Origin of the sequence: Paraburkholderia phenoliruptrix (assembly GCF_902859825.1) — a bacterium.
Lineage (GTDB): Bacteria > Pseudomonadota > Gammaproteobacteria > Burkholderiales > Burkholderiaceae > Paraburkholderia > Paraburkholderia phenoliruptrix.
Map to the genome: position 1 here is coordinate 513,609 of NZ_CADIKB010000001.1, position 57,033 is coordinate 570,641.

52 protein-coding genes (1 of these 52 cut by a window edge) are annotated in these 57,033 nt (G+C 64.8%); 25 read left to right on the forward strand and 27 right to left on the reverse strand.

Going from position 1 to position 57,033, the window contains the following annotated elements; all coding sequences use genetic code 11:
- From HV711_RS02355 to pqqA, 3 genes are all read right to left on the reverse strand, one after another.
- Entirely contained in the window at window positions 1-747 is a 747-nt protein-coding gene (locus tag HV711_RS02355) for a (5-formylfuran-3-yl)methyl phosphate synthase (RefSeq protein ID WP_035480718.1), read from the reverse strand.
- A 150-nt stretch (window positions 748-897) separates the two neighbouring features.
- Window positions 898-1,482: a DUF447 domain-containing protein gene (locus HV711_RS02360; RefSeq protein ID WP_013590484.1), complete on the reverse strand. Its 585-nt coding sequence runs from the start codon at window positions 1,480-1,482 to the stop codon at window positions 898-900.
- A gap of 99 nt (window positions 1,483-1,581) precedes the next feature.
- Entirely contained in the window at window positions 1,582-1,656 is a 75-nt protein-coding gene (gene pqqA, locus HV711_RS33770) for a pyrroloquinoline quinone precursor peptide PqqA (protein WP_013342881.1), read from the reverse strand.
- A gap of 442 nt (window positions 1,657-2,098) precedes the next feature.
- Between pqqA and HV711_RS02370 the strand changes: the two genes are divergently transcribed.
- From HV711_RS02370 to fba, 7 genes are all read left to right on the forward strand, one after another.
- Window positions 2,099-3,598 carry a ribulose-bisphosphate carboxylase large subunit gene (locus tag HV711_RS02370; protein WP_013590483.1) on the forward strand — a complete coding sequence of 500 codons (1,500 nt, stop codon included), beginning with the start codon at window positions 2,099-2,101 and terminating at the stop codon, window positions 3,596-3,598.
- Window positions 3,599-3,741: 143 nt separating this feature from the next.
- Window positions 3,742-4,170 carry a ribulose bisphosphate carboxylase small subunit gene (locus HV711_RS02375; RefSeq protein WP_013590482.1) on the forward strand — a complete coding sequence of 143 codons (429 nt, stop codon included), beginning with the start codon at window positions 3,742-3,744 and terminating at the stop codon, window positions 4,168-4,170.
- A 3-nt stretch (window positions 4,171-4,173) separates the two neighbouring features.
- Complete coding sequence (gene cbbX / locus HV711_RS02380) at window positions 4,174-5,172, forward strand: CbbX protein (RefSeq protein ID WP_028359698.1); 999 nt, start codon at window positions 4,174-4,176, stop codon at window positions 5,170-5,172.
- A gap of 25 nt (window positions 5,173-5,197) precedes the next feature.
- Complete coding sequence (locus tag HV711_RS02385) at window positions 5,198-6,313, forward strand: class 1 fructose-bisphosphatase (RefSeq protein WP_035480745.1); 1,116 nt, start codon at window positions 5,198-5,200, stop codon at window positions 6,311-6,313.
- Between the two features lie 78 nt (window positions 6,314-6,391).
- A complete protein-coding gene (locus HV711_RS02390; protein WP_035480722.1) occupies window positions 6,392-7,264 on the forward strand; it encodes a phosphoribulokinase in 873 nt (290 codons plus the stop codon).
- A 52-nt stretch (window positions 7,265-7,316) separates the two neighbouring features.
- A complete protein-coding gene (gene tkt / locus HV711_RS02395) occupies window positions 7,317-9,377 on the forward strand; it encodes a transketolase (protein ID WP_028359700.1) in 2,061 nt (686 codons plus the stop codon).
- 40 nt (window positions 9,378-9,417) lie between these two features.
- Complete coding sequence (fba, locus tag HV711_RS02400) at window positions 9,418-10,455, forward strand: class II fructose-bisphosphate aldolase (RefSeq protein WP_035480726.1); 1,038 nt, start codon at window positions 9,418-9,420, stop codon at window positions 10,453-10,455.
- A 91-nt stretch (window positions 10,456-10,546) separates the two neighbouring features.
- Here fba and HV711_RS02405 read toward each other — a convergent pair whose 3' ends face one another.
- From HV711_RS02405 to HV711_RS02415, 3 genes are all read right to left on the reverse strand, one after another.
- On the reverse strand, window positions 10,547-11,929 hold the full coding sequence (locus tag HV711_RS02405; RefSeq protein WP_035480727.1) for a DUF6513 domain-containing protein: 1,383 nt from the start codon (window positions 11,927-11,929) through the stop codon (window positions 10,547-10,549).
- Between the two features lie 203 nt (window positions 11,930-12,132).
- Window positions 12,133-12,711, reverse strand: a complete 579-nt coding sequence (locus HV711_RS02410; protein ID WP_175144973.1) for a flavoprotein — start codon at window positions 12,709-12,711, stop codon at window positions 12,133-12,135.
- Window positions 12,708-14,849 carry a sigma-54-dependent Fis family transcriptional regulator gene (locus tag HV711_RS02415; RefSeq protein WP_035480729.1) on the reverse strand — a complete coding sequence of 714 codons (2,142 nt, stop codon included), beginning with the start codon at window positions 14,847-14,849 and terminating at the stop codon, window positions 12,708-12,710. The genes HV711_RS02410 and HV711_RS02415 overlap by 4 nt, the downstream gene beginning before the upstream one ends.
- Window positions 14,850-15,225: 376 nt before the next feature.
- Between HV711_RS02415 and HV711_RS02420 the strand changes: the two genes are divergently transcribed.
- Window positions 15,226-15,771 carry a dihydroneopterin aldolase gene (locus HV711_RS02420; protein WP_013590473.1) on the forward strand — a complete coding sequence of 182 codons (546 nt, stop codon included), beginning with the start codon at window positions 15,226-15,228 and terminating at the stop codon, window positions 15,769-15,771.
- Between the two features lie 21 nt (window positions 15,772-15,792).
- Here HV711_RS02420 and HV711_RS02425 read toward each other — a convergent pair whose 3' ends face one another.
- From HV711_RS02425 to HV711_RS02465, 9 genes are all read right to left on the reverse strand, one after another.
- A complete protein-coding gene (locus HV711_RS02425) occupies window positions 15,793-16,200 on the reverse strand; it encodes a hypothetical protein (RefSeq protein WP_014972030.1) in 408 nt (135 codons plus the stop codon).
- Between the two features lie 96 nt (window positions 16,201-16,296).
- Window positions 16,297-16,806 (reverse strand): formaldehyde-activating enzyme, encoded by a 510-nt coding sequence (gene fae, locus HV711_RS02430; RefSeq protein ID WP_013342895.1) that lies wholly within the window; start codon window positions 16,804-16,806, stop codon window positions 16,297-16,299.
- Window positions 16,807-16,965: 159 nt separating this feature from the next.
- Window positions 16,966-18,084 carry a triphosphoribosyl-dephospho-CoA synthase gene (locus HV711_RS02435; RefSeq protein WP_254604734.1) on the reverse strand — a complete coding sequence of 373 codons (1,119 nt, stop codon included), beginning with the start codon at window positions 18,082-18,084 and terminating at the stop codon, window positions 16,966-16,968.
- Window positions 18,077-19,078, reverse strand: a complete 1,002-nt coding sequence (locus HV711_RS02440; protein WP_051223899.1) for an ATP-grasp domain-containing protein — start codon at window positions 19,076-19,078, stop codon at window positions 18,077-18,079. Before HV711_RS02440 ends, HV711_RS02435 begins: the two co-directional genes overlap by 8 nt.
- Window positions 19,079-19,134: 56 nt before the next feature.
- A complete protein-coding gene (gene mch / locus HV711_RS02445; protein ID WP_035477002.1) occupies window positions 19,135-20,166 on the reverse strand; it encodes a methenyltetrahydromethanopterin cyclohydrolase in 1,032 nt (343 codons plus the stop codon).
- On the reverse strand, window positions 20,141-21,367 hold the full coding sequence (locus HV711_RS02450; RefSeq protein WP_035476981.1) for an ATP-grasp domain-containing protein: 1,227 nt from the start codon (window positions 21,365-21,367) through the stop codon (window positions 20,141-20,143). Before HV711_RS02450 ends, mch begins: the two co-directional genes overlap by 26 nt.
- A gap of 81 nt (window positions 21,368-21,448) precedes the next feature.
- Window positions 21,449-22,414, reverse strand: coding sequence for an NAD(P)-dependent methylenetetrahydromethanopterin dehydrogenase (locus HV711_RS02455; RefSeq protein WP_051223898.1), 966 nt, complete (start codon window positions 22,412-22,414; stop codon window positions 21,449-21,451).
- 139 nt (window positions 22,415-22,553) lie between these two features.
- The gene (locus HV711_RS02460) at window positions 22,554-23,582 is read right to left on the reverse strand and encodes a beta-ribofuranosylaminobenzene 5'-phosphate synthase family protein (RefSeq protein WP_028359710.1); all 1,029 of its coding nucleotides are present in this window, start codon (window positions 23,580-23,582) and stop codon (window positions 22,554-22,556) included.
- A gap of 182 nt (window positions 23,583-23,764) precedes the next feature.
- On the reverse strand, window positions 23,765-24,172 hold the full coding sequence (locus tag HV711_RS02465) for a 4a-hydroxytetrahydrobiopterin dehydratase (RefSeq protein WP_013590465.1): 408 nt from the start codon (window positions 24,170-24,172) through the stop codon (window positions 23,765-23,767).
- 509 nt (window positions 24,173-24,681) lie between these two features.
- Between HV711_RS02465 and HV711_RS02470 the strand changes: the two genes are divergently transcribed.
- From HV711_RS02470 to HV711_RS02520, 11 genes are all read left to right on the forward strand, one after another.
- Entirely contained in the window at window positions 24,682-26,499 is a 1,818-nt protein-coding gene (locus HV711_RS02470; protein WP_013590464.1) for a methanol/ethanol family PQQ-dependent dehydrogenase, read from the forward strand.
- An 83-nt stretch (window positions 26,500-26,582) separates the two neighbouring features.
- A complete protein-coding gene (locus HV711_RS02475) occupies window positions 26,583-27,002 on the forward strand; it encodes a c-type cytochrome (RefSeq protein WP_013590463.1) in 420 nt (139 codons plus the stop codon).
- 30 nt (window positions 27,003-27,032) lie between these two features.
- Entirely contained in the window at window positions 27,033-27,944 is a 912-nt protein-coding gene (locus HV711_RS02480) for a substrate-binding domain-containing protein (RefSeq protein WP_035476979.1), read from the forward strand.
- The gene (locus HV711_RS02485; protein WP_035476977.1) at window positions 27,941-28,819 is read left to right on the forward strand and encodes a hypothetical protein; all 879 of its coding nucleotides are present in this window, start codon (window positions 27,941-27,943) and stop codon (window positions 28,817-28,819) included. The genes HV711_RS02480 and HV711_RS02485 overlap by 4 nt, the downstream gene beginning before the upstream one ends.
- Window positions 28,820-28,832: 13 nt before the next feature.
- On the forward strand, window positions 28,833-29,819 hold the full coding sequence (locus tag HV711_RS02490; protein WP_028359713.1) for a LysR family transcriptional regulator: 987 nt from the start codon (window positions 28,833-28,835) through the stop codon (window positions 29,817-29,819).
- A 51-nt stretch (window positions 29,820-29,870) separates the two neighbouring features.
- Window positions 29,871-30,890 (forward strand): AAA family ATPase, encoded by a 1,020-nt coding sequence (locus HV711_RS02495; protein ID WP_035476975.1) that lies wholly within the window; start codon window positions 29,871-29,873, stop codon window positions 30,888-30,890.
- Window positions 30,891-30,893: 3 nt separating this feature from the next.
- The gene (locus HV711_RS02500) at window positions 30,894-31,766 is read left to right on the forward strand and encodes a DUF58 domain-containing protein (RefSeq protein ID WP_035476973.1); all 873 of its coding nucleotides are present in this window, start codon (window positions 30,894-30,896) and stop codon (window positions 31,764-31,766) included.
- Window positions 31,763-32,713, forward strand: a complete 951-nt coding sequence (locus HV711_RS02505; RefSeq protein WP_035476971.1) for a hypothetical protein — start codon at window positions 31,763-31,765, stop codon at window positions 32,711-32,713. The genes HV711_RS02500 and HV711_RS02505 overlap by 4 nt, the downstream gene beginning before the upstream one ends.
- Window positions 32,710-33,699 (forward strand): vWA domain-containing protein, encoded by a 990-nt coding sequence (locus tag HV711_RS02510; RefSeq protein ID WP_035476970.1) that lies wholly within the window; start codon window positions 32,710-32,712, stop codon window positions 33,697-33,699. Before HV711_RS02505 ends, HV711_RS02510 begins: the two co-directional genes overlap by 4 nt.
- Window positions 33,696-34,265, forward strand: a complete 570-nt coding sequence (locus tag HV711_RS02515) for a tetratricopeptide repeat protein (protein ID WP_035476969.1) — start codon at window positions 33,696-33,698, stop codon at window positions 34,263-34,265. The genes HV711_RS02510 and HV711_RS02515 overlap by 4 nt, the downstream gene beginning before the upstream one ends.
- Window positions 34,266-34,309: 44 nt before the next feature.
- Window positions 34,310-35,248 carry a vWA domain-containing protein gene (locus HV711_RS02520; RefSeq protein WP_014972015.1) on the forward strand — a complete coding sequence of 313 codons (939 nt, stop codon included), beginning with the start codon at window positions 34,310-34,312 and terminating at the stop codon, window positions 35,246-35,248.
- Here the strand turns inward: HV711_RS02520 and HV711_RS02525 are convergent.
- Entirely contained in the window at window positions 35,148-35,792 is a 645-nt protein-coding gene (locus HV711_RS02525; protein ID WP_013590453.1) for a helix-turn-helix transcriptional regulator, read from the reverse strand. The two genes, HV711_RS02520 and HV711_RS02525, sit on opposite strands and share 101 nt — an antisense overlap.
- 182 nt (window positions 35,793-35,974) lie before the next feature.
- Complete coding sequence (locus tag HV711_RS02530; protein WP_035476964.1) at window positions 35,975-36,937, reverse strand: ornithine cyclodeaminase family protein; 963 nt, start codon at window positions 36,935-36,937, stop codon at window positions 35,975-35,977.
- Between the two features lie 237 nt (window positions 36,938-37,174).
- Between HV711_RS02530 and HV711_RS02535 the strand changes: the two genes are divergently transcribed.
- Both HV711_RS02535 and HV711_RS02540 read left to right on the forward strand, forming a co-directional pair.
- The gene (locus tag HV711_RS02535) at window positions 37,175-37,972 is read left to right on the forward strand and encodes an ABC transporter substrate-binding protein (RefSeq protein WP_013590451.1); all 798 of its coding nucleotides are present in this window, start codon (window positions 37,175-37,177) and stop codon (window positions 37,970-37,972) included.
- A 105-nt stretch (window positions 37,973-38,077) separates the two neighbouring features.
- Complete coding sequence (locus tag HV711_RS02540; protein WP_028359720.1) at window positions 38,078-39,319, forward strand: NAD(P)/FAD-dependent oxidoreductase; 1,242 nt, start codon at window positions 38,078-38,080, stop codon at window positions 39,317-39,319.
- A 24-nt stretch (window positions 39,320-39,343) separates the two neighbouring features.
- Here HV711_RS02540 and HV711_RS02545 read toward each other — a convergent pair whose 3' ends face one another.
- Both HV711_RS02545 and HV711_RS02550 read right to left on the reverse strand, forming a co-directional pair.
- Complete coding sequence (locus HV711_RS02545) at window positions 39,344-40,264, reverse strand: ATP adenylyltransferase family protein (protein WP_035476960.1); 921 nt, start codon at window positions 40,262-40,264, stop codon at window positions 39,344-39,346.
- Window positions 40,265-40,377: 113 nt separating this feature from the next.
- Complete coding sequence (locus HV711_RS02550) at window positions 40,378-41,199, reverse strand: LysR substrate-binding domain-containing protein (protein WP_175126304.1); 822 nt, start codon at window positions 41,197-41,199, stop codon at window positions 40,378-40,380.
- 124 nt (window positions 41,200-41,323) lie between these two features.
- Between HV711_RS02550 and HV711_RS02555 the strand changes: the two genes are divergently transcribed.
- Window positions 41,324-42,175 carry an alpha/beta fold hydrolase gene (locus HV711_RS02555; RefSeq protein ID WP_035476957.1) on the forward strand — a complete coding sequence of 284 codons (852 nt, stop codon included), beginning with the start codon at window positions 41,324-41,326 and terminating at the stop codon, window positions 42,173-42,175.
- A 68-nt stretch (window positions 42,176-42,243) separates the two neighbouring features.
- Here the strand turns inward: HV711_RS02555 and HV711_RS02560 are convergent, their stop codons facing one another.
- The 5 genes from HV711_RS02560 to HV711_RS02580 all read right to left on the reverse strand — a co-directional run bounded on the left by HV711_RS02560 (window position 42,244) and on the right by HV711_RS02580 (window position 49,361).
- Window positions 42,244-43,467, reverse strand: coding sequence for an acyltransferase family protein (locus tag HV711_RS02560; RefSeq protein ID WP_035476954.1), 1,224 nt, complete (start codon window positions 43,465-43,467; stop codon window positions 42,244-42,246).
- A gap of 48 nt (window positions 43,468-43,515) precedes the next feature.
- Window positions 43,516-44,517, reverse strand: a complete 1,002-nt coding sequence (locus HV711_RS02565) for a glycosyltransferase family 2 protein (RefSeq protein ID WP_014972007.1) — start codon at window positions 44,515-44,517, stop codon at window positions 43,516-43,518.
- Window positions 44,518-44,781: 264 nt separating this feature from the next.
- Window positions 44,782-45,798, reverse strand: a complete 1,017-nt coding sequence (locus HV711_RS02570; RefSeq protein ID WP_028359724.1) for an ATP-grasp fold amidoligase family protein — start codon at window positions 45,796-45,798, stop codon at window positions 44,782-44,784.
- A 281-nt stretch (window positions 45,799-46,079) separates the two neighbouring features.
- A complete protein-coding gene (locus HV711_RS02575) occupies window positions 46,080-47,957 on the reverse strand; it encodes a hybrid sensor histidine kinase/response regulator (protein ID WP_035476951.1) in 1,878 nt (625 codons plus the stop codon).
- Between the two features lie 195 nt (window positions 47,958-48,152).
- Window positions 48,153-49,361, reverse strand: coding sequence for an acyltransferase family protein (locus HV711_RS02580; protein WP_035476948.1), 1,209 nt, complete (start codon window positions 49,359-49,361; stop codon window positions 48,153-48,155).
- 344 nt (window positions 49,362-49,705) lie between these two features.
- On the opposite strand from HV711_RS02580, the gene HV711_RS02585 reads away from it, so the two are divergent.
- A complete protein-coding gene (locus HV711_RS02585; protein WP_035476995.1) occupies window positions 49,706-50,395 on the forward strand; it encodes a hydrolase in 690 nt (229 codons plus the stop codon).
- A 61-nt stretch (window positions 50,396-50,456) separates the two neighbouring features.
- Here the strand turns inward: HV711_RS02585 and HV711_RS02590 are convergent, their stop codons facing one another.
- From HV711_RS02590 to HV711_RS02600, 3 genes are all read right to left on the reverse strand, one after another.
- Window positions 50,457-52,346 carry a feruloyl-CoA synthase gene (locus HV711_RS02590; RefSeq protein ID WP_035476945.1) on the reverse strand — a complete coding sequence of 630 codons (1,890 nt, stop codon included), beginning with the start codon at window positions 52,344-52,346 and terminating at the stop codon, window positions 50,457-50,459.
- A gap of 74 nt (window positions 52,347-52,420) precedes the next feature.
- On the reverse strand, window positions 52,421-53,872 hold the full coding sequence (locus HV711_RS02595; RefSeq protein WP_035476992.1) for an aldehyde dehydrogenase: 1,452 nt from the start codon (window positions 53,870-53,872) through the stop codon (window positions 52,421-52,423).
- Between the two features lie 42 nt (window positions 53,873-53,914).
- Window positions 53,915-54,751, reverse strand: a complete 837-nt coding sequence (locus tag HV711_RS02600; RefSeq protein ID WP_035476943.1) for a p-hydroxycinnamoyl CoA hydratase/lyase — start codon at window positions 54,749-54,751, stop codon at window positions 53,915-53,917.
- Window positions 54,752-55,224: 473 nt separating this feature from the next.
- Between HV711_RS02600 and mhpT the strand changes: the two genes are divergently transcribed.
- Both mhpT and HV711_RS02610 read left to right on the forward strand, forming a co-directional pair.
- A complete protein-coding gene (mhpT, locus tag HV711_RS02605; RefSeq protein WP_028359731.1) occupies window positions 55,225-56,430 on the forward strand; it encodes a 3-(3-hydroxy-phenyl)propionate transporter MhpT in 1,206 nt (401 codons plus the stop codon).
- A gap of 54 nt (window positions 56,431-56,484) precedes the next feature.
- Window positions 56,485-57,033 carry the 5' end (the start) of a porin gene (locus tag HV711_RS02610; protein WP_035476940.1) on the forward strand. Its footprint extends 594 nt past the window's final position, so only the first 549 of its 1,143 coding nucleotides appear in the window; the start codon lies at window positions 56,485-56,487; its stop codon lies beyond the right edge, outside the window.

A 57,033-nucleotide genomic window follows, 5' to 3' on the forward strand; every position in this document is an offset into this window, starting at 1 on the left:
CTACACGGGTATTGCACTCCCTGTCGCGACCGAACCCGTCGCGCTGCCCGCAGCACGAACACCGCCCGCGCGGCTATGCAGCGCTTGCGCCCATTGCGCGACGCGCTCGGGATCGAGCCGCGAGCGCCGGCCATCGACGCACAACGCTGTGCGGAACCCCGCCACATCCGGCGCCAGCGCGCGGATCTGCGGAAGCTGCGCCCAGCCGAGCGAGCCCGCGAGGCCGCCCATCGCGCCGCGCACTCGCGCGAGCCGCAGCCAGCGTGCAAGCGAGTCGCCGTCCACGTGATCGAACAGCGTGCTGCCGTCTTTGGCCGAGGTGTCGAACATCAAGCCCGCAAAACCGAGCGACACCGCATGCTCGACCAGTTCGCCGTCCATGCCGCCGTCGCATAGCAGTACGGGGACGACGGTTGCCGGCAGAGTTGCCAGTTGTTCGAGGCAACGGCGTGCGGCCGGGCCGGGCGTCACGCCCACTTTCACGTAATCGACGCCGGTGTCGCTCACATCGATCACGCGTGCGGCGATGTCATCGAGCGCTTCGGGCGGAAGGTCGCCGATCGTCGCGCTGATCGGCTTGACCGGATAGCGGGCGCGAAGCTCGCGGACAATGCGCGCGATGTCACCGGGTGACACGCCGCCGAGCGCGCCCGTGTTCGGCTCCTTCAGGTCGATCAGGTCCGCGCCGGCGCGGGCGGCGTCCAACGCTTCGTCGTGCGAGCGCACGCTCGCCAGCAATGCCGTCATCGGTGTTCTCCGAAAAGAGGGGAAAAAACGGGGAAAAGCAGGGCAATGAGGAATTTCGCGGCAGACCTGAACAGCAGACCGGGCGCCGAACCTGGCCGCCAAACGAGCAGCCAAACGACCAGCCAACTAAGCAGCCAACTAAGCAGCCAACTAAGCAGCCCGCCCGCCGGGCGCCGCAGACCGCTCGCGGTGCCGCGCGATAGCCGACGTGAGCCAGCCCCACGCGGTGCGTTCGGCCTCGCCGGCGGTCTTGTCGATCGCGATCTGCAGATAGGCCATCTCGCGGTCCACCTTGTCCGCGGGCAGCATGAAAAGCCGGCTCACGAGAATCGCGCCTTCGACGACGGCTGCCTGCGCGCGATTGAACCCGGTGAACGGCGCATGCGTTTCGCGGTGCACGCATTTCATGCGCAGCACGGGGCGCTCGCTATCGTCGCGCAATTCGTGCAGTTCGAGCTCGGCATGCGCGAGCGATTCGACGAGCCTCACGCTCGCGACGCGGCTCGCGGCGAGCGTCGGCCAGTCGGTTGCGCAATGCGTGACGCAACCCGCGAACACGCGGACATCGGTCGTGAAATTAAGCACCGCCGCACGCGTGGCGACAATGTTGTCGAGCGTGACGGACGGGCGAAAAGGCGACAGGATGACAAACTCGCCCTCGTAGCGGGCTCCCATCGGCGCGACATGAGGACGGCCATCGCACGCTGCAGTAGTGACGATCGTTTCGTGGATCATGGATGGGAACGCGTGTCGTGGCAGCGCTTCGGGCCGCCCGTGTTGCTGACGATTACCAATCGGTCCGCAGAGGGGCCGCATCACGCGGCCCATGCGGGCTTAACGCGTAGCGATATACATCGTGATTTCGAAACCAAAACGCATATCGGTGTAGCTCGGAGTCGTCCATTGCATAGATGCTTCCTCCATCGGTTGAATCAGCGTCATGCCGTCGGCCCGGCCCGATGCCGGACTTCATGGGCATGGTGGACTACGCAAGCTTCGTGCCGGACCTGCGACGGCACTGCTCGCAGTCGATGCGCCGCCGCGCGAAGAATCCGGCGGCATTTCATGCGGCGCACTGTTCCGATAATGCAGCAAAGTGTGCCACCCCGCGCGAAAGACCCTGGTGCGGGTGTCACTTAGGACTGGTTCGCGGGCCGGCCGTTCGCGGGCGTCGAGCAACAGGCGTGTCGCTGTACCTGCCAAAACCCCGCCCCGCGATATGCGATGAATAACGGATCGATTAAGTCTGCCAAATAAAATCGTGAATTCCCGTTCATGGCCGCCTTGCCTACAGTGCACACAAGCGCTTCGTGTTTCCGGCAGCGCGCCTGACCACCATCGAGGATACGTCATGAACGATTTCAGCCAACCGGCGATCGAGTCCCTCCACAAGCCGCGCAATGCAGGCGATCCCCGCGAGCGCTATGCCGCAGGTGTCATGAAGTACCGCGAGATGGGCTACTGGCAACCGGATTACACGCCGAAAGACACGGACGTGATCGCACTTTTTCGCATCACGCCGCAGCCGGGCGTGGAGCCCGAGGAAGCGGCCGCGGCGGTGGCCGGCGAATCGTCGACGGCCACCTGGACCGTGGTGTGGACCGACCGGCTGACCGCGTGCGACATGTATCGCGCCAAAGCGTATCGCGTCGATCCGGTGCCTGCGTCCAACGCGGGCGAGCCGCAGTACTTCGCGTACATCGCGTATGAACTGGATCTGTTCGAGGAAGGCTCGGTCGCGAACCTGACCGCATCGATCATCGGCAATGTGTTCGGCTTCAAACCGCTGAAAGCGCTGCGTCTCGAAGACATGCGCATACCTGTTGCTTATCTGAAGACCTTTCAGGGACCGCCGACAGGCATCGTCGTGGAACGCGAGCGGCTCGACAAGTATGGGCGGCCGCTACTCGGTGCAACGGTGAAGCCGAAGCTGGGCCTGTCGGGCAAGAACTATGGCCGCGTCGTATACGAAGGCTTGCGCGGCGGCCTCGATTTTCTGAAGGACGACGAAAACATCAACTCGCAGGCGTTCATGCACTGGCGCGACCGCTTCCTCTTTTCGATGGAAGCGGTGAACCGCGCGCAAGCCGAAACCGGCGAAGTGAAAGGGCACTACCTGAACGTAACCGCCGGCACGATGGAAGACATGTATGAGCGCGCGGAATTCGCAAAGGAACTGGGTTCATGCATCGTGATGATCGACCTCGTGATCGGCTGGACCGCGATTCAGTCGATGGGACGCTGGGCGCGCAGGAACGACATGATTCTCCACCTGCATCGCGCGGGACACAGCACCTACACGCGCCAGCGCAATCACGGCATTTCGTTTCGTGTAATCGCGAAGTGGCTCCGTATGGCGGGCGTGGATCACGCGCATGCGGGCACGGCAGTCGGCAAACTGGAAGGCGATCCGCTGACGGTGCAGGGCTTCTATAACGTGTGCCGCGAGGCGCGCAACGAAGTGGACCTGTCGCGCGGCCTTTTCTTCGATCAGCCGTGGGCCGGTTTGCGCAAGGTGATGCCGGTGGCCTCCGGCGGCATTCACGCGGGACAGATGCATCAACTGCTTGAACTGTTCGGCGACGACGCGATTCTGCAGTTCGGCGGCGGCACCATTGGTCATCCCGGCGGCATTCAGGCGGGCGCCGTGGCGAATCGCGTCGCGCTCGAAGCGATGGTGAAGGCGCGCAACGAGGGGCGCGACATCCGCCACGAAGGGCCCGACATCCTGGAAGCCGCGGCGCGCTGGTGCGGGCCGCTCAAGCAGGCGCTCGACACATGGCGCGACGTGACTTTCAACTACGCGTCGACTGATTCGCCGGATTTCGCGGCGACGCCGACCGCGGCTTAAATGATTCCAATGACTTTAGCTGCTCCAATCACTTAACGCGGCGTCGAAAGTTTCAACGTGCAGGTCTGCAGCAGTGGCGACCCACTGCGCGTGAGACCGTGTGCGCCGTTGAACATGGCAGTCAATCAATCGCGAGGTACGTCATGCGTATTACACAGGGTACGTTTTCCTTCCTGCCTGAATTGACCGACGAGGAAATCAGTCTGCAGATCGACTATGCGTTGAGCCAGGGCTGGGCCTGTTCCGTCGAATTCACCGACGACCCGCACCCGCGCAATACCTATTGGGAAATGTGGGGCCTGCCGATGTTCGACCTGCACGACGCAGCAGGCGTGCTGCAGGAAGTGAAAGCCTGCCGCGCGGCTCGGCCCGATCACTACATCAAGATCAATGCGTTCGACTCGGTGCGCGGCTTCGAGACGATGCGCCTGTCGTTCATCGTGAATCGCCCACGCGACGAGCCGGGCTTCCGCCTAACACGCGAGGATGGGCCTGGGCGCGTGCAACGTTACGGGCTGGCGGGTTACGCGAGCGAGCGGCCCGCCGGCCAACGCTACGGTACGGAGCGCTGAGCCATGAATCTCGCGCTGCCGCCGAATATCGATCTCGCCGCGCTGTATCGCGACTCGGGCATCGGCGAGGTGCTCGCGGAACTGGACCGCGATCTCGTCGGGCTCGCGCCGGTCAAGACCCGCATTCGCGAAATCGCCGCGCATCTGCTCGTCGAGCGTGCGCGCGAATCGCTCGGTCTTGCGAGCGGCGCGCCCACGCTGCATATGTGTTTCTCCGGCAATCCGGGCACCGGCAAGACGACGGTCGCACTGCGCATGGCCGAGGTGCTGCACCGGCTCGGCTACATTCGCCGCAATCATCTTGTCTCGGTGACGCGCGACGATCTGGTCGGCCAGTACATCGGCCACACCGCGCCGAAAACGCGCGATGTGCTCAAGCGCGCGATGGGCGGCGTGCTGTTCATCGACGAAGCGTATTACCTGTACCGTCCCGAGAATGAACGCGACTATGGTCAGGAGGCCATAGAAATCCTGCTGCAGACCATGGAAAACCAGCGCGACGACCTGGTCGTGATTCTGGCCGGTTACGCGTCGCGCATGGAAGTGTTCTTCGAGAGCAACCCGGGATTTCGCTCGCGCATTGCGCATCACATTACGTTTCCCGATTACGGCCACGCGCAATTGATCGAGATTGCCGAGCGCATGCTCGCGGCGATGCACTACCGCTTCGACGACGACTCGCGGCGTGCTTTCGCGGACTACCTCGCGTTGCGCACGCGTCAGCCGAATTTTGCCAATGCGCGCTCTGTGCGCAATGCGCTCGACCGCTCGCGGCTGCGCCAGGCCAACCGTCTTTTCGCGAAGGCGATGGAAGGCGGCGCGCCGATCGATGCGGCCGCCTTGACGCTGATCGCCGCCGGGGACATTCGCGCGAGCCGCGTATTTGCCGAGCCGCTTGCGCGAGCTGACGCGACCGGTGCATTGGACGATGCCGCAAGCGCTGACGCGTCAAACGCCGACGCGCCCGGCGCACGGCACGCCGCCGCGGCGCCGCCAGGCTGAAACAGAACAACCTCAGGAGATCGCCATGCAAGACGGACGCACGACCCTTTCGAAGTTTCTGATCGACACGCTCGACCGCCAGCCTTGCACGGCGGGAATCGTGCAAAACGCGGGGCTCTCCGCGTTGCTGATCGACGTGGCCGCGGCCATCAAGTCGATTTCGGCGATGCTCACCAAGGGCGCGTTGGGCGGCCATTACGGCTCGGCGCAGAGCATCAACACGCACGGCGAGGAGCAGAAGAAGCTCGACATTGCGACCAACGAAGTCTTCGTGCAGCACTGCGAGTGGGACGGTCTGCTCGCGGCGATGGTCTCCGAGGAAATGGAGCGCGTCTACACGATTCCGCCAGGCTACCCGCGCGGCGACTATCTGCTCGCCTTCGATCCGCTCGACGGTTCGTCGAACATCGACATCAACGGTGTGGTGGGCTCGATCTTCTCGGTGCTGCGCCATATCGACGATGATTCCGCTGCCAGGCGCGAACCGGTCAGCGAGTCGTCGTTCTTGAGGCCGGGCCGCGAGCAGGTCGCGGCCGGCTATGCGATTTATGGTCCGTCGACCATGCTCGTGCTGTCGGTCGGCAGCGGCACGCATGGCTTCACGCTTGAGCGCGACATCGGCAATTTCGTGCTGACGCATTCGAATATCCGCATTCCCGCGGATACGGCCGAGTTTGCGATCAACGCGTCGAACGAACGCTTCTGGGAGCCGCCGGTGCGGCGCTACGTGCAGGAATGCAAGGACGGGCGCACCGGCTGCCGTGCCGAGGACTTCAACATGCGCTGGATCGCCTCGATGGTCGCCGAGGTGCATCGCATCCTGATGCGCGGCGGCGTGTTCATGTATCCGCGCGACTCGAAGACGCCCGGCATGGAAGGGCGCCTGAGGCTGCTGTATGAGGCGAACCCGATGAGCTTTCTCGTCGAGCAGGCGGGCGGTCTGTCCATTACGGGCCGCGAGCGCATTCTCGACGTCGTGCCGCATACGCTGCATGGCCGAGTGCCGGTGATTCTCGGCTCACGCAACGAAGTCGAGCGCATTGGCCGTTATCACGGCGAATACGATCGAGGCGAGGATCAGCCCTTCACGTCGCCGCTCTTTGGCCGGCGCTCGCTTTTTCTGCCGGGTTTCACTGCCTGATTGCGCGCAGCCGGGGCGCACGGCATGGAGATTCGCGAAGCGCGGCCGAACCGAACACTACTATCCGGAGACAAGCGCATGTCAGTCAAACACCCGATCATCGCGGTGACCGGTTCGAGCGGCGCCGGCACCACGACCGTGATGAAAAGTTTTACCCATATTTTCAGGCGCGAAAAGATCAACGCGCAGATTGTGGAAGGCGACGCGTTTCATCGCTACGACCGTCACGGCATGCGCGAAGCCATGAAACAGCACGAGCGCGACGGCGTGCCGAACTTCAGCCACTTCGGGCCGCAAGCTAATCTGCTCGAAGAACTGGAGGCACTCTTTGCAAGCTATGGAGAAAGCGGAACCGGCAAGTTTCGGCACTATGTGCACGATGAAATGGAAACGCGCCTTTACCAGCAGGACGCCGGCACGTTCACCCCGTGGGAGGACGTGCAGCCCGGCACCGACCTGATGTTCTACGAAGGGCTGCATGGCGCGGCGGTGACCGACACCGTCGATATTGCGCGGCATGCGGATCTGCTGATCGGCGTGGTGCCGATCATCAACCTGGAGTGGATCCAGAAGCTGCATCGCGATCAGACCATGCGCGGCTATTCGCACGAAGCGGTGGTCGATACCATCCTGCGGCGCATGCCCGACTACGTGAACTACATCTGTCCGCAATTTTCGCGCACGCATGTGAATTTCCAGCGCGTGCCGACGGTGGACACGTCAAATCCGTTCATTGCGCGCGAGATTCCGCAGCCGGACGAGAGCTTTGTCGTGATCCGCTTCGCACGGCCGAAGGGCATCGACTTTCAGTATCTGCTGACCATGCTGCACGACTCCTTCATGTCGCGCCCGAATGTGATCGTGGTACCTGGCGGCAAGATGGGCCTCGCCATGCAACTGATCTTCACGCCGATGATTCTGCAACTGATCGACCGGCGCTCGCGAGCGTAAGGAGCGCGGCTCTACGTGAAAGAACTGCTTCAGTTTCCGAAGGAGAGATTCGATGAGCGCCGTTGCACAATCGCTTGCCTTACCGCCAACCCGCCTGATGGCCGACGCGCTGCGCATGCTCGCCATCGACGCCGTCGAAGCGGCGAAGTCGGGCCACCCCGGCATGCCGCTCGGCATGGCGGAGATCGCCGTCGCGCTGTGGGACCGGCATCTCAAGCATAATCCGCGCAATCCCGCATGGCCCGATCGCGACCGCTTCGTGCTGTCGAACGGACACGGCTCGATGCTGCTGTACGGGCTGCTGCATCTCACCGGCTACGATCTGCCGATTGACGAGTTGAAACGCTTTCGTCAATTGCACAGCAAAACGCCGGGACATCCCGAGGTGGGCGTGACACCCGGCGTGGAGACGACGACCGGCCCGCTCGGCCAGGGGCTCGCCAACGCGGTCGGCATGGCGCTCGCGGAGGCGCTGCTCGCGCGCGAGTTCAACCGGCCCGGGCATACGATTGTCGATCACCGCACGTATGTGTTCGCGGGCGACGGCTGTCTGATGGAAGGCATTTCGCATGAGGCTGCGTCGCTCGCGGGCACGTTGAAGCTCGACAAGCTGACGGTGCTGTATGACGACAACGGCATTTCCATCGACGGCCATGTCGCGCAGTGGTTCAACGACGACACGCCCGCGCGTTTCGCCGCCTATGGCTGGCATGTGGTGCGCGACGTGGACGGCCATGACGCCGACGCCGTCGACCGTGCGCTGCAGGAGGCGCACGCGGCCGAGCGGCCCGCGCTGATCTGCTGCCGCACGGTGATCGGTCAAGGTTCGCCCGGCAAAGCCGGTACCCACGACGTGCACGGCGCACCGCTCGGCGCGGATGAGGTCGCGAATACGCGGCGCGCGCTCGGCTGGAGCTATCCGCCGTTCGCCGTTCCCGAGGAAGTGCGCTCGCAGTGGGATGCGAGTGCGCGCGGCGAGGCGGCCGAAGCCGACTGGCGGCGCCGTTTCGAAGCGTATCGCGAGCACTATCCGCTCGAAGCCGCCGAATTCGAGCGCAGGACACAGGGTGCGCTGCCCGCGCATTGGCGGGATACGGTTCGCGCCATGCTGCGCGATGCCGACAGCGCGGCGCAATCCATCGCGACACGCAAGGCGTCCCAGCAGGCCATTGCTTTGCTTGCGCGCGCGCTGCCGGAACTGCTCGGCGGATCCGCGGATCTGACAGGCTCGAACCTGACCGACTGGCAGGCGGCGGTCGACGTTCACGCCAACGCGATGGGCCTGCAATGGGGTAACTATCTGCACTACGGGGTGCGCGAGTTCGGCATGAGCGCGGTGATCAACGGCATCGCGCTGCATCGCGGGCATATTGCATTCGGCGGCACGTTCCTGACCTTTTCCGACTACTCGCGCAACGCGCTGCGCATGGCCGCGTTGATGAAGACACGCTCGATCTTCGTGTTCACGCACGATTCGATCGGGCTTGGCGAAGACGGGCCGACGCATCAGTCGGTGGAGCACGCCGCGAGCTTGCGGCTGATTCCCGGGCTCGACGTCTGGCGTCCCTGCGATACCGTGGAAACCGCGCGCGCATGGGCAAGCGCGATCGAGCGCGAGGGGCCGTCATGTCTGCTGTTGAGCCGCCAGAACCTGCCGTTCGTCACGCGCGACGGCGCGCGGATCGACGCAATAGAGCGAGGCGGCTATGTGTTGCGGGATTGGCCGGATGCATCCCACGCTGCGGGCCGCGAGCCACCGGCGCGCGTCGTGCTGATTGCTACGGGCTCCGAAGTATCGCTGGCTCTCGACGCAAGGGCGCTGCTCGCCGAAGCAGGCATCGCGGCGCGCGTCGTTTCCATGCCGTCCACAAGCGTATTCGACCGCCAGCCGGACAACTGGCGCGATACGGTGCTGCCGCCGGGTGTGCCGCGCGTGGCCGTGGAAGCCGGCGTGCGCGCGTTCTGGCGGCAGTACGTGGGTCTGGAAGGCGGCGTGGTGGGTATCGACACATTCGGCGAGTCGGCGCCCGCTGCCGCGCTGTTCGAACATTTCGCGCTGACGGCGCGGGCCGTGGCGGACGAAGCGTGTCGCGTCGTGCGGCGCCCCGCATAAGCGGCACCACAGCATTTCAACTGTCCTTGGGGAGTTTGCAATGGCCTTCATCGCACTGCGTCAGCTTCTGGATCACGCGGCCGAACACGGCTACGGCGTGCCCGCGTTCAACGTCAACAATATGGAGCAGATCCACGCGATCATGCAGGCCGCGGAGGAAACCGCGAGCCCTGTGATCCTGCAGGCGTCCGCGGGGGCGCGCAAATATGCGGGCGAGCCTTATCTGCGCCACCTCGTGCTGGCCGCGCTCGAGGCGCATCCCGACATTCCGCTCGTCTTGCATCAGGATCACGGCGCGAGTCCGGCCGTGTGTCAGCAGGCAATCCGCTCCGGCTTTACCTCCGTGATGATGGACGGCTCGTTGCTGCCCGATCAGAAAACGCCCGCCACGTATGACTACAACGTCGACGTGAGCCGGCGCGTCGTGGAAGCGGCGCACGCGGTCGGGGTGTCGGTTGAAGGGGAGTTGGGCTGTTTGGGTTCGCTCGAAACGGGCAAGGCCGGCGAGGAGGACGGCGTCGGTGCACAAGGACAGCTTGCGCGCGACGATCTGCTGACCGATCCTGAGGAGGCCCACGTTTTCGTCGAAGCAACCGGTGTCGATGCGCTCGCTATTGCGATCGGCACGTCGCATGGCGCCTATAAGTTCAGCCGCCAGCCTACCGGCGACATTCTCGCGATCGACCGCATCGTCGACATTCATGAGCGGATTCCGAATACGCACCTCGTGATGCACGGTTCTTCTTCGGTGCCGCAGGAATGGCTCGCGGTGATCCGCGAATACGGCGGCGACATTCCGGCGACCTATGGCGTGCCCGTCGAGGAAATTCAGCGCGGCATTGCGCACGGTGTGCGCAAGGTCAACATCGACACCGACATCCGGCTCGCGATGAGCGGCGCCATGCGCAAGTCGATGGCGAATGCGCGCGCCGAGTTCGATCCGCGCGCCGCGTTGAAGGCAGCCACGGCCGCGGCGCGCAGCGTGTGCGTGGAGCGCTTCGAGGCGTTCGGGTGCGCGGGGCAGGCGCCGCGCATCAGGCCGCTGCCGCTTGAGGCGATGGCGCGCCGCTATCACTGACCGCGAGGAGGACGTCATGCGGCGAAGCGGCTGCCGCAAGCGCAGTGATTGCGCGCGGCGGCTTCACACAGAGTGTAAAGCCACCGGAATTTCAGCGTTTTTTCAGCGTCTCGCCGGGCGCATACCATGCCGACAGGTCCTGTTCCGGCCGCTCGAGTGCGCAACCCCAGTCGAGCGGCTGGTCCTGGTCGAAGCGCTTGCCGAGGCGCCATGCAATCTCGGCGCGCGCCAACTGCACGCCCATGTAGAACGCGTGGCCGCCGTCGGCTTCGAGATGCAGGTCCGGATAAAGCGCGAACGGATCGGCAGACTTGAGGTGGCCGTCGCGGTTATAGACGTGAATGCCGTCGTGGCTGACCTGAACGCGGAAGTTAGGATCACGAACGTCGCGTGCGAATTCGTTGATCTCCTCCGGGCTATAGGGAAATGGGCGCTTCGCATGAACGGTTGCGAGGTCACTGTTGATGCCCTTAGGCAACACCTGCGCCTCGCGCGCGGCGTGCATCACACGGCGCGCGACATCGGCCTCGCGAACCGCACGCCGCGCGTGCAGGCTCACCGAGGTCGTCAATACGGCACTCACGCGAAGTTCCGCTGCCATGCCGAGCAGTACCGCGTTGATGCCGCTCGTGTCCGCCTCGGTCAGTTCGGTCACGTTGCCGATGCCCATCATGATGGCCACATCCGGATAGCGCTCGCGCAGCCGCACATAGCGTGCAATCGACGTCGCGAGGCCGAACGGAATCGGGTCGAGAATCGGGTCCGCGAGAAACGCGCGGCCTCGCGCGGTGAGAAGGTCGATGGCCGCGTCGAGCGACGCGGGGTCGCGCGGATCGCGTGCGACGAGAATCGGAGTGGACGGCACTTCGTCGGCGATCCACAGCGTGTCGAGATTCAGGCTCATCAGATAGTCCGCGCCTGCGCGGCCGCCGCGCAGCAGCTCGTCGGTGCGCATGGAATCGACGCTGACCCGATGGCCTTCGGCCTTCAGGCGCCGCACGGCATCTTCAAGGTGTGGAAACGGCGTTTCGGGCAGGCAGCCGATGTCGATCACGTCCGCGCCTTGCGACGCATAATCGCGGGCCCGCGCGGCGATGCCGTCGAGATTAAGGCGCGGCGCATCGACGATCTCCGCAAAAATGTCCGTCTCATAGCGCGACAGGTCGACGGGTTTCGCCTCGCGGCCGAAGAACTGCGGCAGGTCTTTCACTTCTTCCGGTCCGCGTTCGAACGGCACGCCGTAATGTTCGCTGAGCGCCGCCAGATCGCCGCGACAGCGCCCCGGCACGATCACGCGCTGCGCCGCGAGCGGCGCCGCCACGCGGCGTCGGATCATGTCCGCGGTCATGAGCGCGGCAACCTGCAGGCCGATTTCGCGGATCTCCCAGCTGAAGGGCGTGGGCGCCATGCCGTCGAGCACGCGCATGAGGCTCTTCTCGGCGAGCCGGCCTGTCAGGAAGACGATGTGGTCCATGTCAGTACGCGCCGGGCCGCACCAAGCGTACTGACGCCCCCTCGGGGGGCCGCGACCGCAGGGAGCATGGGGGTAGTTTCATGTCAGTACGCGCCGGGCCGCCCCAAGCGTACTGACGCCCCCTCGGGGGGCCGCGATCGCAGGGAGCATGGGGGTGGTTTCATATCAGTACGCGCCGGGCCGCCCCAAGGCGTGCGTGGATTTCATGCGATATCAAGCACCGCGAGCCGTTGCTCGAGCGCCGCCTTCAATTCATCCAGCGAGCGCACGACCGTCGTGTACTCGAAGCGCGACAGGCGCTCCACGTTGTCGAGCTCGATAGCCCGCGGCCGCAGCTCGACCCATTCGTTAGGGCTTTGGGTCACGACGGTCGGTTCGGTGTCGCATGCAAAGACAATGCCCGGAATGCACTGCTTGCCCGCTTGCGCGTACATGTTGGTGGGCAGCGTGTCGGAGATGCCGAACGCGCACTTCGCCACCGTGTTGCTGGTGGCCGGCGCAATGATGACCGTGTGATACATGCCGTGATACAGCATGCCCACCGGCACGCCGCTCGCGCTCTTGTCGCGGAACACGTTGAAGCGCTCGCGCAGGCGCGGCAGCTTCCAACCGTATAGCGGCAGCACTTCTTCGGCGGCGGCGGAAAGAAACAGGTCCGTGCGCGGCAGCGCGAGCGCGAGTTCGATTGACTCATCGAGCAAATGCCCGGAGCCGGTCACGCACCACGCGAAGCGCGCATCGGGCTTGAAGTCCGCAAGATTGCGAGCGGGCGCCTCGGTCATGCGTGATGCGCGTGAGAGGAAATGTCGCCCGGCGATGGGCTGCCGGCCGCAGAATCGGCCGCCGCCGCGTCGGACGCCATGTCGTCAGCCGCCTCGTCGGCTTCGGTCCCGTCGCCGCCCGAGCCGTCGTGCGACAGACGGATATGCAGCCGCCGCATCTTCCGGTAGAGCGTGTTGCGGCTGATGCCGAGCGCCTTCGCCACGTTGCTCACGTTCCAGCGATTTTCCTCCAGCAACGCAAGCACGGTCTCGCGTTCATTCAGCTGGATCGCATTGAGCGCGGAAAGATCAGCGTCGTCGTCGGCATGCGGGACAGGCTGCGCCGCCGCCGGCGACGCGGCAACCGGCGCTCCCTGCGGCGCGCGCTGCGTGACCTCGGCCGGCAGATCTTCGCAACGGATAGGTTGCCCGTCGCACAGCGCAATCGCCATCTGCAACACGTGCCGCAACTGACGGATATTGCCGGGCCATGCATAGCTCAGCAACGCTTGCTCGGCTTCCCGCGTCAACTCGGGCGGATCGCCGTCGGTCTCGGCTTCGAGCAGATGATGAATCAGCGGAAGCTTGTCGACGCGCTCCGCAAGCGGCGGCAGATTGAGTTCGACGCCCTTCAGCCGGTAATACAGATCCTCGCGGAATAGCCCGCTGTGCACGAGTTCGAGCAGGTTGCGGTGACTCGCGCTGATCAGCTGGAAATTGACCTTGACGGTCGTCTCCGCACCGAGCGGCGTGACCTCGTGTTCTTCGATCACGCGCAGCAGCCGCGCCTGCAGCGCGAGCGGCATGTCGCCGATTTCGTCGAGAAACAGCGTGCCGCCGTTGGCCTGCACGATCTTGCCGCGCCGTCCCTCGCGCTGCGCGCCGGTGAACGCGCCGGCCCGATAGCCGAACAGCTCGCTCTCGATCAGATTCTCCGGCAGCGACGCGCAATTCACCGGCACGAACGGCCCCGACGAAAGCGGACTGATGCTGTGCAGCGCCTGCGCAAACACTTCCTTGCCGGTTCCGGTCTGTCCTCGCAGGATGATCGGAATCTTGCGCTGCACCACGCGCGCGCCGAGCTGAATCTGCGAGGCCATGCGCGGGTCGCCGAATTCCAGATGCGCGATCTCGTCGAGCCGCGCCGGGGGCGACCGCCTGTCGGTCTTCTCGGGCGCGCCCGCCCGCGGCACGGGCGCCGCGACCGCCACGCGCGCGCCGCGCGCGGCGGCATTTTGCGCGGTTTGCGCGATCAGGAAGAAGCGGTTGGTCGCGTTCGCGCTGTACACCGTAATCGGGTGGAACGAGCCGCGAATGCTGCGCGCGATCATATCCTCGAGCGACGCGTTGAACGCCTCCTCGATGCGCCGTCCGCGCAATTCGTTCAGCGACCGGAAGCCGAGCTGGAACAGCGCGCTGCGGTTCGCGGCGAGCACGGTGCTGTCGTCCGCGACCGCAAGCTTGCCGCCGTGCAGCGTGCCGACGAATTCCGGGCGGCTGTGAAAGTGGATCATGTTCGCGTGCCGGTAGCGCGCGTCGATGAGCCGGTTCTCGATCATCTGCCGCGACATGCCGACGAGCACGAGCGAATGTTGCTGCAACAGCTTCGAGCGGCTCGTCACGTCGAGCACGCCGGCAATCTCGCCGCTGTCGTCGAAAATCGGCGCGGCGGAGCAGGTGAGCGACGTATAGCGCGGATAGAAGTGCTCATGCTGGCATACGGCAATGCAGTCGCGTTCGGCGAGGCAGGTGCCCATGCCGTTCGTGCCGGCTTCGCGCTCGCTCCACAGGGCGCCGACGCGAAAGCCGTCGGCGGCGACGGCCTCGGCAAACGGCACTGAAGAAACCTGATGCACGATCACGCCGCCCGAGTCGACCAGTACCACCGCGAGTTCGGGGTCGGCGAGCTGTTGATAGAGCGTGGTCATTTCCAGCTTCGAACACGCAATCAGATCGCCCATTGCGTCGCGGCGCGCGTTTAGTTCGTACTCCGTCAGGATGGGCGGCGTGACAAAGCGGGAAGGATCGAGCTGGAATTCATTGACACAGCGCGCCCACGACTGAGCGACGGGCTCGCTTGTCGGCCGCGTCGCCAGTTGATTGTTGACGACGTTGAGGATTTCACGGACGTGCATGGAGCTGTCAGCGAGCAACGACATGGGGTTCGTCTCCGTTGCGGCGCATTCATGCGCGAAGTGCGTGGCCTTGCGTCGTGTTGCCCTCGCGTGGCTTGCCTTGCGCGTCTACGCGTGCCGCTTATCGATAATGTCATCCCCTCGCGCCGCGGCTTCTGGGTCCGTATGCGCACTGAGTAATCCGCCTGCTACGAGTACTGCCTGGGTCTGTTGTCAGGCGTCGGCTTAAAACTCTACGCCCGATGTCGTTCGTGTTCAATACGAAGTCGCATCAATAGTACAAGGTGTGCCCGCTTTTTGCTTTGATGGAACCCACGCTGTGCCGCACCCGCTGCCCCACGACTTGCGTTTACCCGGGTTGCGTCTTTTAACTTGTTGCCGCTATGCGGCGGAGTACACCATGGACCGTATCGACACCATTCGCCTCGCCAGCTTTTCTGTTGCCGCCGAGGCGCCCGCGCCCCGCGCAGCGCCGTGGGGCGCGCCTTCCGAGGCGCCGTCGGCGTCGGCGGGCCGCATGGACATTGTGTTCATCGAAAACTTCGTCGGTCAGACGATTATAGGGATCGACAGCAGCGAGCTGCACGTGCCGCAGCCGGTGCGGATGAATCTCGCGATCGGCGTCCCCGCGATCCGTGCGTGCGCAACCGATCGTATCGAGGACACCATCAACTATGCAGCGGTGCGCGGCGCGCTGCACGCGCTCCTCGCGTCGCACGGCGTGCGCCTGCTCGAGGCGCTGGCCGAGGCGGTGGCGCGGCTCCTGATCAACGACTTCGGCGCGCACTGGGTACGCGTGGCGCTCGCCAAGCCGGCCAAGTTCGACGACGTCGCGGCCGTGGGCGTGCAGATCGAGCGGCAGCGCAGCGACATGCCGAAAGCTGCGGATGCGCAGAATGGTCTCGCGAATTATGCGTCGCTGGGCGAGGGGTTGATTCCGAGCTGAGCGCGCGCTGAACCGCACCCGCTATTTCGCCGCGGCTGTCTTGTCGCTGCCGAGCCCGCAACTGCGGTAAGCGTCGGCTTGCAAGGTGCGGAATTTCTTCGTCTGCGCCTTCGCGTGGTCGACTCTGAACTCGGCGCCGCCTTCGCCGCCGAGCGTCGCATATCGGGAAAAGGTGGACTGGTCGACGAATTCGTCGTAGGGCAGTGCCGTCGCCATCTTGTCGATCACGCACGAACATTTGTAGACGTTCGCGAAATCGTGCCCGTTCTCGTCCATGCAGGTGAGCACGTATTCGACGCGGCCCGTGGTCGGGTAGTTGTAGCCTCCCGCCGGGGACGCGGCTTCGGGCGCATCGCCGGCCGCGAAGGCGAGCGGCGTGGCTAGCGCGAGGCAGGCAGAGGCCGCGAGCGCGCGACATCGTAGGGTCATCTCATCCCTCTTGAGAGCAATGGCACCACTGCGCAGTGCAAAGGCCCGCGCGGCGCGCCAGCGCTTCCGCTTTGCGCGCACGCGGGCCGCGAGCCGTCAGTTCGGTGCAAACGGGTGGGCGACGCTGCTCTTCTTCGACACGACCTCGGCAGCCGTCGGTTCGCCTCTCACCGCGCGCTGAATCGCTTCGCGCGTGGCCTTGTAGTTGTACTCCTGAATCTTCTTGTCGTCCTCCGCCTGCCAGTGAATGAAGACGCCGACGCACAGGAAGAGGTCGTCGGCCTCGTCCGCGGGAATTGTGCCGTCCTCGACGCTGTCCGCGACGGCGAGCGCGACCGCGTGCTGCGCCGGGCCGAACATCTGCACGGCCTGCTTCGCGCCCTTGATGGTCACCTTGTTGAAGAGAATCGTGTTCGGCTTCGCGAGCAGGTTCGGCGCGACCACCGCGAGCAGCGATGTGAAGCCATCCTTATTGTTGGTGAGCGCATTGCAGAATGCGGTTTCCGCAGCGGAACCTCGCGGTCCCATCAGCAAGTCGATGTGTGCGACCTCGTTGCCGTCGCCGACGAGCGACTCTCCTATCAGGACGCGATTGATCTTGGCCATGCTGTTCCTCCGATGAGTGGAATGGGGACTTGCCGACTGACTGACATGCCGCCTGTGACGCGCCTGGTCCGCGCGCGCCCGGCGGCGGTTGATGCACGATGGCATTCACTAACAGAATCCGTGCCAATGTCCTGCGGTTTCGTGCGGATAGGCGGCGCGTTACGCCTCGGGTGCGCGTTCAGTGGCGCTTGCGTTGCCCGGCTCGTCGAGGCACAACGCGACGAACAGCGTCGCCACGGTCAGGTCCGCGCTCGTGCCGGGATTGATGGCGGCGGCTTTCAGTTCGGCATCCCACACATCGAGCGGCGCGCGCGCCGCGGCCGGACCCGTTTCGCGTAGCGCGCTGCGCCAGTGCGCGTGCTGCGCGCGTGCCGCAAGCGTGACACTCTGCGCCACCGCCGCGCCGTACTTACGCAGAATGTGCGAATCGGGCCATGCGGCGAGGAAGGTGAGGAACACGTTGAGGGCGGCGGCTTGCGTGGTGGCTAGTGCGGCGTCTGGCGTTGTGGCTCGCGCGGTGTCCGGCGTGTTGTTTGACGCGGCGGCCGGAGCGGTGACCCGAGCCGCGACCCGACCGGCGACGAACGCAGTCGCTGCCGCAGCACTCGGCGCAGCCGTGCCCGGTTGGCCGGCAGTAAGTTCCCGCAGCGCGGCGAGGCCGGTTTCGAAGATGTCGCGAAACCCTCCCGCATATTGACGCGCGATGCTGTCGCGCCCAGCGGCGAGCACCATCGCGTTGCGCAGGCCGACGGTCGGCGCATCGTGCACGGATTGCTCCGGCGCGTCGCCGAGACCGCCGGGATTGGCGAGCCCGATCGCGCGATACGCGAGGCGCGCGTCCTCGATATCGAGCCGGGCCAGCACGCGTTCGGTCGCCGCCTGCCATGTTTGCGCCGACAGCGGGCGCGCAGCTTCTTCGAGCGCTGCCGCAAGCGGAGCCACGAGCAGCAGGATGCCGAGGTTCGTATTGCAGCCCACAGTGGCGCGCGTGCGCGTCACCGCATCGAGCAGGCGTTGGCCCACTGGCGCGCCGGGCGCGAGCAGCGCATCGGCCGCGGCCTCGGCGCTTGCGATGAACTGCGCCGCGCTCATGCCGTGGCCTTCACTGTCCGCGCTCACGTTGCCGGGCTTCGGCGTGTCGACGTCGAGACGGCAGGCGGTGACGAATGCGGCGCGAATGCGTTGATCGGCGGGGCGGCGGGCGTCGGCTGAAGCGTCCGAATGCGCCGGAGGCACTGAGGCGCCCGGCGACCGCGAGCCGCCGCCCGGCTCAGCCATGGCGGCCACGCAGCGCGACGACGGCCGCCTCGCCGCTTTCACTCGCAGGAGCCGCGAGCGCACCGCGCTGCGCCGGCAGCTTGCGAAACAGCAGGTCGTCGACGAGCGCCGCCGCGACATCGACCGGCGTGACCGATTGCAGGCCGCGCCACGCCGCCACGCCGTTCACTTCGAGCACGAGCGGACGGGCGGGATCGTCCGGATCGGGAATCAGGTCGACGCCGGCGTAGTCGAGGCCGAGCGCCTCGGTGGCGCGCACGGCGGTGAGCGCGAGCGGCGCGTCCAGTTCCGCCGCCTCGCAGGTCGCGCCTTGCGCGAAGTTATGAATCCACCCCTTGCCGCCGACGCGCCGCATCGCCGCCACCGCGCGTCCGCCAATCACCAGCACGCGCCAGTCGAAGCCCGCGCGGCCTGCGTCGATATAACGCTGCAGATACGCCACCTGGCGATAAGGTTTCAGCGAAGGCAGCGGCGCGAGCAGGACAGGCGCCGCGCGGCGCGCGCCCAGCCGCTTGAGCCCGTGGCCCTGCGAGCCGAACAGCGGTTTGAGCACGACCTGGCGTCCGGCCGCGGCCTCGCGCATCAGCACGCGTTGCGCGACCGCCGCCGATTCGCCCGCCCACGTCGCGGGCGTCGGCACGCCGTGGCGGTGCAGCAAAAAGCTCGTCATCGATTTGTCGACGCTGCGCTCGATCGCGCGCGCGTCGTTATAGACCGGCACGCCCGTTTCGCGCAGCGCATGCAGGATGCCGAGGCGCAGCGTGACCTGCTCGAACGTCCCGCCGGCAATGCCGCGCACGAACACAGCGTCGGGCAGCGTGTGGCCGAAGCCCGGCAGCACGAGCCCGTGCGGCTGCCATGTCGTATCGATGCGGCAGTCGGCGAGATCGACGCAGCGCGCCTCGGCGCCACGCGCGCGAAACGCTTTTTTGAGGCGGCCGGTGTGCCAGCCGGTTTCGTCGGTCATGATCGCGATGCGCAGCGGGGCATGCACGCGCGATGTATCGGTGCCGTCGTCCGGTTCGCCGCACGCGACTGTGGAAGGCCGGTTCACGGCTTGCCGCTCCACTGAGCATGCAGCAAATCCGCGTTCACGGCGCCGCCGTGATAGGTGGCGCCGCTTTCGAGGCTGCTCACCCAGACCTCCGCGGGCGCGAACAGCGCGGGATCGATCTGGTAGAAGTCGTAGTTGAACGACGTGAAAATGTCCGCGAACGGACGGCCGTGGTCGCGCGAGTTCGACGCCGGCAGTTCCGCGGCGAGCTGTCTTGCCGCTGCATCGTGCTTCACCGTGAGATGCACGCGGCCGCCGTAGAGGATCGCGTCGTTGGTGCGGCCCATTGCCTGAATGCCGTCCGGCGCGGGCGGCGGCAGCGGCGCGGAGCCGCCGGCCTCGACCACTTCGTCGAGTGCCACGCCGAGCACGTGCGTCTTGTGCAACGCCACCTCCACCACGCGCGCCACTACCTGCACCGTTCCCGCCACAGAGTGTGTCGGCGTGGTGACAAGTGTCAGGCGCTCCGGCGCGAGGCCGCAATCGTTCAGCACCTTGTCGATGATCACCTGCGGCGGCATCCGGTCCACTTCGAGCACCAGCGCGCCGCGCTCATGACGGTCGCGATAACCGAGCTCCGCAAAGAGCGGCTCCTTGACGGCGAGCGCGCGCGCAGGACCTGAGCCGAGCGAGAAAAACTTCTTGCCGCCGGTCTGTTCTTTGGTGGCCGCGAGGCTCCATCCCGCGTATTGGCTGGCAAGGCACGCGAGCACCGGCCACGAAGTGCGCACCTCGATCGTGCTCGGCCACAGCGGCCTTGCATCCAGACTCTCGCGCACGCTCACATGGCCCAGGCCGCCCATGCAGATGCGCGCGATCAGCACGCCCGCCGCGACGCTGCCCGGCGCGGTCACGCCCGCGTCGACGAGGACGGTGCCGCTTTCCATGCGGCTCACGGCGACGCGAAAACGCGGCGCATCGTTGACGAGACGGGTGACGAGACGTTCGCTGAGCGCGTTGACGCTCAGCGCGGCGGCATCCGCGAGCGGCGCGCGGGCAGGGTCAGGAGTGGCACTGGAGGAGGGCACGGTCGGACTCATGGGAAGATGGAGCAGAAGGCTCCCGGCAGGTTTCGATTCGCTGCACCACCAGCGCGTGATGCGCGTCGAGCGCGTGCCGGACCGCATCCACGGAAGGCGCCTGCACGAGCAGCGTGCAGACCGGCTGGCCCGCCTCGAGCCGGGTGCCGGGCATCGGCACGTCGCGGCAATGCGGATCGCGCATGCAGGCGTCGCTGAATGCCTGCGACGCCTCGAACGCGTGCGGCGCGAACAGCACCCGCTGGCCGGCGCGGCACGTCGCGGGCGCCGGTTCGGGCGGCAGGCGGCCGTGGCGGCACGCGTCGAGATGGCAGGCGAGCAACCCGTGCGGCCACGCTTCGCGCGCGGCCGTTTCATAGAGCGTCATCGTCGACGACGGACGTGTGTTGATTTCGAGCACTTCGAACGATTCGCCGTCAAGCAGAAAGTCGCAACTGTGGATGCCGCAGAGCCCGACCCGCGCGCACAACGCCGCGATGGCCGCGCGCACGCGCACTTCGACGGCGGCCGGCAGGTCGACTGGCCCGACCGATCCCGCGTGAACGAAGGGCAGCGTGCCCATCGTGCAGGTGAGCTGTTGCGCGAAGCCGATCACGCGGGCGCGGCCGCGCGCGGCCAGAAACAGCGCCGACATCGCGCGGCCGCGGCGCTGTCGCTGGAAATACGCTTGCTCCGCAAGCTCGTGCGCCGCGAGCGAGGCGAGCGGCTCCACATGCGTCCCGCCGCAGCCGTCCGCGCGCTTCACGAGCCAGCCCTGCGGCGCGGCGGGTCGCGTGAAGGCAACCGGCGGATGCGCAATGCCGAGCTCGTCGAGCAGCGCAAAAAAACGCCGCGGATCGCGCACCTGGGCGCTCGCCTCGGCCGGATTGCCGATGAAGCGCGGCAGGCCCGCCGCACTGCACAAACGGGCGACGAACGGTTCGAGCCCGCTGCCGTCGATCCAGCCGAGCATGCCCGGCAGGCGCGCGCAGCGCGCGAGCGCCTCCGCGAGCCGCGCCGGGTCGATCGCGAGCCCGCCGCCGCCAATGTCGAACCACAACTCGGAGGCCTCGCGCGTGTCGCGGTCGCCGAACAGGTCGAGCGCGACGACGCGCAGGCCCGCGCGCGCGGCGGACTGCGCGAGCATCCGCACGGAGAGTCCCGCCACCGCGACGAACGGCGCACGCGCTGTAGATGGACGCGAAATCATGGCTGCTCCGGCAACGGCATCATGCCGCTGAAATAACGTGTCATGCGTGGCGGGTACGGAAGCTCTCGCACGGCGCGCCGCTCAACCGAGACCGGCCGCGACGGCGCGGGCCTCGTCGAACGCCTGCGGAAAACTCAGGTACACCGGCTTGCCGCCCGTGCGCATCCGTGTGAAGAGCCGGTGCTCGACCTGATATTTGACATTGCCGATGGCGAGCGCGCCGATGCCGATCGCACCGCCCGCCGTCGACACGCCGTCGATCGGCTTGCCGTCGTTCATCACGTTGACGCCGGCAATGCCTTCGGGCGGCACCGCATTGACATCGGCGGCGATCAGCAGATGGCGCGCGTGGGCGAGGTCGTCGCGGCTCACCACCTGCACGCCGGCGACGGCGGTCGCGAGCACGATCTCGGCGTCGCCGAGCAGCGCGTGCAGTTCGGCGGGCGTCGACGTGCCCACGCCTTTCGTCACGATCTGGAAGCGCCGATTGAGCTCGTCGCTCACGCGCGCGGCGCGCCCGGCGTCGGAATGGCTTGCAATGGACACGTCCGCGCCGAGCGAGGCCGCCATGGCCGCCGCCACGCGGCCGACCGCTCCGGTGCCGCCGAGGATCAGCACGCGCTTGCCGCCGAGTTCCATGCCGTACGCCTTCGCGAGATGCCGCTCGGCGAGCGCGACGAGCGCGGCGGCGGTCGTGTAGGCGCCGCTCGGATCGGCGAATACGGAGACTTCGAATGGCGGCACCATGGCCTTGCGCGCGGTGTCGAGCATGTCGGCGGCGAGCATCACGTCGCGTCCGCCGATAAAAATGCCGGTGCGCGCCACGCCTTTGGGCCCGCGCGAAAAGATCGCGTCCTGCGTGAGGTTGGCGACCATGCCGGCGTCGACGTTGCAGTACGGCACGATGACCTGGTAGCCGGCGTCGGCGGCCATGTTGACGTCAAACGGGCTCATCTGCGGCGTGGCCGTCAACATGTGCAGGATGTACGGCCGTTCCGCGGGTTTTTCGGCGAGTTTATCGGCGGGTTTGTCGATGGTGTCGGACATGGCAGGGGCTCGTTTCAGTGGCGATGTCTGGACTGCGCGAGAGCGGCGCGAAGGCGTGCGGCCGCGTCGCCGTGTGCATGGGCGGGCCTTGCGTCGTGCGCGGCGCGGTTCAGCGACTGGGGCGCAGAGTCAAAGCAGCTCATGCCGCGTCGATGCGTGTGTGGTGCCGCGCCTGATCGGAGCGTACGGTCGCGCCGCGATTGCGGCCGCTCGCGATCGTGCATTCGATGTGCGGCATGCCGCGTGTCGCCTCGCGTGCTGTGGCGAGCGCGGCTTCTGCGTCACGCGCGCTGCCGAGAATCGCAAAGCCGGTCGGCCCCCATGAACTCTGGCCGATGCCCGCGGTGCGCTCTGCAGCCACGGCGCGCAGCGCACGCTCGACGCCCGGGCTCGCGAACACGCCGCCCTGCACGGGCGCGAAATATTCGCCGATGGTCTGCTGCATCTCCGTCAAGCCGTGCGCGAACGGCACGATGTTGCGCTCGGCGGCGCCCGGCAGGATCTTCATCAGCACGAGGTGGCACAGATGTGCGGCGAGCCGCTGCGGAAACGGCGCGAGTGCCGCGAGGCCGCGCCGTTCCTCTGCGCCGTGCAGACCTTCGCGGGCGGTGTCGCTCACGAGCAGCACCCGCCAGTTCTCCGGAAACGGCTGGCGTGCGAGCAGCGGCGGCACGTTGGGATGCAGATCGCCGGACGGGCCGCCGTCCACCAGCAGGCCACCGGAATCGAAGCCGAGCACGCCGATGCCCGAGCGCGCACCGCGGCCGAGCAGGCTCGCCAGTTCGGACGTTGTCGCGACGTGACCGAGGAGGCGCGCGAACGCGAGGCCGACCGCGAGCGAAAGCTGCGTGCCCGAGCCGAGGCCGGTATGCGCACGCGGCGTCTGCCTGACTTCGATCGCCACGGGCGTCGGATCGTAGGCGGCATGCAGCCGCTCGACACAGATGGCGACGCGCTCGCGTTCCGCATCCGACAGTGCGCCGCCGATGCTGTCGCGCTCGGCGAGCCGCGCTTCGACACGCGTGCCGCCGCCGTCGATCACGAGTCCGACGCTGCCGAACGCACGCCCGAGCGACGCGTTCGGATCGAGAAAGCCGAGATGCAGCCGCGCGGGGGCATCGACCGTTACGGTGGCGTCAGGCGGAAGACGGCGAACGTGAAGCTGCATCGCGAGTGTCCTTGATCGTGCGTGGCCCGACGGGGCTCGATGCGGATCGAGCCCGGCGAGCCTGTTGAGCCTCGTGCGCCGCTGGCGTCATCGCAGCGGCACGTGCGCCGTGCAAGCGTCGCGGCGGCGCGGCGCAGCACCTCAAGCGAAAGGCGTACCAGCGCGGCCGCGCGATACGCGTGTCAAGCGTTCTCCGCGGCCTGCGACGGCTTCGGCGCGTCGTACTTGATATAGCGGAAACGCTGGTCGTCGCCCGGCGTGCCTTCCAGTGGACCGCCTTCGGTCGCCGGCTGCCAGTGGATGAACGACTCGATCTTGCTCGCGAGCGCGAAGTCCTTGTCGGTGATGCCCTTGGCCGAATGCGTCTTCAGCTTCACGATCACAAATGCATAGGAGACCGTCAGATCCGGGTGATGCCACGCGGCTTCCGCGAGATGCCCCACTGCGTTCACGACCATCAGCGTTCCCTTCCAGCCTTCAGTGCGGTATTTGCGCCGCAGCCAGCCGTCTTCGAGATACCAGTGCTGCAGCGGACCGACGAGACGTTGCTGGATCTCGTCGTCGGAATAGACCTTTTCTGTGCTTGCCATGATCGTTGCTCCGCGAATGTTGGATCGATCGGGAAACCTCATGTTGCGCTGCATTTGATGCGCCGTGCGACTGGCACGCGGACCGCGTCGCATGGGAAAGCGGCTCGTGCGCGGCGTGCCTCGGGACGGACACGCTTCGTATCGGGCCATGACACAGTATGTGCCACATACCGCGATCCGGTGGTGCCACCGCGTGACACCACCGCACTGTATCGCGCGCGCTTGCCGTTTCATGCGCGCGCCGCCGTTCGATCTCGAACCCGCCCGGCGCGCCGCGCGCAGCGTGGTTCGGTGTACGCGCGGCGTTTGCGGACCGGTTTCTGGCGGCGCAAGCGGGCGGCGCGACGGCCGTACCGGCATGGAATATGCGTTGGCCGTCGTGCGCCGCAAAACCTGACAACGATCGGGAAATGGCGCGGATCGTTACCCTGCTCCGTGGAGGCGCGCCCGGTGCGACGAGGTAGCGTGGTCATTCGTGAGTTGAACAGCAAGACCATTCTGGAGGAGACATGAACTTACGCACCACGGTTCTTGGGCTCGCGATCCTCGCGTCGGCAGCCTTTAGCTCTATCGTTGCACAGGCCGATTCGCAGCTCGACGGGCTCATGAAAAGCCCGTCGAACTGGGCGGCCCAGGCGGGCGACTATGCGAATCACCGCTATAGCCCACTCAAGCAGATCAACGAGAACAACGTCGGCAAGCTGCAGGTCGCATGGACCATGTCGACCGGCGTGCTGCGCGGCCATGAAGGCGCGCCGCTCGTGATCGGCGACACCATGTATATCCACTCGCCGTTCCCTAACAAGGTGATTGCGGTCAACCTGAAGGATCAGACTTTCCTCTGGCAGTACCAGCCGAAGCAGGACGACTCCGTTGTCTCGGTGATGTGCTGCGACACGGTCAATCGCGGGCTCGCATACGGCGACGGCAAGATCTTCCTGCAACAGGCCGACACCAAACTCGTCGCATTGAACGCGAAAACCGGCGACGTCGTCTGGACTGCGCAGAACGGCAATCCGAAGGCCGGCGAAACCAACACCAACGCGCCGCACGTATTCGGCGACAAGGTGCTGACGGGCATCTCGGGCGGCGAGTTCGGCGTGCGCGGCCGCCTGATCGCCTACGACATCAAGACGGGCAAGCCGGTCTGGACCGCCTACAGCACAGGCCCGGACAAGGACATGCTGATGGACCCCGACAAGACGATGACCTACACCGACGGCAAGATGGTGCCGGTCGGCGCGGACTCGTCGCTGAAGTCCTGGAAGGGCGATCAGTGGAAGCTCGGTGGCGGCACCACGTGGGGCTGGTATGCGTGGGATCCGAAGCTGAACCTTGTCTACTACGGCACCGGCAATCCGGGCACGTGGAACCCGACGCAGCGTCCGGGCGACAACAAGTGGTCGATGTCGATCTTCGCGCGCGATCTGAATACCGGCATGGCGAAGTGGGTCTATCAGATGACGCCGCACGACGAGTGGGACTACGACGGCGTCAATGAAATGATCCTGTCGGACCTGACGATCGACGGCAAGAAAGTGCCCGCCATCGTTCACTTCGACCGCAACGGCTTCGGCTATACGTTGAACCGCGAGAGCGGCCAGCTGCTGGTTGCGCAGAAGTACGATCCGGCCGTGAACTGGGCCGACAGCGTCGATCTGAAGACCGGCAAGCCGATTCGCAATGCCGCGTATTCGACGCAGGCAGCGGGCTCGGATCACAACGTGAAGGGCATCTGTCCGGCGGCACTCGGCTCGAAGGATCAGCAGCCCGCGGCGTTCGACCCGAACTCAAGCCTCTTCCTCGTGCCGACCAACCACGTTTGCATGGACTACGAACCATTCGATGTCGACTACGTGTCGGGCCAGCCATATGTGGGCGCGACGCTGTCGATGTACCCCGGTCCGAACGAGAACAACGCGATGGGCAACTTCATCGCGTGGGATGCGGCGAAGGGCAAGATCGTCTGGTCCAAGCCGGAGAAGTTCTCGGTGTGGTCGGGTGCGCTTGCCACGGCCGGCGGCATTGCGTTCTACGGCACGCTCGAAGGCTACCTGAAGGCAGTCCGCATCAAGGACGGCAAGGAACTGTGGCGCTTCAAGACGCCGTCCGGAATTATCGGCAACGTGTTCACGTATCAGTATCAGGGTAAGCAATACGTGGGCGTGTATTCGGGCATCGGAGGCTGGGCCGGCATCGGCATGGCGGCGGGACTCGAGAAGTCGACGGAAGGCCTCGGCGCGGTGGGCGGCTATCGCGAGCTTGCGAAGTACACGGCGCTCGGCGGCACGCTCTTCGTGTTCGCGATTCCGGGCGGCAACAGCTAACTGGTGAGTCATCGGGCCGCGCCGTCTGTCCTGCGTCGATGAAACGCAGCGGGCGCGGCCCTCTCTTGAGGAGACATCTGCATATGAAAGGCCGATCAATCTTGTTGCGGGCGGCACTGCCCGTCCTTTTCGTCGTGCTGCCTGTCGCGTACTCCCAGACCAATCCCGCGATAGCCCAGGTGGCGTACAAGGTGGTCGACGGCAGCAAGGTGGACGCCAACACGTTCCAGGGATGGAAGACCTGGCGCGCGCTTGCTTGCGAGCGCTGCCACGGCGCGCAGCAGCAGGGCATGGTGGGTCCGTCGCTCGTCGAGGCCTTCAAGACGCTCGACAAGAATGAGTTCCATCGCACGGTGTTCGGCGGGCGGGTCGACAAGGGCATGCCCGACTTCAGCTCCAGCCAGATGATGCAAAAGAACTGGGAGAACCTTTACGCCTATCTGAAAGGGCGTTCGGACGGGCAGATCAAGCCCGGCGATCTGCAGTCCATCGACGCGAAATAACGCGGGCGGCTCGACTTCAGGAGGTGCTCGATGCGTCATCGCCAATCCATCCACGTGCATGCCGCGCTCGTCATAGGCGCGCTGTGCTACGCAGCGCTCGCAAGCGGCGCGGTCCGCGCCCAGGGCGAGGCGCTGCCCAACAACGACGGCGCCGACGGCGTGCTGCGAGTCTGCGCCGATCCGAACAACATGCCTTTGTCGAACAACAAGGGCGAGGGCTACGAGAACCGCATCGCGAGCGAGATGGCAAGCGACTTCGGCTACAAGCTCAAGTACACCTATTTTCCGCAGCGCATGGGTTTCGTGCGCCACACGTTGCGCGAGAAGGTGCCCGAAACCGGCGCCTATAAGTGCGATCTGATCATCGGCGTGCCGAAAGGCTATGACCTCACGTCGACCACGCAGCCCTATCTGCGCTCCACCTATGCCATGGTGTTCAGAAAGCGCCCCGAGCTGGACGGCATCAATACGCCCGACGATCTGCTCAAGCTGCCGCCGGATGAGTTGCACAAGCTGCGCTTCGGCATCTTTACGCAGACGCCTGCCGTCGACTGGCTGCTCGGGCATAACCTGATCGATCAGGCCGTCTCCTATCAGGTGCAAAGCGGCGATCCCGAGGAGTACCCCGGCCAGATGGTCGAGAAGGACCTGCAGGCGGGCAAGGTCGACGTCGTCTTCCTGTGGGGGCCGATTGCCGGCTACTTCGCGAAGCGCTCGGGCGATTCGGTGAAGCTCGTGCCGTTCCCGGCCACGCCCGGCATCCGCTTCGACTATACGATTTCCATGGGCGTGCGCTACGGCGAGAAAGCGTGGAAGGACAAGGTCGATCAGTGGATCGGCGCGAATCACGACAAGATCGACCGCATTCTGACGAGCTATGAAGTGCCGCTCCTGAAACCCGTCGACGCACCGGCGGGCAAATCCGCGGACGCGTCGCCATGACGGCGTGGCGCGGCGGTTTGCACCGCGCACGGCGGCGCATGTTCGCGGCGTGCTTGGCATGCGTGGCGGGTGCGATGAGTGCAATAAGTGTCATAGGCGCTATCAGCATGATGGCCGGCGCGGCTGTCATGGGCGCCGCGGGCGGCGCGCAAGCGGCCGCGCCTGCGCCAGGCACGGGCGCGATTTCCCCCGCTGAACGGCTCATCTTCACGACCGATCATCTGCACGGCATCGCGCAGCAGACCGAGCTCGACTATGTGCTTCTGAGTTCCGATCCGCCCGCGCGCGGCAGCGATACGGTCAAGGTGCTGGTGACGAGCACGGACAATGCGAAGGGCGACGCGCAGGTGTCCGACCATCGCGGCGCGGTGCCGTTGCCGAACGGCGGCTTGCAGTGCAATCCGGTGATCATCTATTTCCTCGAGCGCGACATTGCCGAGATGGAGCAGTTGACAGGCGGCAAACGCCGCTATTTCCAGCAGCGCCTGCGGCTCGCGCTCGCCGCCGGGCCGAAGATCGAAACGGTGACGAGCGAGGTGGGCGGCAAGCCCGTCAAGGCGCAGCAGATCGTCGTTCAGCCGTATCTGGACGACCCCAACGCCGCACGTTTCGCGCAATACACCGGCAAGCGTTACACGTTTCTGATCGCGAGTACGGTGCCCGGCCAGGTCGCGCTGATCCGCACGGACGTGCCGGGCGCGAACAACGATTTCGCGCATCCGCTGCAAAGCCGCACGCTCAGTTTTCAGGCCGTGTTGAGCAAGCTGCCGCCGGGGCATGTGCCGAACGCACCCAACGCACCCAACGCAAGCCGTGCGCCGCTTTCGCCGCACCAGACTATGAAGTCTTCCAACGCGCCGAGCGCGAGCCGGTAGTGGGCGCGCGGCCGTGAATTTCGTCCGCTCGCTCACGCTGCGTCAATTGCAGATCTTCGTCGTGGCGAGTCGCTATACGAGCTTCGCGCGCGCAGCGGAAGAGTTGCATCTGACGCAGCCGGCGGTCTCGATGCAGATCCATCAACTGGAAGAAGCCGTGGGCCTGCGCCTCTTCGAGCGCATCGCGCGCAAGCTCACACTGACGGAGGCCGGCGAGAAGTTCAGTCACCACGCGAGCCGCATTCTCGGCGAGATCAAGGACGCCGAAGACGCGATGACCTCGCTCAAGCAGGCCGACAGCGGCTCGATCGCGGTGGGGATAGTCAGTTCTGCGACCTATTTCGCGCCCAAGCTGCTCGCGATGTACTCGCACATCTACCCGAAGGTGGATGTGCACTTCTCGGTGGGCAATCGCGACGCGCTTCTGCGCCTGTTGCAGGACAACGCGATCGACCTTGCGATCATGGGGCGCCCGCCGCCCGAGCTCGACACCATGACCGAGCCGCTCGCATGGCATCCGCAAGTGGTGATCGCGCCGGTGGATCATCCGCTTGCCGGCGCGCGGCGTTTCGATTTGCAGGAGCTGCGCGGCGACACGTTTCTTGTGCGCGAGCCGGGCTCTGGGACACGCATGGCCGCCGAGGAAATGTTCCGGCAGCATCTCTTTACGCCCGCGAAAGTCGTCACGCTGGGCAGTAACGAAACGATCAAGCAGGCAGTCATGGCGGGCATGGGCGTGAGCCTGATTTCGCTGCATACGCTGCTGCTCGAACTGCGGACGAAGGAAATCGCCTTGCTCGATGTGAACGGCACGCCGATCGAGCGCACATGGCAGATCGTGCATTTGCGCGCCAAGCAGCTTTCGCCGACCTGCATGATTTTCCGCCAGTTTCTGCTCGAAGAGGCCGCGGCTTATCTGGAGCGCGAGTATGCGGCGTTCGTGCCGTCGCCCGGCAAGTCGAAGGGACTGCTGAAGGCCGTGGACGACGCGTCCGCCTGAAGCGCTTTTTTGCGGCGGTGCACGCAGTGCCCGCCAGAGGAGATTGCACCGATGGGTTCCAGCGAACAGCTTCAGGACTGGCGTCTGCACGCGCTGCAAATCGAAGAAGAAGTCGCGAGCGCGGTGATCGGGCAGGCGCAGGTGATCCGGCTCATCACCGTGGCGCTGTTTGCGCGCGGCCATGTACTGCTCGAAGGCGGCGTGGGCGTGGGCAAGACGACGGTGTTGCGCGCATTTGCGCGTGTCGTGGGCGGCGAATTCGAGCGGGTGGAAGGCACGATCGACCTGATGCCGGGCGACCTCGTCTATCACACGTATGTCGACGCGGAAGGCCGGCCGCGTATCGATCCGGGCCCGCTTCTGCGGCACGGCGAGCGGCTCACCACCTTCTTCTTCAACGAAATCAACCGCGCGCGTCCGCAGGTTCAGTCTTTGCTGTTGCGTGCGATGGCCGAACGCTCGGTATGGGCGTTCGACCGCGAATATCGCTTTCCGCACATGACGGTCTTCGCGGATCGCAACAAGGTCGAGAAGGAAGAGACCTTCGAGCTGGCGTCGGCGGCGCGCGACCGCTTCCTGTTCGAACTCGGCATGCCGACACCCGATGACGCCGCGGTGCGCCGTGCTCTGGTTTTCGACGCCAACTATCACGACGTCGACCGGCTGCTCGCGCGGCTGTCTCCCGCCATCGTGCCGTGGGAGCAGTTGAACCAGATCGGCGCGGCAATCCAGCACAGCGTGCAGTCGAGCGAGACGATAGAGCGCTATGTGCTGGACATCTGGGAGGCCACTGAAACGCCGCAGCGCTTCGGCATCGCGCTCGACGGCGTGGACATGGAGCGGCTCATTCTGGCGGGCGCGAGTCCGCGCGGCATGAGCGCGCTGTTGCGCGCGGCGCGCGTGGTGGCCTGGCTCGCGGGCCGCGCGCATCTGATACCCGAGGACATTCATGCAGTGCTGCTGTCCGCGCTCGGCCACCGCGTGTTCTTCACGCCGATCTACGAATTGCGGCGCCAGGAACTGGCCGAGGCGCTGATCGCGCAAATCGTCGGCCGACTCGCCGTGCCCTGAGCCATGAGTGCCATTGCGGAGTTTCATTACCGTTTGCCGATGCGCGCCTCGGGGGTTCGCCCCGGCTCGCATCGCGGCGCGAGCTTCGGCTCCGGCCAGGAGTTCGCGCTGCACGGGCGCCTCTTCGACTATCCGGATCCGCGCCGGCTCGATCTGCGGGCGAGCGTGCGCGCGGCGCGTTCCGAATGGCTCGTGCGCGTGCATCTGCAGCGCGCCGCCGTGCCGGTGCAGGTGCTGGTCGACGTATCCGCGTCGATGCGCTTCGGCACGCATCGGACGAAGCTTGCGGTAGCCGCGGACTTCGTCGAGGCATTGGGCTATAGCGCGTTTCGTGTCGGCGATCCGTTGGGCATGCTCGCCTTCGATCAACGCGCGCGCGACGATCTGTTCGTGCCGCCGCGCTCTGGCCGGGGTATCGGCAATTTGCTCGCGACAATGCTGCGCAATTGCGAGAGCGAGCGCGCGGTGCGGCATGAAAACACCGCGACTCACGCGTTGCAAAGCGTCGCGGCGGCGTTGGCGGGCGGGCAGTCGCTGATCTTCCTGGTGTCCGATTTTCACTGGCCGCTTGAGGCGTTGCCCGCTGTGCTCGATTTGCTGGTGCATTCGTATGTGGTGCCCATCGTCGTGTGGGACGCCGCGGAAATCGCACCGCCTGCCGGCGGCCCGCTGCTCGCGGTGAGCGATGCGGAATCCGGCGCGCGGCGCACGCTGTGGTTGAGCGCGGGCGTGCGCGAGCGCTGGCGCGAAGGGGTTGCAAGGCGTCGCGCCGAACTGTCGCAAAGCTTCGGCAAGCGCGCAATCCAGCCTTTTTTCGTGGAAAACGCCTTCGATCCGGACGCCATGTCGCGCTACTTTCTGGAGGCGGTTGCATGAAAGGAGAGCGCTCGCTGCATGGCACAGGGGCCGCGCGGGTTGTCGCTGTCGCGCCTTTGTCTTCGTTGTTGCCTGCGTTGTTGTGTGCATTCCTCCTGTCGACCCACGACGCAGCCGCAGCCAACGCCGCGTTTCAGCCGACGGTGGAGGAGCCGCGCGCGTTCGGCTACCTGCTCGGCGATGTCCTTACGCAGCGCATTCTGCTGCAGGACGGTCGCAGCGATATCGGTTCGGTGGCGCCGCCTTCGCTTGGCCGCACGGATGCGTGGCTCGAACGCCGGCGCGTGCGCACCGAGACAGACGCCGACGGCCGCCGTTGGCTCGCGATCGACTACCAGGTCATCAACGTGCCCACCGCGCTCACGCAGATCGCGTTGCCGGCGTTGACGCTGACTTCGTCGGCGGGCGCGACGTTGCGGGTGGCGGAGTGGCCGCTCAGCATCGAGCCCGCGACGCCCGCGAATCCATTCAATGCCGGCGATCTGCAGGCGTTGCGGCCCGACCGATTGGCGCCGCCGTTGCTCACCGCGCCGCTGCGCCGGCAAGCCGGCTTCGCTGCCGGGTTGTTGTTGCTTACCGTGTTGTCGTGGGCAGGCTGGTGGTGCTGGCGCAACGCGCGCGAGTCCGCGCGCCTGCCGTTTGCCCGCGCGTGGCGGCAGTTGCGGCGCATGCAGCCTTCAGACGAGCTGCCCGCGCAGACCTCCACGGATGCATGGCTTTGCCTGCATCGCGCGCTGAACGAGACGGCGGGTCACGTGGTGCACGCGGGCTCGCTGCCCGCGCTGTTCGCTCGCGCGCCGTATCTGCAACCGTTGCGCGCACAACTGGAGCAGTTCTACCGGCAATCGGCGGAGCGCTTTTTTACGCCGGCTTCATCCGCCGACGCCTACCCGCTGCGCACGCTGTGCGAGGCGCTGTATCGCGCGGAGCAGCGTCATCAGCGATGAACGACATGGCGCTCGACTTCGCTCACCCGTGGCTGCTCGCACTGCTGCCGCTTGCGTTGCTGCCGCTGTTGCCGCGCCGCGCCGACACGCTGGCGTTTTCGTGGCTCGCATGGCTGCCGGAGGATCGCGCTGGGCGCTGGGTCGGCGGCATCGCACAGGGCAGTGCGGTGTTGGCGATGCTCGCGATCGTCGTCGGCCTCGCCGGTCCAGGCCGTTCGCATCGCGAGGTGCTGCGCACAGGTAGCGGCGCGCAGATTCTCATTCTGATGGACCGCAGCGCGAGCATGGATGAGCCCATCAACAGCAGGGGCGTCGAGGTGAGCGCGGGGGAATCGAAGAACAAGGTGGCGCGCGCGTCGTTGACGGAGTTCGTCACAGAGCGGCCGAACGACCGCCTCGCGCTCATGATGTTCGGCACGAGCCCGTTGCTCGCGATGCCGTTCACTTACGATCATCGCGCGATCGACGCAGCCATTGCGGGTACGGCCGTGGGTCGCGGCATGCCCGACACGCAGCTCGACCTCGGCCTCCTCACGGCGATCGGCGAATTCAATGACCAGCATTCGTCGGGCCGCCGCGCCATCGTGCTGGTATCCGACGGCGGCGCCAAGCTCGACGCGCGGGTGCGGCAACTCGTCGAAGAAGGCCTGCTGCGCAATCAGATCGCGCTGTACTTCATCTACTTGCGCAGCAGCATTTACAGCCCCGACCTGAATGCGAGGGTACCCGCCAGCGAGCCCTCGGCGGAATCTGAACTGCATCGCTACTTCCTTTCGCTCAAGACACCTTACCGTTTATTCCAGACGGGGAATGCCAAAGCCATGAGGGACGCAATGGCCGAAATCAACCGGCAGCAAAATGCGTTGACGACGTTTGTCGAGCGTTTGCCGCGCGAAGATCTGAGCCCCTATTGCTTCGCGGCCGCGCTGGCGGGTTGCGTGCTGCTGCTCGCCTTGCGGCTCTTTCAGGTGCGGGTGTGGTCATGAAGCGCGCGACGGTGCATCTCATCTTCGGGACGGTCGCGCTGTGCTGCGCAGCGGTGGCCGCCTACGACTGGATGCGGTGGCGGCATGCAGAGCAGGTGAATCGGACAGTCGCAGAGGTCGTCGCAACGAGCAAGGGTGCGGCCAAACAGGCGCCGCACGCGGTCGGCAGCATGGACGACGCGCCGCAAGTCAGACTCGCGCGCGCCATCGCGCTGTCGAAACAGGGCGCTTTCGATACGGCGGGCCCGCTCTTCGAGTCGCTGATACGCGAGCAGCCGCACAGCGAGACGGGCCGCGCGGCGCTGTTCAATCTCGGCAATCTGTATTTGCGCCAGGGCATCGGCTATAGCCCTGCGGGCGCCGTCGAGTCGCTCCCGATGGTCGAGGAAGCGAAGGCCCGTTACCGGACCTTGCTGCGCCTCGCTCCCGACGATTGGGACGCGCGCTACAACCTCGAACGCGCGTTGTGGCTCTTGCCCGAGACGCGCTCCACATCCGGCACGCCCGACGTCAAGGAGCAGCACGACGTGAAGGTGCGCGATCCGGAAAGCAAGGATTTGCCGTGAGCCTCAGTCCCTTCGTGCGCGGCTTTTTCGCAGGACGTCACTGGATGACGGCAGCGGCGCTCGTGCTATTGATTGTCTCGCTCGCGCTGCCGCCCGTTGCGTTGCCACGCAATGCATCCAGCTACGTCGTCACGTTCGACATCACGCAGAGCATGAACGTGGAGGATGTCGTGCTCGACGGCGCGCCGGTGAGCCGCCTTGTGTTCGCGCGCGCGGCGATGCGCGAAGCGCTCGGGCAATTGCCCTGCGGGTCGAAAGTCGGCTGGAGCGCGTTTACCGGACAGCGCAGTTTTCTGCTGCTGCCGCCCGTGGAAGTCTGTGCCAACTACGACGCGCTGCTGTCCTCGCTCGAGCGGATCGACGGACGTATGCGCTGGACCAACTACAGCCGTATAGCGGAGGGCGGGGTGTATTCGGCGGTGCGGGTGGCACAGGGCATCGGCAACAGCACGGCCGTGCTGTTCGTCACGGATGGCCAGGAGGCGCCGCCGCGCTTGCCCTCGGACGCGCTCAAGCAGGACATCAATCCCGCGCATGTGAAGGGCTGGCTGGTCGGCGTGGGCGGCGATCAGCCGGCGCCGATTCCGCGCAGCGACGCGCACGGCAACCGCATCGGCTACTGGCAGGCAGACGAAGTCGTGCAGGTCCCGCAGATGCATGCGTCCGCAACGCATGCGGTGAGCCACGAGGAACTGTCCGCCTTGCAGGGGCATTATTTGAGTTCCGTGGCCGAGCAGATCGGCTTCGGCTATCGGCGCCTTGCGGATGCAAAGTCGCTGCGCGACGCCATGCTGGATGCGCGGCTCGCACACCGCGAAACCGTGCCGACCGATTTGCGCGGGTGCCCTGCGGTGCTGGCGTTGCTGCTGCTCGTGTGGCGCTTCATGCCGCCGCGCCGCGCAGGTCCCGGATATGTTGATAGACGGTGGCGCGGCCCATGCCGAGCACGTTCGCCACGTAGTTCGCGGCGCTCTTGCCCTTGAATGCGCCCTCGGCCCACAGTGCTTCCACCAGTTCGCGGCGATGGTCGCGCGTCAGCGAATTGAGCGCGAGTTGCCGCTCCTGCAGCCACGCGTGAAGGAACGTGTTGATGCGCTCCTGCCAGTCGTCCTTGAACAGTTCCTCCGGTTGCTTCACTACGCCGGCGCCTGAAATAACGCGGTCGATGACATGCTTGATGTCCTCGAACACGGCGATGTTGTAGTTCACGCACATCACGCCGACCGCAACGTCCGCGTCGTCGAACAGCACGGTGCTCACGCAGCGCATGCGCCTGCCGTCCCAGTTCACTTTTTCATACGGACCGATGGTGCCGGACTCGACCGTGTGGTCGATTTCCTCCAGCGCGGATTCGTCGCCGATCTCGCGTTTGGAGAGATTGTTTGCGATGTACGCGACGGTCTGGCTCTGCAGGTCGTGAATCACGATCTCGACGTACGGGAAAAAAAGCAGCGCGATGCCGTCGGCGACACGGCTATACCGATCCAGAAGAAGGCGGCGCGCGGCCGTTGTCTTGGTCTTTCGCATAGGGACAGGTGGGTTCCGGTTTCGCAAGGACCGCAACGCGTCGGGCTGCGGTGCGGTTTCGTGCTTTGCGCTGCGTCTGATCGCGACGACGCGTGTTTTACTCGGGCATCGCGTCATGCGTCACGCGTCATGCGTTATTTTGCCATGAGCGATGCAGGCAACCGCTTGCGCGCCATGAGCCGTTATCGGGTGCTCAGATGCCTGAACAGCTCGAACGCGATGGCCACGTCTTCGAGTCCCAGTCCGATGGAGCGGAAAAACGCGTGCTTCCGGTAGGAGGGCTTCGGCGCGGCGCCGGACACCAGCTCGGGCAGATCGCCCGCCACGTCGCGCGAATGCCAGCCGTGCGACGTGGCGGCCAGCTTCATTTCGCCTGCGCTCGCAGGGGTGGTTCGGCGGTAATCGCAGTACACGTCCATGTCGGGAAGCCATGCGGGCGGAATCTCGTGAGCGTTGGCGACGTTCGTGCTGATCGACGTGACGAGTGCGGGCTTGCGCAGCATGCCGTCGGCCAGCACGGGCGTGCCCGATGACGTGCAGAGGGCGACCACGTCGGCGTCGGCCACGCAGTCTTCGATGCGTGTAGAGAGGCTCACGCGTTCGTCGAGCGTGATGATCTGCCGGCGTTTTGTTTCGTTATCCTGCAGATCGCGCGAGAAAACACGAATGGCAGTCCAGGGTCTCAGCGACGCAAGATGACGAATGTGTGCCTGCGCGACGGCGCCCGCGCCGACAATCGCCAGATTGCGCGCTTCGGGCGGCGCTAGCTGATCGACGGCGAGCGCGGTGGTGCCCGCAGTGCGCTCGATGGTGAGCAAACCCGCATCGCACCACATGAGCGGCTGGCCGTTTTGCATCGACATCAAGGCGGTCCACGCCGTGATGATCGGATTCGACGCGGTCACGATATAGGGCGACAACTTCGCGCCGAACACCTGAGCGTGCGCCATGGCGCCGAGGTAAGTGATGAAGTCGCCCGTACCGGCCGGAAAGAGCGTGAGGGTTTGCGGCGGCTGCACGGCCGCGTCGTTTGCAAGCCCGCGAAACATCTCTGTCAACGCAACCCGCACGTCCAGATGAGGTAGCGCGTGGCGAACCGTTTCCTCGTCGACGATCAGAGGAATTGCCTTGTTTGTCTTGCTCATGTGCCTGCTCTCCGCAACGTTTGCCGTCTCCGGCGTCACGGTCATTCTAAGGTCAAAAAGTCCAGACTGGACTTTTATTTTTGAAAATCGCTTGCTTTTGTGGCTGTCCAGAATAGACTGTTGTTCCAGAGAGGGCGCGAACGCGGGTTTCCCCGAGATTCGGGCGGCCTCTCAAGGCAGACAGGCAACGCTCTTTTGTGCCGCTGATTCGCGATCCCAAACAGACAGGGAACCATCATGCTTCGTAAGCTCCAACTCTCACTTTTCGTCGCCGCTGCTGTGGTCGCGTCCGTCGGGTCGGTCGGCACCGTCAGCGCCGAAACCCAGAACACCTTGCGCTTCGGCATCGAGGCGGCTTATCCGCCGTTCGAAAGCAAGTCCGCCACGGGCCAGCTGCAAGGCTTCGACGTGGACGTCGGCAATGCGGTGTGCGCGAAGATGGCGGTGAAATGCGAATGGGTCGAAAACGCGTTCGACGGTCTGATTCCCGCGTTGCAGGCGCGTAAATTCGACGTCATCAACTCGGCGATGAACATCACCGCCAAGCGCAAGCAGACCATCGACTTCACGCCGCCCATTTACGTGGTGCCGATCGTGATGGTGGCAAAGCGCGGCTCCGGCCTGATGCCGGACGTGAAGAGCCTGCAGGGCAAGCGCGTCGGCGTGCTGCAAGGTTCGTCGCAGGAAGACTTTTTGAAAGCGCATTGGGCGAACGCCGGCGTTTCCGTGGTCTCTTACGCGGATCAGGACCAGGTCTACACCGACCTCGTGGCGGGGCGGCTCGACGCCGCGGTCCAGGAAGCACAAACCGTCGAAGACGGCTTCCTGAAGAAGCCGGCGGGCCACGACTATGCGATTGCCGGTCAGCCGCTCAGCGATCCGGCCACGCTCGGCGAAGGAACCGGCTTCGGCATGCGCAAGGGCGACAAGGCACTCGCGAAGAAAGTCGACGCGGCGCTCGACGCGCTGAAGAAAGACGGCACGCTAAGCGCGCTCTCGCAGAAGTACTTCAATCGCGACATCATCGCGAAGTAACGCATGGCGCGACCGGCGCGGACATTGCGCGCCGGCCGCCCATGTGCGCGTTGTGCGGATGTTCAATAGACGAGTCCGCTTTCACGGGGCAAGCAGAGCGAGCTTATGGATTTCGATGTGATCGTGCTGGGCGCCGGCATCGTCGGTGTGTCGGCTGCGCTGCATGTGCAGGCGCGGGGACGGCGCGTGGCGCTCGTCGACCGGCGCGCGCCCGGCGAGGAAACCAGTTTCGGCAACGCGGGCCTGATCGAGTCGTCGTCGGTCGTGCCTTACGCGTTTCCGCGCCATCTCGGCACGCTGCTGCGCTATGCGCGCAATCAGTCGACGGATCTTTACTGGGACTATCGCGCGTTGCCTTCTTTTGCGGGCTGGCTCGCGCGTTTCTGGTGGGAGTCGTCGCCCGAGCGGCTGATGAGCGCCGCGCACGACATGCTGCCGTTGATCCGTCACAGCGTCGCCGAGCACGATCTGCTGATCGCGCGCGCCGGTCTCGCGGAGCTGGCCGTCAGCAAGGGTTGGATGGAGGCGTTTCGCACACCGAAGGAATTCGCACGCCATGCAGCCGCCGCCGAAGCTACCGCGCGAACGCATGGCCTGCATGTCGTCGCACTCGATAGAGCCGCGCTGGCGGCACAAGAGCCCGGTCTCGCAGACGGATTCTGCGGCGCGCTGCACTGGCAGGACCCAAAAAGCATCGTGAATCCCGGCGCGTTGACGAAAGGCTATGCGCGTCTCTTCGAGCATAACGGCGGCACGCTCCTGACCGGCGACGCGACGACTCTGCAACAAGAGGCGGGCGCATGGACGGTGCAGACGTCTTCCGGCCGGATCGGCGCAAAAGACGTGGTCGTGGCGCTCGGCCCATGGTCGGACAAGGTGTTCGAGCCGCTCGGCTACCGCATTCCGCTGCGCGCCAAACGCGGCTATCACATGCATTACCGGGCGACAAAGCCGATGCTCTCCATGCCCTACGTCGACTCGGAACAAGGCTACGTCGTGGCGCCGATGCAAGGGCGCTTGCGGCTTACCACGGGTGTAGAGATCGCGCGGCGCGAAGCGAAGCCTACCGGCGTCCAGCTCGAACGCGCCGAGCGCTCGGCAAAGCCGGTGTTCGGCCTGGGCGAGCGGCTCGACGCGAACCCGTGGCTCGGCTTGCGCCCCTGCACGCCCGACATGCGGCCCATCATCGGGCGCGCGCCGCGGCACCGGGGACTGTGGTTCTCATTCGGCCACAACCATCATGGCTTGACGCTCGGCCCGGTAAGCGGGCGGCTCCTCGCGGAGATGATGACGGGTGAAGAGCCTTTCGTCGATGCGCGTCCGTTCCGGCCCGAGCGGTTCGCCTGAGCGTGGCCTGCGCTTGCGTGCCGGCTACGGTGGGACAAGTCCCGCGACCCGCCGCAGCACCTTCATGGGACCGAGCTTGCGGATGGTCTGCATCTGCATGTCGTTGCGAACGAAGAGCGAGCCCGCAAAACCCAGCGCGTTGACTGCAATGCCTTCTGTTCGTTCGACGCAGCGCGGCACGATCATCATCCAGCGCGTCGTCACGAGCAGGTTGTAGGGCGCGGATTGGCGCGCTTGCCCGTTCACCTCCACGGCGTGCAAACCGGCGGCATCGAGTAGATGCTGGTACGTGTGCAATGCACGGTCCGCCAGTTGCTGCGGGTTGTCTGCGAGCTTCGCATCGAGGCTCGCGAATGCGTGCGGAAAGCCGAGTCCTGGCACGGTGCATAGGCTGCCGTCGCTGGATGCGGCCGCCAGCAACGGCTCGATCGGCAGATGAGAGGCGCTTTCGTCGAGCGGCAGCGGCACGATCTGCAGATGCTTGTGAGGCTGACTCGCGCCGGCCGCCGGTCCGCCGTTGTAGAAACCGAGGCTCTCGAACTGCGTCATGCAATCGAACAGTGCGCGAAAATCCGCCAGATCGAGCAGGTTCTCCTGCAACTCGAAGCGGCGCGTCACGACCAGCAGATGGTGGTCGATCACATTGAACTTATTCAGCAGGACAAGGTGCGTGTCCGAGATATCGGCGACGAACAAGTCCGGCTCATAGGGCAGGAAGGGGTTGACCGCGCGACGGCTGGCCGGGTCCTTCTTGCGTTGCCGGGCGTCCTCGTCCTTGCGTTCCAGACTCGACACCTGGCGGATGAGGAAACGCACGCCGCCGTCTTCGATCGTCGTGCGCACGGTTTGTATGGGGTGCAGCGCGCCGCAGGCCAACGCATGCTGCGTCTGGCGCACGACGGCAGGCCACAAGGTGCCGGACGATTCGCGAGGGGGCGTAGTCATCGGAATGGGCGGCTTCGGGTTGGCGCGAGAGACAGCTTCCTTTATACACTCGCGGCCGCGTGCATGCGCGACGTGTCGTGCAACGCACCGTGCGACTTCACCCTGGCGGTGGCCTAGCGCCTCAGTTCGGCGATGATTTTCTCCGCGAGAAAGTCGCACGGCGGGCGCTTGGATGCCGTGCTTCGCGCGAGCACCACTTCGAGCGCGGCGATTTCGGGTAAGCCCTGCGCCTGGCCGAGCAGGGCGAAATGCGCGGGCACTGCGCATTGGGCGAGCGGAACCACGGCAAGGCCCGCCTCGGCCATGGACACGAGACCCATCAAGCTCGGGCTTTCATACGACGTGCGATAACTGATTCCAGCCTGTTCGAGGCTGCGAATCGCGTTCTCGCGCGCGACGCTGCCCGGCAAAAACACCGCAATCGGCAGAGGTCTTTCCCGCCAGATGTCGTGCGCGCTCGGCGATGCGGCCCACACCATGGGTTCGAGCCGCAGGAACTCGCCCGCCAGACCCTTCACGCGCGTCGCGCACACCAGATCGACGGAACCGTCTTTCACCATCGGCGCAAGCGCCACGCTCGGCAGGCCCACCACGCGAATCTCCACCTTCGGATAGGTCGCGGAAAATTTCTTGAGGATGGGCGGCAGCAGCGAGGACGCGTAGTCGTCCGGCACGCCGATGCTCACGCGGCCGGTCACGTCGGGCCGCACCACGGCGGCCCACGCCTCGTCGCGCAAGGCCAGCATGCGGCGCGCGTAGGCGAGCAGCACTTCGCCGTCCTGGGTCGGCACCACGCTTCTGGGCTTGCGGACGAAGAGCGGCTTGCCGAGCGCGGCCTCGAGCGTCTTGATCTGCATGCTCACCGCTGACTGCGAGCGGTGCACGAGCTCCGCCGCACGGCTGATATTGCCGGCGTCCGCCACGGCGACGATCATCGCCATCACGTCGAGGTCAAGGGCTTTCAATACTTGGTATCAGAAAAGTTGATGGATTCCATCAATATTACGCGATTTTCTTAAATCTTGACGTGCGGCATAGTGCTGGCAAAGGAGCCCGTGTATGAACGCCCGAACCGATTTCTCCCTGCTTGCCGTGCCCGACCTCTCGTTTGCGACGATTGCCTCGGGCATTTGCGTGCCGTACGTCGAGTGCGGAGAGGGCGAGCCGCTCGTGTTCGTGCACGGCTCGCTGTGTGACTACCGCTACTGGAGCGCGCAGACGGCGGCCCTGTCGGCGCATTTTCGCTGCATCTCGGTGAGCCTGAGCCATTATTGGCCGGCGGGCGAGGCCTGCATTCAGGGCGAATTCGGCTGGCAGACGCACGTCGCCGAACTGGCCGAGTTCATCGAGGCGCTCGGCGTCGCGCCCGTCCATCTGGTGGGGCATTCGCGCGGCGGTTGCGTCGCGTTTCATGTGGCGCGCGAGCATCCGCGTCTCGTGAAGACGCTGACGCTTGCCGACCCGGGCGGGCCGTTGCAGCTGGACGGCATGCCCGAGGCCGCGCTGCCCGCGGCGACGAATGCGCTGCGCGCGCGGGTGGCCGAGCTGATCGAAACCGGCGAGATCGACGCGGGACTCGAACTGTTCGTCGACTCGGTGAGTGCGCCGGGCTCGTGGCGCAAGAGTTCGGTCGCCTTTCGCACCATGGCCGCGGACAACGCCGCGACCTTGCCGAAGCAGTTTCGCGACCCGTTGCCGGCTTATTCGCGCGAGGCTGCACGCGGCGTGAAATGCCGAACGCTGCTGATCGAAGGGCAGCGCAGCCCTCGTATGTTCCGCAACAATGTCGAGAAACTTGCTGAGTGGATCGACTACGCGGACAGGCAGACCATCGCGGGGGCGTCACACGGCATGAATGTGTCGAACGCGGGCGCCTTTAACCGGCTCGTCCAGTCGTTTGCGAGCTTCTGAGGGGGCCGTCGCAGCGCTGAGCTGCGTGTCGCGAGCGCCGCGCCACATAGGCGCCGCGCACATACAGGTCAAAGACTTCTCGCGCCGGCTGCCCCGGCGCGCGGCCTCGTGGTGAGAAACCGGCCGCGAATCCAGTCTCTTAACGGCGCGACGAGCCGCTCCTGGAAGTACACCGCCGCGACCACGGTGCCGATCAGATAGAGCGGATACGTCGCCATGCTCGGCACGACTTCCTTCGAAGCCGCGACGCACTCGGAGAAGTGCGAAGCGCACCACAGCGGCGACTTGCCAATGGAGAGCAGCTTCAACACCTTCATCATGACCAGAAAGACGGGGACATGAATCGCGAAGAGCGAAAGCGCCGAATTGCCGAGGCGCGTGGCCAGCGCCGCGAAGCGTGATGGCACGGTCAGCCCGGCGAAGACGATCACGAGCAGCACTTCTCCCGGCATCAACGCGCCGTTGTGAACCACGTAACGCGTACTCATCGATCCATGCGTCTCGAGCCATGCGGCGACCGCGAACGAGGCCGCAAAAACAAGCAATGCTGCAAAGATCCTCGCACGGCTCTCGTATATCGCGTTCAACTGCCCCTCGCGAAAGAGTCCATACACGACGATACCGACCAGAAACTCGGGCAGCCGCAGCACCGGATTGCGCGTGATGAAGCCGACCGCAGCGGGGCTGTACCAGTGCATCAGAGTCGCGGCGACAGGCGGAACGAGGTAGAGCACCCACAGCACCACGACGAGCCGGTACTTGTTCCTGGCTCGAAGCAGCCGCGGCGCGACGAACGGAAACGCCAGATAGAAAAAGAACAGGGTGGCAAGCGACCACGACGGCGGATTCACCGACCCATAGAGCGGATACCACACTTGCAGCAGAAACAGATTCAGCACGAAATTCACGGCGGTTTCTGTGGTGCCTAGGGTGACGAAATGCTCGGCATCGTCGAGCGACATCACGGCGAACTGCTGGAACCCCCGCGTGCCGACCACCGACACGAGAAGCACCAGTACCAGCGCGATCAGATGCACGGGGTACAGGTTCGACAGGCGCTTCACGAAGAATTCACGTGTGCCGCCTCGCAGTTCCGTCGTGCGTCCAAAGTAGACGTGCGCAAGAATGAAGCCCGACAGGATGAAGAACGAACTGGTGGCGAACCCGCCAAGATTGGCGAGTTCCACCAGCGGCAGCGTCGTGTACTGCGGATACTGATGTATCGAGTGAAAGACCATCAGATAAACGGCGAGTGCGAAACGAAGCACATCGAGGCCAACGAACTTGTTCATCATGTGGTCCAGGCAAGATGGGTTGCGCCGAAGTCGAGTGAAACGCCTCTACAGGCGACGCCGGGCAAGCGGGTTGGCAATATAGCGAACGGCGAAATCGGAGAGCGCGGAAAAAGGCAGAAGGCAAAGACTCGACAGGGCGAGCGTGCCGATCTTCTTCTTGTAACTCCAGAACGGGTTGGCAACGATGGAGCGGAAGTAGCTGTGCGACTGGCGGCTCACCCAGCGCCAGCGCTTCGTGAACGGCGCCTGATAAATGGCGGAACAGAAGTACGATTTCTCGAGCGAGAAGTCATAGAACGACATGGGCAATTCGATTCCCAAACGCGCACGCGCCATTTGCCGCAGGATCGCCCAACGCTTCGTCAACGCCTTCGGCGCTTTGTCGTTGCTTTCCGAGTTGGCGAAATCGATGCCCGAATTTTCGGTGCGATGTACGCGATACGCGCCGAGCGATTCGGGAATCGTCGCAACGGTCCCGAGCAGCGCGACGCCGTAGATCGCATAGAAGTCCGCACCGTAGCGATTGATCTCGGCTTCCGGCACCGGAAAAATTCGCCTTAATGCACTGGTCCGATAGGCGTTGCCCGAAGCCGGCGGCGACGGATAGAGCCAGCCCTGGCGCAACGGTCCGCCGCAGTCGCATGGAGCCGCCGAATGCGGCACATACGTGCCCGAAGGCTTGCCTGAAGGATCGATCACGTCGAGCCGGAATTGGACCTTGACGAAGCTGCCGGTTTCAAACACGCGCATGACTTTCGAAACCGCATGCGCATACAGCAGATCGTCGGAATCGAGCAGCATGACGAATTCCGTGTCGATCATATTGACCGCGTCGTTATAGGCGGAGACCTGACCTCCATTCTGCTTGTAAAGCGCCTTAATGCGGGAGCCGTAACTTTCTATGATTTCGCGGGAGTCGTCTGTCGATCCGTCGTCGATTACGAGCACCTGGGTTGCTGGATAGTCCTGGGCAAGCGCCGAGTCGATTGCCCCGGCCAGAAATCGGCCGTAGTTGTAATTGCAGATGACGATTGTCACGTTTTGCATTTGTCTTCACCACTGTCGTGAACCACGACCGCTGCGCACGGGCGACAATCGCCCGCATCAGCGCATCCGGTCGCATGGGCCTCTGTCGAACTAGCACAAATCAATTTACCGTTCCGTTGGTTGCGTCGCCAACAAACCGTCATGCGATATGTGCGGTCGATAACACAGCTTTCTGCGCTCGCGCATGCTTCGGTAAAGCAGGGAATAAACCCTGCTGCGCCGAGTGAAAGAGGTGACAAACTTGCCGGAAAAAATCGGCAAGCGTTACGCTGGGTTATCCGACAGTATCGGTAAAGGAGGCCGGTTCGACAGGAATGCATCGGGCACGAGTTTTCCCCACTCGTAGTCGATTCTGTCCGGCGTGAAAGGCAGTACTCCGGCGCCCGGCGTAAAAGTCAGCTCGCCGAAATAGATCTGGTTATCCGGCGCGTACAGGTCCACGCGCACATAGTCGAAGTCCGCGCACAGTTTTCTTGCGGCGGAAAGAATGGCATCCAGATTGGCGGGGCGCGGCGCGGGCTCAGGGCTCGGTTTATAAGCGCCAATGGCCATGTCGAGATGGTTCCAGTCGGCGTCGTAGATGTCGCCGCGCGTGTTCGAGCCGAACCGGTCGGAGATTACGAGAATGTAGATGTGCGGTCTTCCGCTTCGTCCGCCAAAGCAGTGCAGTTTGTAGTCGGCGGGAATCCGGCCGCTCTGGTCCAGCAACAGTTGCTCGAAGAAAATGCGCGGCTTGATCTGGCGGTAATGCTTTTCGCGCGCGATCTTGTAGAAGTCCAGTGTGAGCCAGTGATTGGCGAGTTCTCGTAGTTGTTCGAACGAGCGCGCGGATTTGTCCCTTACCACTTCCACATAGGTGCTGCCGTGATTCGCCTTCATCACGAACGAGTTCGGCAACGCGTCGAATACTTCTTTCGTGAAAACGTCCGGCGCGGCGAGCAGCGGAATCACATGCTGTTCGCCCAGCTTGCTCGCGACATAGCCTCTTACTGCGATTTTGTCCGTCAGCTCCGCGAACCACGGGTCCGGCCGCAGGTTTTTCTGCAAGATTTTCTCGTTGAACGTGGTGGGGCGAAACAGGTTGGGATAGCGGCCAATCTCCTTGTGATGCAGCAGTGCCAGGAACACGGGCGCCGGCAGCAGCGATTTGGCGGCCTCTTTGACCTTTCGGAGAGTCGATTGTCGGCGCACTGGAGCAGTACTTTCCGACAATTGTGCTTCTTGCAGCGGCACCGGCGTGCCGGCTTCACCCGGAAATTGCACTGAGTTGGTCGTCGTCATTTTTCGAATCCCGTAAGTTGTTCGCTACATTCGGGGCCCGGCCAGGCTTCCCGATGTATCACGATGCGAGGTTAACTCACGGAATGCTGCGCAATTGGCGGCGTCGCTAAACGAAGGTATTTTGGCCCAATCCCATGAAGGCGGCCGTTTTTTTGGGGGGAGGTTTTTTTGCGCCGGCTATTCGCCGCGCATCGCGACACGTACGGATAGAAAGGAAGTGGCTGGAGAGAACAGTGCAAAGCGCCTAATTCGCGAGCGATTTCACTTCGCCGTTCGTGGATCTATGCGCTTTCATGTGAAGCGTCGAATGAGGCGCCGTCGATGATTTCAAGCAGCTCAGCGGGCCTGACTGGTTTGACGAAGTGATGGTCGAAGCCTGCCGCGCGGCTGCGGTCGCGGTCGCCCTGCTGACCGTAGCCGGTCAGCGCGACGAATACGCATTGCCGGTTGCCGGAGCGTGCCCGCAATTGCCGCGCGAGTTCATAGCCGTCCATCACGGGCAGGCCGATATCGAGCACCGAAACCGCGGGCATGAAGGCGCTCGCCTCGGCCAGCGCGGCAGCGGGATCGTAAACGGTCATTACCGAGTGGCCGTAGCTTCGCAGCAGTTCCGCGAGTGCGTCCGCCGCGTCGACGTTGTCGTCGACCAGCAGAACACGTCGTTCCTGCGCGCCGGCACTTCTTTCCGGGCGACGCGTGGCTAGCGGCGCAGGCACGGCGATACGCGTGGCCGGCTGCGCGCTGCCGGCCATTGCCGGCGAGGGCGCGCAGGGCAGCACGATCGTAAACTGACTACCGCAGCCTCGGCCGCCGCTCGCTGCTTCGATATGTCCGCCATGCAGCTGCACAAAGTTCCTCGCGAGGGCGAGACCGATGCCGAGTCCGCCGTGGGCGCGATCGATCGTCTGCGTGCCCTGGTAGAAGGTGTCGAAAATGCGAGGCAATGCGTCCGGCGCAATGCCGATGCCGGTGTCGCGTACACCGATGCGAAGCGTGCCTGCGCCGGTGCCTGCAGCGCTCACTGTTATCGCACCGCCAGGTTCGGTGTATCTGGCCGCGTTGATGAGCAGATTGGCGATGGCCTGCGCGAGCCGCGCCGGGTCGGCGAAACACTCCAGCGCCCCGTCCACCTCGATATTCAATCGATGAGCGCGGCGTTGCACGAGCACGCGCGTCATCTCCACGGCCTTCGTGACGACTTCGTGCACGTCGACCCGTTGCCGGTGCAGTTCGACATTGCCGCGGATCATACGCGACACGTCGAGCAGATCGTCGACGAGGCGCGCCAGATGATCGACATGACGCTGGATAACGGACCGCTCGCGCGCGGTCGAATCGGTGCCGCGCCTCGCCATCAGTTCGAGCGCACTGACAATGGGCGCGAGCGGATTGCGCAGCTCATGTCCGAGCATCGCCAGAAACGCATCTTTTGCGCCATTGGCCTCGCGCAATTGAGAAAGGAGTACTTCGCGGTCGGTGTCGCGTTGATGTTCGGCGGCCTTGCGGCGGTTCATTTCATCTTCGAGCGATCTTGCACGCTGCTCCGCAAGCGCGAGCCGCAGATGCAGTTCCTTGCTGCCGGCATCGCGCAACGCGCTGCCCGGCAGCACGTGATGATGCGCGTGGCAAATGTGGCGAAAGAGCGGGGTCTGCTCGGCGCCCGGAAACAGTTTGTCGGGATAGCCGCAGAAAAGGGAGAACCTGTGACGCTCCGCGAGTCGGTTCCAGAGTTCTTCGAGACGCAACGCGGCCTCGCCCTGACCTTGTTCACAGAGCAGCGCAACCATTTCCCCAAACGCATGGAGCGGCTCGCCGCGCTGCGCCGCCTGCGCGACGACCGCGCCGACTGTTGAGACAAAGCGTGTCTCGTCCGGCCAGCCGTCGACCATGAAGCGCTCGAGCGTGGCGTGTGCATCCAGCAGGATCAGTACTCTGCCCGCCTCGTATGCGGTGTGCGCGGGCTGTTTCGCGTTAAGCCACGACGTGAGCGACGCCAGATGATCGACCGTGGCGATCGCAATTGCGCTGCCGCCCGCATTGAGTGCTCGCAGCAGAAAGCCGCCCACGTCTTCCATCAAACCCGCGTCGGATTCGTAGAACTGGACGAAATGGCCTGAGTCGTGCGCGTCCTCGTGAGACGGCTTCGTGCTAGTGAGCATCGTTGACTGCCCTGGCGAAACGTTCCTTCGCGAAGAAATGACGCGCCGGTTGTAGTGCGGAACACGCGTTGCAAACTGCGGCGGCGCCCGGGTGAAGAACCGCGAAGGGCCTGCAGCGCACACCGTCGGCAGTTCAGGCATGAACCTGCCGCCGACTCGGCAGGCATAGCCAGCAACCGGCGTGCCCGAACATGTTCAGTCGCGGGCTGAGATTTGCTGAAAGCGCTGGTCGACGCGAGCGAGCAGGCTGCGCGACAGGCGTGTCGCCCGGGCCTGAATGACCCGCTCGGACAGGCGCGAAAACGCATACGACGCGGCAAGCACTGCGAGCACCGTCACAATAAAGAGCACGAGAGACGTTTCGCGATCGCTTCGGCCGAATGTGCCCTGGAAGAAGTGCAGACTTGCATAGACGCAGACGAAGTGCCACAGATAGATGCCGTAACTCTCGCGGCCGAGCGCACCGGTGCAGCGGCGCATCCACCTGCCGAGCGGCTTGCCGCTGCGAGCAGAGAGGGCTTCGTCGTGGCATTCGCGGCGGCGCGAACTCACGAACAGCAGAAACGCGACCGCGCTGCACGCGGCGAAAACCGGCGCGAGCTCATGCGCCTTGGCGAGCCATACACCGAGCATCGCCGTGGCGAGCGAGAAACCTGCGGCGAGCAGAAACGTCGCGCAGGCAGCACGTCGCGTGACGCTCGCAGCGCCCGTGAGATGTCGACGAAATGCGTACCAGGCCCACATTCCGACGATAAAGCACGGCCCTTGCACCGGCGGCCAGAAATAGCTGAAGGAGTTGTTGCCGACGTGGCAAACGAAGCCGTCGCGGCAGTCCTGCGTGACCAGCACAACCACCGACAACGCGAGCAGCAACGCCGTGGCGATCATGAGCCGCACACGGTTCGCGGCGACGAAGAAGAGCAGGGGCGCGATCAGATAAAACAGCATTTCGACGCCGATCGACCAGCCTCCCGGCACGACGTTGTTGATCGCCGTGGGCGAAAGCGCATGCAAAAAGACCATGTTGAGCAGAATGTCTGTCGCGCCGTGTGCGCCGAGCACCCACGCGCGCTCGTAGCCGGACTGCGCGGCACCATAGCTGATGAATCCATAGACGGCGATTGCTGCGTAATACAGCGGCGCAATGCGAAAGAACCGTTTGATATAGAAGCGCAATGTCACATGCGGTGCCCCGGTGCAACGCCCGTGCTCCGCTTCGAGCGTCATGAAGATCGTGATCGCGCTGATCACGAAGAACAATTGAACGCCGTACTGGCCCATTCGCGCGAGCAGGGCGACGCCGTGCGGCAGATGAGGGAATTGAAACGACAGGTGCACTGCGACGACACCGACGATCGCGAGCGCCCGACCGAGATCGAGCGCGGCAACACGTCCTTCTTTCATGGGACACATCCTCCTCGATAGTCGCGGCCGCGCGGTTCGCGGCCGCGACGACCGTGGACACGATGCGTTTCGCGGAAGTTCCTGTTTTTTTCTCTCAGAGCGTCAAGAACGCGTCTTTCATGCTTTTTGCACGCTTTGCGCCTCGCCTTAATCATCAGACGAAACGGCCGGTCAGCCGTCAACCTTTCGCTTTGTTATTTTTAAGAACGATTAAGGACGGGGACAAGGACTCCATTCGGGGCCGCCGGTAGACTCCATGGCAGTTTTCCTCGCATCAGAAGCGGGTGCGGCACGTCTTCCGATGTTCAGCAAACCCTTTACCGACCTTTAGGATGCACAAAGCCATGGCTAATCCGAAACTCCAAGTCCTGACGCCTGCCAACTCGCAGATCATTTTCATCGACCACCAGCCGCAGATGGCGTTCGGCGTGCAGTCGATCGACCGTCAGGTGCTGAAGAACAACGTGGTGGGCCTCGCGAAGGCAGCACGCGTGTTCAACATTCCGACCACCATCACGACCGTCGAATCGGAAAGCTTCTCGGGCTACACGTACCCCGAGTTGCTGGACGTGTTCCCGGATCACAAGGTGCTTGAACGCACGTCGATGAATTCGTGGGACGACCAGAAAGTGCGCGATTCGCTTGCCGCGAATGGCCGCAAGAAAGTGGTCGTGGCAGGCCTGTGGACGGAAGTCTGCAACAACACGTTCTCGCTGTGCGCGATGGACGAGGGCGACTACGAGATCTACATGGTGGCGGACGCATCGGGCGGCACCTCGAAGGAAGCGCACGAATATTCGATGCAGCGCATGATCCAGGCCGGCGTGGTGCCGGTCACGTGGCAACAGGTGCTGCTCGAATGGCAACGCGACTGGGCGCACAAGGAGACGTATGACGCCGTCATGGCGATCGTCAAGGAGCATTCGGGCGCGTACGGCATGGGCGTCGACTACGCGTACACGATGGTCCACAAGGCGGCGCAGCGCGCCGCCGGCAAGCACGAAGTGCTCGCTCCGGTGCCCGCACGCAAGTAAGCGGGCAGCGGTAAGCCTCGCGCGGCACGCAGCTCGCCGCTCGCGTGTCGCGTGTAACGGCTCAAGCAGGGGCGTGCGCCGCGTAGATCGCGTTCGGGTCCCGCCGAACGGGGTCGTGCAACGCCTCGACGAGTTCGGCGCGATGGGTAAGCACGGCGCGCTGGTTGATCGAGCCCTTGTCGGTGATCTCGCCGAGATCGAGCGACGGCGCGACGTCGAGCAGACGCAGCCGCGCGATCGTGGTTGCGCCGCCCGTCGATTCGCGATTGAGCCGTACGAGCAGTTCCGCGAAAAACTGCCGCACGGCGGGCGCATTCACCACTTCGGCCGCACTCGCCGACTCGGGCAGTCGCGCGAGTCGCCGGCAGGCGTCGAGTCTCGGGAACACCAGCACGCCGACATCGTCGCGATTGAGTCCGGTGACGACCACGTCCTGCACATACGGTGCGCCGGCCGAAATGACCCGCGCCCGCATCGGCCCCACGCTCACGAAGGTGCCTGAACTCAATTTGAAGTCTTCGGCAATGCGGCCGTCGAACATCAGGCCGAGTTCGGGCCGCTGCGGGTCCACGAATTTCAGTGCGTCGCCGCTGCAGTAATAGCCTTCCTCGTCGAACGACTTTGCCGTGGAGTCCGCGTCCATGCGCCAGTAGCCGCGCATCACATGCGGTCCGCGAAAGCGCGCTTCCAGCTTTCCGCCAACGGGCACGAGCTTCACTTCGCAGCCCGGCGCGGGCACGCCCACATAACCGGCGCACATGGCGGGCAGCGTCGTGAAAAGACAGGACGGCGAAGTCTCCGTCATGCCGAGGCCGGCCATGATGCGGATACGCTCGCCGCAGTGGCGCTCCGTCACGTGCTGCAAACGGTCCCACGCTGCCTGCGAGAGACCCGCGCCCGCGAAGAAATACACCTTCACGCGCGAGAAAAACGTCTCGCGCAGCCGGGCGTCGGTTTCCAACGCACTCGTCAGTTCTTCCCAGCCTTTCGGCACGTTGAAGTAAATAGTGGGCGCGATCTCGCGAAGGTTGCGCAGCGTCTCGTCGAACTTCTTGCCGACGGGCTTGCCGTCGTCAATGTAAAGCGTGCCGCCGTTGTAGAGCGCGATACCCGCGTTGTGACTGCCGCCGAACGTGTGATTCCATGGCAGCCAGTCAACCAGAACAGGCGGCTCGTCGGCGAATTGCGGAAACGTTTCGAGCAGCATCTGCTGATTGCTGCACAGCATGCGATGTGTCGTCGGCACGGCCTTCGGCAACATCGTGGAGCCGGACGTGAAGAGGAATTTGGCGATGCTGTCCGCGGCGATGGCGTCGTGCGCCGCGTCGACCGTGCTGGGTGTCGTCTCGAGCAGCGTCGACAGGCGGGTCACTTCCCGGCTACACGAACCGGTGGCGGCCACGACTTCGATATCGGCGGCAACGGTTGCGTCGATGGCGGCGGCGAACGCGGCGGCGTCCGTCGCGAAGACGAGACCGGGTGTCAGGAGATCGAGCGCGTGCCGCAGTTTGCCGTAGTCGCTGGAAACGAGCGAATAGGCCGGCGAAATGGGCGCGAACGGCACACCTGCCCACATCGCGCCGAGCGCGACCATCATGTGCTCGAGATCGTTGCCGGATAGAATCGCCACGGGTCGCTCGGCCGACAGCTTGCGATCGAGCAGTGCCTGGCCGATTGCGCGCGCGTGCTCGAGCATGTGCGCGTAGCTGATGCCGCGCCATTGGCCGTCGGCGCCGCGGCGCGCGACGAGCCAGCGGTCCGGATGCGCGAGCGCGCCGCTCGCGAGCCGGTCGGTCAGGCGCTTCGGGTACGCGCCGGGCGTGGCGGCTGACTCCATGTACCAGACGTCCGCGTCACGGCGAACGCGCGCGGGCGCCGAGCCGATGCGCACGTCGCGATACCGTACGGGCGTTTCCTTGTCGACACGGGATTGCGTCGGCTGCGAATTCACTGATTGTCTCCTTGCATCTCCGTCTGCTGCGAAGAATGCGGATTCGAATGATGCCGATGCACGGCCTCTCGTTTTCAGATCGGATAATGGCGCGGACCCGTCTGAATCGTAATCCAGCGCAGGTCGGTAAACTCGGCAATCGACGCCTTGCTGCCGAAACGGCCGTAGCCGCTGCCTTTCACGCCGCCGAACGGCATTTGCGCTTCGTCGTGCACGGTCGGCCCGTTGATGTGGCAAATGCCCGACTCCACGCGTTTGGCGACGTTCATGGCGCGCGCAATATCGCGGCTGAACACGGCAGCCGACAAACCGAACTCGCTGTCGTTCGCCACTTGCACGGCTTCGTCGTCGCTGTCCACGCGCAGCACGGTCACGACCGGTGCGAAGGATTCCTCTCTATACAGCCTCATCGCCGGGCTCACATGATCCACGATGGTAGGCTGCATGATCGCGCCCGAGAGCGCGCCGCCGCCGAGTATCGTCGCGCCGTGTCCGCGCGCATCTTCCACGAGCGCAGTGGCGCGACTCGCGGCGGCTTCGCTGACCATGGCGCCGAGCACGGCGCCGCGGGCGTTCGGTGCGTGCGCAACGAGTTGCCGTGCCTTCTCCTCCAGCTTGCCGACGAGCGCGTCCGCCACACTGTGATGCGCGATGACGCGCTCCGTCGACATGCAGATTTGCCCCTGGTTGAAGAAAGCGCCGAACGCGATGGCCTCCACCGCCGCGTCCAGGTCCGCGTCGTCGAGCACGAGGACGGGCGCCTTGCCGCCCAGTTCGAGCAACGCGGGTTTCAGATGCTTCGCCGCATGCATTGCGATGATGCGGCCCACGTGCGTCGAGCCCGTGAAGTTGACGCGCCGCACGGCCGGATGCGCGATCAGGCGTTCGACGATGGCGGGTGCATCGGCGGGCGCATTCGTCACAACGTTGACGACGCCGTCGCCGAGTCCCGCGTCATGCAGCACGCTGCCGATCATTCTATGCACACCCGGGCAGGCTTCCGACGCCTTGAGCACGACCGTGTTGCCGCACGCGAGCGGCATGGCGAGCGCGCGCGTGCCGAGAATCACCGGCGCATTCCACGGCGCGATGCCGAGCACGACGCCGCACGGCTGGCGGACGGCCAGCGCGAGATTGTCCGGCGTGTCGGTGGGAATCACGCTGCCGTCGATCTGCGTGGTCATGGCCGCGGCTTCGCGCAGCATGTTGGCCGCGAGATGCACGTTGAAACCGTACCAGTTCGCCATGGCGCCGGTTTCCGCCATACCGCATTCGATGAATGCGCCGGCTCGCGCATCCATGAGGTCGGCGGCCTTCAGGAGGCGCGCGCGGCGCTCCGTCGGCCGCAATGCGGACCACGCGGGAAACGCGGCGACGGCGGCTTCAACGGCTGCATCCGCGTCGGCGAGCGTGGCGGCCGCCGCACGCGAGGCCACCCCGCCGGTGACCGGGTTGGTCCGCTCGAAGGTCGCGCCGCTCGACGCGGGACAGTCCTTGCCCCCGATCAACATAGTCACTTCGTTCACGATGGCTGTCTCCTTTGCATGCACACGTTTTTCATCCGCGCGTCATTCACTGCGCTTGTACGCCTGAAGCCCTGGCTTGATCGACTTCTGGTCGAGGAATTGCCGCAGTCCTTCCTCGCGCCCTTTCTCCGGATCGCGCAGTTGCGCCTGGTCGAGCTTCGCGTAGAGATAGTCTTCGTTCTGCTCCCACGTCAGTTCGCGCGAGCGTTTGAAGCCGTGCTTGGCGGCGCGCAGCACCACAGGGTTCTTTTCGAGCAGCTTGGCAGCCAACGCGACGGTTTCCGCGCGCAGTTGCTCGCGCGGCACGCTCTTGTTGACGAGGCCCATCGCCGCGGCTTGCTGGCCGTCGAACGTATCGCCCGTCATGATGTAGTAGAGCGCCTGCCGATGCCCGACCGTATCCGCCATCGCCTTGCTGACCAGATTGCCCGGCGGAATGCCCCAGTTGATTTCGGAGAGACCGAACACGGCCTCGTCGGCTGCAATCGCGAGGTCGCATGCGACGAGCGGCGAAAAGCCGCCGCCGAAACACCAGCCGTTCACCATGGCGATGGTCGGCTTCGAATACATGCGCAGCAGCTTCCATTGCCATTGGCATGCGTCGCGGCGAATTTTTTCCTGCAGGATTTCGGGGCCCGCATCCACTTCGCGGAAATACTCCTTCAGGTCCATGCCGGCGGTCCAGGCATCGCCCGCGCCTGTCAGCACGAGCACCTTGGCATCGGCGTCCAGTTCGAGCGTCTCCAGTACCTGCACCATTTCGCTGTTCAGCGTGGGGCTCATTGCATTGCGCTTTTCCGGACGATTGAACGTCACCCATGCGATGCCTTCCTGAATCTTCACGTCGACCGTTTTCCAGCGATCCTCATAACTTGCCATGTTCGTGCTCCAGCGCGTTCTGCGCGTATTAAATGTCGTGATGTGCGAGTACCTGAGAGCGTTTGTGCGTTGCATCGGGCGGCACTCCGTATCAGGTAGCCTGATACAAGTCTAGTCGCAACCGACCCGGCGCACAATCGCTAGTTGATCGGGGAAAACCCTTGCGCCGTAGATTTGGTCCGATTGCGTCTAACACCTGGGGTATTCACCAAACAGACTTATCTTGTTTTGTCAGGGTGCCTGATATTTAATATGCTCGATCGCAGTGAGCTTAAGGCGCGTCCTTGTCAACGCGCTTTTATTCACTCTTTATATCAGGCGACCTGATATATTCGGCATGCGACGCAGCGACGGCATCGACACAACAAGCAGCAATCAACTTGCAAGAGACCGGAGTCAGCCGCTCACGCGCTGGCCTCCGTCGAAAGGAGGCAGACATGAAGTCCACCAGAACAGTCTTGCCGGCAGACGGCATGACGCAGCAAGCCGCGCGCGGCGGCGCCGTCGCGACATTGAGCCTGTGTTTCGCGGTTGCTCTTCTCGAAGGGCTCGACCTTCAATCGGTAGGTGTCGCGGCACCGCGCATGGCCCGCGAATTCGGCCTGAGCGTCGCGCAAATGGGGCTCGCGTTCAGCGCAGGCACCTTCGGATTACTACCGGGCGCGATGCTGGGCGGGCGGCTAGCGGACCGTATCGGCCGCAAACGCATTCTGATTCTCAGCGCATGCCTGTTCGGCCTGCTTTCCATCGCGACTGCGCTCGTCAGCAGCTTCGGCATGCTGGTGTTCGTGCGCGTGCTGACGGGCATCGGTCTTGGCGGCGCACTGCCGAACCTGATTGCTTTGTCGTCCGAAGCGGTGCAACAGAAGTCGCGCAATACGGCAGTCAGCGTGATGTATTGCGGCATTCCGTTTGGCGGCGTGATCGCGTCGATCGTCGGCATTCTCAGTATGGGCGACACGGAATGGCGTCACATCTTCTATGTGGGCGGCGCCGGACCCCTCATCCTCGTGCCTCTGCTGCTCGCGCTACTGCCGGAGTCGACTGCATTCCAGCGCGCGTCGCACGGCATGAACGCCGCGCCCGCGCCGATCGGCGAGGTGCTGTTCGGCGCGAACCGCGGACTGTCGACGCTGCAAATCTGGCTCAGCTACTTCTGCACGCTGATCGTCCTGTATTTCCTGCTCAACTGGCTGCCCTCGCTGATGGCGGCGCGCGGACTTGCGCGCGCGGAAGTGGGCTACGTGCAGATCTTTTTCAACATCGGCGGCGGGCTCGGGGCGCTCTTTATCGGCATGTTGATGGACCGGCTGCGCGGCGGCGTGGTGGTGGCCGGCATGTACGTCGGCATCATCGCGTCGCTCACGGCCCTGTCGATTGCGCCGGGTTTTGCGGCACTGACCGTGTCGGCGTTCTGTGCGGGGATGTTCGTGATCGGCGGGCAATCGGTGCTGTATGCGCTGTCCGCCGCGTTTTATCCGACGGCGATGCGCGGCACCGGCGTGGGGGCCGCAGTGGCGGTCGGCCGCGTGGGATCGGTAGTGGGGCCGCTGGCGGCGGGTCAACTGCTCGCCATGGGGCGCAGTTCGTCGACGGTAATCGGCGCGAGCATTCCCGTGACGCTGATCGCGGCCGCGGCGGCGCTGCTGCTGATCCGGCGACCGCGTGCGGCGGATTGATACGTCATCCTGAGTAAAAGACAAGATAGAAAACAACGTTTGGAGATAATCGCGATGCAAACAATCAAGACCCGGCTTCTGGTATCTAGCGCGCTCTGTGCGCTCAGCACGGCTGCGCTTGCGCAATCGAGCGTCACGCTGTACGGCATCGTCGATACGGGCGTCGAATACGTATCGCATGCGAACGCCGCGGGCGGACACGTGTTTCGCATGCCCGCCGTGACAGGCGAGCTGCCTTCGCGTTGGGGCCTGCGCGGCGTGGAAGATCTCGGCGGCGGCTATCGCGCGATCTTCACGCTCGAGAGCGGCTTCAACGTTCGCGACGGCAGTTCGGGGCAGGGTGGGCGGCTCTTCGGACGGCAGGCGTTCGTCGGGCTTAAGGGTCCTTACGGCACGCTCGCATTCGGGCGGCAATACACGATGACCTATCTCGCGCTGCAAGGCGCGGACATCATCGGTCCCGACATCTACGGCATGGGTTCCCTCGACGCCTATGTGCCCAATGCGCGTACCGACAACTCGGTCACCTATCTCGGCACATACAAGGGCTTGACGCTCGGCGCGGGCTATTCGTTCGGCCGCGATTCGGCGGGCACCGGCAAT

Bases quoted from the DNA above. Each gene is read 5' to 3' on its own strand.
- HV711_RS02540 (WP_028359720.1), top strand. From the start codon at position 38,078: ATGGATTTCGATGTGATCGTGCTGGGCGCCGGCATCGTCGGTGTGTCG.
- HV711_RS02520 (WP_014972015.1), top strand. From the start codon at position 34,310: ATGACGGCAGCGGCGCTCGTGCTATTGATTGTCTCGCTCGCGCTGCCG.
- HV711_RS02565 (WP_014972007.1), bottom strand. From the start codon at position 44,517: ATGCAAAACGTGACAATCGTCATCTGCAATTACAACTACGGCCGATTT.
- cbbX (WP_028359698.1), top strand. From the start codon at position 4,174: ATGAATCTCGCGCTGCCGCCGAATATCGATCTCGCCGCGCTGTATCGC.
- HV711_RS02585 (WP_035476995.1), top strand. From the start codon at position 49,706: ATGGCTAATCCGAAACTCCAAGTCCTGACGCCTGCCAACTCGCAGATC.
- HV711_RS02390 (WP_035480722.1), top strand. From the start codon at position 6,392: ATGTCAGTCAAACACCCGATCATCGCGGTGACCGGTTCGAGCGGCGCC.
- HV711_RS02485 (WP_035476977.1), top strand. From the start codon at position 27,941: ATGACGGCGTGGCGCGGCGGTTTGCACCGCGCACGGCGGCGCATGTTC.
- HV711_RS02580 (WP_035476948.1), bottom strand. From the start codon at position 49,361: ATGAAAGAAGGACGTGTTGCCGCGCTCGATCTCGGTCGGGCGCTCGCG.
- HV711_RS02530 (WP_035476964.1), bottom strand. From the start codon at position 36,937: ATGAGCAAGACAAACAAGGCAATTCCTCTGATCGTCGACGAGGAAACG.
- HV711_RS02465 (WP_013590465.1), bottom strand. From the start codon at position 24,172: ATGGCAAGCACAGAAAAGGTCTATTCCGACGACGAGATCCAGCAACGT.
- HV711_RS02525 (WP_013590453.1), bottom strand. From the start codon at position 35,792: ATGCGAAAGACCAAGACAACGGCCGCGCGCCGCCTTCTTCTGGATCGG.
- fba (WP_035480726.1), top strand. From the start codon at position 9,418: ATGGCCTTCATCGCACTGCGTCAGCTTCTGGATCACGCGGCCGAACAC.
- HV711_RS02510 (WP_035476970.1), top strand. From the start codon at position 32,710: ATGAACGACATGGCGCTCGACTTCGCTCACCCGTGGCTGCTCGCACTG.
- HV711_RS02375 (WP_013590482.1), top strand. From the start codon at position 3,742: ATGCGTATTACACAGGGTACGTTTTCCTTCCTGCCTGAATTGACCGAC.
- HV711_RS02415 (WP_035480729.1), bottom strand. From the start codon at position 14,849: ATGTCGTTGCTCGCTGACAGCTCCATGCACGTCCGTGAAATCCTCAAC.
- HV711_RS02475 (WP_013590463.1), top strand. From the start codon at position 26,583: ATGAAAGGCCGATCAATCTTGTTGCGGGCGGCACTGCCCGTCCTTTTC.
- HV711_RS02470 (WP_013590464.1), top strand. From the start codon at position 24,682: ATGAACTTACGCACCACGGTTCTTGGGCTCGCGATCCTCGCGTCGGCA.
- HV711_RS02435 (WP_254604734.1), bottom strand. From the start codon at position 18,084: ATGGCTGAGCCGGGCGGCGGCTCGCGGTCGCCGGGCGCCTCAGTGCCT.
- HV711_RS02495 (WP_035476975.1), top strand. From the start codon at position 29,871: ATGGGTTCCAGCGAACAGCTTCAGGACTGGCGTCTGCACGCGCTGCAA.
- fae (WP_013342895.1), bottom strand. From the start codon at position 16,806: ATGGCCAAGATCAATCGCGTCCTGATAGGAGAGTCGCTCGTCGGCGAC.
- HV711_RS02385 (WP_035480745.1), top strand. From the start codon at position 5,198: ATGCAAGACGGACGCACGACCCTTTCGAAGTTTCTGATCGACACGCTC.
- tkt (WP_028359700.1), top strand. From the start codon at position 7,317: ATGAGCGCCGTTGCACAATCGCTTGCCTTACCGCCAACCCGCCTGATG.
- HV711_RS02410 (WP_175144973.1), bottom strand. From the start codon at position 12,711: ATGACCGAGGCGCCCGCTCGCAATCTTGCGGACTTCAAGCCCGATGCG.
- HV711_RS02450 (WP_035476981.1), bottom strand. From the start codon at position 21,367: ATGATTTCGCGTCCATCTACAGCGCGTGCGCCGTTCGTCGCGGTGGCG.
- HV711_RS02570 (WP_028359724.1), bottom strand. From the start codon at position 45,798: ATGACGACGACCAACTCAGTGCAATTTCCGGGTGAAGCCGGCACGCCG.
- HV711_RS02455 (WP_051223898.1), bottom strand. From the start codon at position 22,414: ATGTCCGACACCATCGACAAACCCGCCGATAAACTCGCCGAAAAACCC.
- HV711_RS02535 (WP_013590451.1), top strand. From the start codon at position 37,175: ATGCTTCGTAAGCTCCAACTCTCACTTTTCGTCGCCGCTGCTGTGGTC.
- HV711_RS02575 (WP_035476951.1), bottom strand. From the start codon at position 47,957: ATGCTCACTAGCACGAAGCCGTCTCACGAGGACGCGCACGACTCAGGC.
- HV711_RS02420 (WP_013590473.1), top strand. From the start codon at position 15,226: ATGGACCGTATCGACACCATTCGCCTCGCCAGCTTTTCTGTTGCCGCC.
- HV711_RS02550 (WP_175126304.1), bottom strand. From the start codon at position 41,199: ATGATCGTCGCCGTGGCGGACGCCGGCAATATCAGCCGTGCGGCGGAG.
- HV711_RS02370 (WP_013590483.1), top strand. From the start codon at position 2,099: ATGAACGATTTCAGCCAACCGGCGATCGAGTCCCTCCACAAGCCGCGC.
- HV711_RS02560 (WP_035476954.1), bottom strand. From the start codon at position 43,467: ATGAACAAGTTCGTTGGCCTCGATGTGCTTCGTTTCGCACTCGCCGTT.
- HV711_RS02460 (WP_028359710.1), bottom strand. From the start codon at position 23,582: ATGCAGCTTCACGTTCGCCGTCTTCCGCCTGACGCCACCGTAACGGTC.
- HV711_RS02405 (WP_035480727.1), bottom strand. From the start codon at position 11,929: ATGGACCACATCGTCTTCCTGACAGGCCGGCTCGCCGAGAAGAGCCTC.
- HV711_RS02505 (WP_035476971.1), top strand. From the start codon at position 31,763: ATGAAAGGAGAGCGCTCGCTGCATGGCACAGGGGCCGCGCGGGTTGTC.
- HV711_RS02355 (WP_035480718.1), bottom strand. From the start codon at position 747: ATGACGGCATTGCTGGCGAGCGTGCGCTCGCACGACGAAGCGTTGGAC.
- HV711_RS02480 (WP_035476979.1), top strand. From the start codon at position 27,033: ATGCGTCATCGCCAATCCATCCACGTGCATGCCGCGCTCGTCATAGGC.
- HV711_RS02545 (WP_035476960.1), bottom strand. From the start codon at position 40,264: ATGACTACGCCCCCTCGCGAATCGTCCGGCACCTTGTGGCCTGCCGTC.
- HV711_RS02425 (WP_014972030.1), bottom strand. From the start codon at position 16,200: ATGACCCTACGATGTCGCGCGCTCGCGGCCTCTGCCTGCCTCGCGCTA.
- HV711_RS02555 (WP_035476957.1), top strand. From the start codon at position 41,324: ATGAACGCCCGAACCGATTTCTCCCTGCTTGCCGTGCCCGACCTCTCG.
- HV711_RS02600 (WP_035476943.1), bottom strand. From the start codon at position 54,751: ATGGCAAGTTATGAGGATCGCTGGAAAACGGTCGACGTGAAGATTCAG.
- HV711_RS02360 (WP_013590484.1), bottom strand. From the start codon at position 1,482: ATGATCCACGAAACGATCGTCACTACTGCAGCGTGCGATGGCCGTCCT.
- HV711_RS02500 (WP_035476973.1), top strand. From the start codon at position 30,894: ATGAGTGCCATTGCGGAGTTTCATTACCGTTTGCCGATGCGCGCCTCG.
- HV711_RS02515 (WP_035476969.1), top strand. From the start codon at position 33,696: ATGAAGCGCGCGACGGTGCATCTCATCTTCGGGACGGTCGCGCTGTGC.
- mhpT (WP_028359731.1), top strand. From the start codon at position 55,225: ATGACGCAGCAAGCCGCGCGCGGCGGCGCCGTCGCGACATTGAGCCTG.